The organism is Streptococcus sp. E24BD, assembly GCF_041807825.1.
Taxonomy (GTDB): domain Bacteria; phylum Bacillota; class Bacilli; order Lactobacillales; family Streptococcaceae; genus Streptococcus; species Streptococcus entericus.
Genome location: NZ_JBGTZB010000010.1, coordinates 1 through 54,847, shown reverse-complemented (window position 1 = coordinate 54,847; position 54,847 = coordinate 1). Strand labels below are relative to the sequence as shown.

The window sequence follows — 54,847 nt, the reverse complement described above, 5'->3', positions numbered from 1 at the left end:
GCCGCCTCAAACAGCTAATTTTAGCTTGTTTAAGCGATGTGTAGAGTGATGGACAGCGTTGCGTGTTGCCAGATGACCGCTTGTGCGTCATTATTTTTTTGCAGTCTCCTATCTTGACTTTATTATCGGTCATATAGTAGGATAAATAGCGGATATCGTATGGAGGAAAAATCATGAATGAGAAAAGACTAGCCCAGAAAGCTAATATTGTCTTTCGAAAGGCACAGTTGACGATCGATAATTATGTTGTGCCGAATCTACGCGAGTATGGCATCACCCATACCCAGTTTGGCGTGTTGGATTACCTCTACAGCAAAGGGGAGCAAAAAGTTGGGCAGATTTTATCAGGCTTATTAGCGACTTCTGGTAACATGACCGTGGTCATTAAAAATATGGAAAAAAATGGCTGGGTGTGGACAAAAACTTGTCCTGAGGATAAACGTGCTAAGCTCGTTGGTTTGACTGAAGCGGGTCGTGCGTTAATCGAGCGTGTCCTGCCAGAGCATTTAACCAAGGTCGAAGAGGCCATGTTTGTTCTGACCGATGATGAACAAGAGCAGTTGATTACCCTGCTTAAAAAATTCAAAAATTTGTAAGCAAAAGACTTTACAAATTTTTTTAGCCTGTTGTATAATAACTATATAGTAATATCTGCTGTAAATCTATTTTAAGGAGATAGCATGTCTATCATTACTTCAATCAAATCGTTGTTTTCAAAAAAGGAGGAAACAGTTATGTCAAAAAATATTTTGTTTATCGTAGGGTCACTGCGTCAAGGGTCATTTAACCACCAGTTGGCTCAAGCTGCTGAGAAGGTTTTAGCTGAGAAAGGTGCAACAGTGACTTACTTGGACTACAGTCAAGTGCCACTCTTTAACCAAGAATTGGAAGTCCCAACGCTTCCTGCGGTACAAGCTGTGCGTGATGCGGTGCTTGCTGCTGATGCGGTATGGTTCTTCTCACCAATCTACAACTTCTCTATCCCAGGTGTCTTGAAAAACTTGACTGATTGGCTCAGCCGTGCTCTTGATTTGTCAGAAACTCGCGGTCCATCAGCGATTGATTCAAAAGTAACGACTGTGTCATCAGTGGCTAACGCAGGTCACGACCACCTCTTCCCAGAGTTCCAACAACTCTTGACTTTCATCCGTACTCAACCTGTTGGTGAGTTCACTGGCGCTTTGGTTAACCCAGAAGCTTGGGCAACAGGTGAGTTGACCGTTTCTGAAGAAACGATTGCTAAACTCTCTGCTCAAGCAGATGCGGTTTTAGCTGCCATTAACTAAGCTTACTAAAAATCTTGTTCGTTTTGAACGAGATTTTTACTTTGTGAAAAAAACAACTTTTTAAAAACCGAAACTGACCTATAACAGTTGAGAAAGCGGTTGAAATTCTTGCACTTTGTGAATTTTTCCGATAAAATAATAAGGTAATCTAAAAAATTTGGAGGCCGAAATGGTAACACTCTCAAAAGAGATACATTTGGAAATGTATTTGAAAATGCAGCGCATTCGTGAATTCGATATGCGGATTAACAAACTGGTTCGTCGTGGCTTTGTTCAAGGGATGACTCACTTCTCAGTTGGTGAAGAAGCTGCCAACGTTGGTGCAGTACAACACTTGACTTATGATGATTGCTTCTTCTCAAACCACCGTGGTCACGGTCAGTCTATCGCGCAAGATATGGACTTGAATGCCATGATGGCTGAGCTTGCTGGTAAAGTGACTGGTGTATCTAAAGGTCGTGGTGGCTCTATGCACTTGGCAGACTTCAAACGTGGCAACTACGGCACTAACGGTATTGTTGGTGGTGGTTACGCCATGGCTGTCGGTGCAGCTCTTACCCAACAGTACAAAGGTACCAACAACATCGCTGTTGCTTTCTCAGGTGACGGTGCGACCAACGAGGGGTCATTCCACGAGTCTGTGAACATGGCAGCAACATGGAAACTCCCTGTGATTTTCTTCATCATCAACAACGGCTATGGTATCTCTATGGATATCAAAAAAGCGACAAACACGCCTCACCTTTACACACGTGCGGAAGCTTACGGGATCCCAGGCTTCTACGTAGAAGACGGAAACGATGTGTTGGCGGTTTACGAAACAATGGGCAAAGCAGTTGAGCATGTGCGTGGTGGAAACGGACCAGCTATCGTTGAAGTGATTTCTTACCGTTGGTTCGGGCACTCAACAGCGGATGCCGGTGTTTACCGTACCAAAGAAGAAGTTGAAGAGTGGAAGAAAAAAGACCCAATGATCAAGTACCGCGACTACTTGACCAAAGAAGGAATTGCAACGCACGAGGATCTTGATACCATCGATGCTCAAGTGGTCAAAGAAGTCGACGATGCCTATGAATTTGCCGTAAACAGTCCAGACCCTGAACTCTCAGTAGCCTTTGAGGACGTTTGGGTAGATTAGGCGGCCGAGCAGGAGTGACTTTATCACTCCGTTGCGAGACCCCCGCAAGGACAGTTAGGGGATTGCCGAGCGTTTAGCAACGGCAGAGCCAGCTGTCTACTGCGTGGTTGTAGGATATTCAGACTGAAATCTGAATGTTTCGTCAGCCGCTATGGCGGTCTGCCTACTGACCTTACTAACTACGTTATCGCTGTGTTATCGATAGTGATAACTCCGTGTCGTAGGCTAAAAAGAGCCGATGCTTGCTGGACAAATCAGCGAGCGAAGCGAGCAATTAAACGATAGATTCGCTGTGGCAAAGGTGGCATCAGATTTTAAGCTGATGCCACAAGGGAAGTTTTGAGACCTTAGGCTCAAAACTTAGGAATGGAATGCCGTAGGCAGTCGCTTCCGTCCCTGCCACCTAAGAATCTATCAAAAAGAAAACAATCATTGGAAAAAATCTTTTCATAAACAACACAGGAGAAACACACAAAATGGCTGAAACAAAATTGATGGCTATGCGTGAGGCGATTAACCTTGCCATGAGCGAAGAAATGCGTAAAGACGAAAATGTCTTCCTGATGGGTGAAGACGTTGGTGTCTACGGTGGTGACTTCGGTACCTCTGTCGGCATGTTAGCTGAATTTGGCGAAAAACGCGTTCGCGACACGCCTATCTCAGAAGCGGCAATCGCTGGTGCAGCGGTTGGTGCGGCAATCACTGGTTTACGTCCAATCATTGACTTGACCTTCATGGACTTCATCACCATTGCCCTTGATGCGATTGTGAACAACGGTGCAAAAAACAACTACATGTTCGGTGGTGGTCTCATTACCCCTGTCACTTACCGTGTCGCATCAGGATCAGGTATCGGTTCTGCAGCGCAGCACTCCCAGTCACTTGAAGCGTGGTTGACACATATTCCAGGAATCAAAGTGGTTGCTCCTGGTAACGCTAACGAAGCTAAAGGTCTTTTGAAGTCATCTATCCGCGATAACAACATCGTTATCTTCATGGAGCCAAAAGCCCTTTACGGTAAAAAAGAAGAAGTTAACCAAGATCCAGATTTCTACATTCCACTTGGTAAAGGTGACATCAAACGTGAAGGTACTGACGTGACCATCGTGTCTTACGGTCGTATGCTTGAGCGCGTTATCCAAGCTGCTGACGAAGTGGCTGCTGAAGGCATCAGCGTTGAAGTTGTTGACCCACGTACCCTGATTCCGCTTGACAAAGAGATGATTTTCAACTCTGTTAAGAAAACAGGTCGCCTGATTTTGGTCAACGACGCTTACAAAACAGGTGGCTTCATCGGTGAGATTGCTTCACAAGTTGCTGGGAGTGACGCTTTTGATTACCTTGATGCGCCAATCATTCGCTTGGCATCAGAAGATGTGCCAGTTCCTTATGCCCGTGTTCTTGAGCAAGCCATGCTTCCAACTGTTGAGAAGATTAAGGCTGCTATCTACAAGTCTGTTAACAAGGGCTAATCGCTCAGACTCTTTTAGTTTTGCTTGTTCTTCGTTAGGTGGTCTTGTACGACTATCAGTGGTGTCTATGACTGCTTGACGAGACTGAGCTTATCTGAAGGTGTCTGGCTGCTAGTCAGTAGTAATTGACTAGCTCTGCCATTAACCAAAAAAATAACACAAAGAAAGGAACCCCCATGGCAATCGAAATTATTATGCCTAAACTCGGTGTGGACATGCAAGAGGGCGAAATCATCGAGTGGAAAAAGAAAGAGGGCGACGTTGTCAAAGAGGGCGACGTTCTCCTCGAAATCATGTCAGACAAGACAAATATGGAGCTGGAAGCGGAAGATTCTGGTATCCTGATTAAAATCGTTCGTGGCGACGGTGAGGTTGTGCCAGTCACTGAAATCATCGGTTACCTCGGTGAAGCAGGCGAAATAGTTGAGACGTCTGGCGAGGCTGTTGCAGAAGCGTCTCCGTCTATCAGTGATGCACCAGTTGTGGCAACAGAAGAGCCAGAAGCTGCTGTACCTGCGAAGTCTGAGCAGCCAGTACCTGCATTTAAACGCCCAGCGGGTGAAAAAGTCCGTGCGACCCCAGCGGCTCGTAAGGTGGCTCGTGATTTGGGTATTGACCTTGACCTTGTTCCAGGAACAGGTGCCAACGGTCGTGTCCATAAGGACGACGTTGAGGCCTTCAAGGGTGCAGTTCCTAAAGCGACACCATTAGCACGCCGTATCGCTGCAGGCGAAGGTGTTGATTTGGCTAGCTTGACAGGAACAGGTGTCGGTGGCAAAATCACCAAAGAGGACGTTCTGGCAGCTATTGCTCCAGCACAAGCGCAAGCACCAGCTGCGCCTGCCAAGGAAGAAAAACCAGCCAAGGAATTGCCAGAAGGCGTTGAAGTCATCAAGATGTCTGCCATGCGTAAGGCGATTTCAAAAGGTATGGTCAACTCTTACCTGACAGCACCAACATTTACGCTTAACTACGATATCGACATGGCCAACCTCATGGCGCTTCGTAAGCAAGTCCTTGAGCCAATCATGAATAAGACAGGTCTCAAAGTGACCTTTACCGACTTGATTGGTCTGGCGGTCGTGCGTACCCTCATGAAACCAGAACACGAGTACCTCAATGCCTCTCTCATCAACAATGCTGAAGAGATTGAACTCCACCGCTTCGTCAACCTCGGTATCGCCGTTGGTCTGGACGCTGGTCTGGTCGTACCAGTTGTTCACGGTGCAGACAAGATGAGTTTGTCTGACTTTGTGGTAGCGTCTAAGGATGTCATCAAGAAAGCCCAATCTGGCAAGCTCAAGTCTAACGAAATGTCAGGCTCGACCTTCTCCATCACCAACTTGGGGATGTTTGGAACGAAATCCTTCAACCCAATCATCAACCAGCCAAACTCAGCGATTCTGGGTGTGGCAGCAACAGTACAAACCCCAGTTGTCGTGGATGGCGAAGTGAAAATCCGTCCAATCATGGGACTGTGCTTGACCATCGACCACCGTATCGTAGATGGTATGAACGGTGCCAAGTTCATGGTGGACCTCAAGAACTTGCTTGAGAACCCATTGGAATTGTTGATTTAAAAATAAGCGAGCGTTAGCGAGCACAGTAGATACTGACGCCGTGATCATAGTATCATTGCTAGAGGCAATGATACAGGCAAACGGAAAGACTACAGGCTTTCCGTTTAGCCATGACATTCAAAATGGAAAGTTGCGACGTTTGGAAAACAATTCGATAATAATTATTTTCCAAACTAGTGCAAATCATAGTCAATTCTGACGGGAATTGACGTTATGATTTGCCTTGCGTCCCGACCACCTCAGTCAGTATCAAAAAGAAACCATAAAAAGGAGAAAATCATGGCAGTAGAAGTCATTATGCCAAAACTCGGTGTGGACATGCAAGAAGGTGAAATCATCGAGTGGAAAAAACAAGTCGGTGATGTCGTCAACGAAGGTGATGTCCTTCTTGAAATCATGTCTGACAAGACCAATATGGAACTGGAAGCAGAAGATTCAGGTGTTCTCTTGAAAATCGTTCGTGGCAACGGTGAAGTAGTGCCTGTTACAGAAGTGATTGCCTATATCGGCGCTGAAGGTGAAGTAGTTGAAGAAGGAGCAGCTCCAGCCGCAGCTGATGTGGCTAAGGCAGAAGCAGACCTCAAGGCAGCAGGTTTGGAAGTGCCAGCAGCTCCAGCTCAAGCGGCACAAGCGCCAAAAGCAGAATTGGCAGCTGATGAGTACGACATCATCGTAGTCGGTGGTGGTCCTGCTGGTTACTATGCGGCTATCCGTGGTGCCCAACTCGGTGGAAAAATCGCCATCGTAGAGAAGTCTGAATTTGGTGGTACCTGCTTAAACGTCGGCTGTATCCCAACTAAGACCTACCTCAAAAATGCTGAAATCCTTGACGGTTTGAAAATCGCAGCTGGTCGTGGCATCAACTTGGCGTCAACCAACTACACCATCGACATGGATAAGACCGTTGACTTCAAGAACACAGTTGTAAAAACCCTCACTGGTGGTGTTCAAGGTCTCTTGAAAGCCAACAAGGTAACCATCTTCAAAGGTCTTGGTCAAGTCAACCCTGATAAGACAGTAACCATCGGTTCAGAAACCATCAAAGGTCGCTCTATCATCTTGGCGACAGGTTCAAAAGTGTCTCGCATCAACATTCCAGGGATTGATTCTAAGTTGGTGTTGACCTCTGATGATATCCTTGACCTGCGTGAAATGCCGAAATCCCTCGCTGTTATGGGTGGTGGCGTTGTCGGTGTTGAGCTTGGTTTGGTATGGGCATCTTACGGTGTCGAGGTGACCGTTATCGAGATGGCTGACCGTATCATTCCAGGTATGGACCGTGAAATCTCTCTTGAGCTTCAAAAAGTCCTTTCTAAGAAAGGCATGAAGTTCTTGACATCTGTAGGTGTCTCTGAGATTGTTGAAGCCAACAACCAGTTGACCATCAAACTCAACAATGGTGAAGAAGTCGTCGCTGAAAAAGCCCTTCTTTCTATCGGACGTGTGCCACAGATGGCTGGACTTGAAAACCTCAACCTTGAAATGGACCGCGGTCGTATCAAAGTTAATGCCTACCAAGAAACCTCTATCCTAGGTATCTACGCTCCTGGTGACGTCAATGGTACGAAGATGCTCGCTCACGCGGCTTACCGTATGGGTGAAGTGGCTGCTGAAAACGCGATGCAAGGCAACCACCACAAAGCAAAATTGGACTTCACACCAGCTGCTGTTTACACACATCCAGAAATTGCCATGGTTGGTTTGACCGAAGAGCAAGCCATCGAGAAATATGGCAAAGACAACATTATCATCGGTCGCAACAGCTTTACTGGTAACGGTCGTGCCATCGCCTCTAGCGAAGCTCACGGTTTTGTGAAGGTCATTGCGGAGAAGAAATACCATGAAATCCTTGGTGTTCACATCATCGGTCCGATCGCTGCAGATATGATCAACGAAGCAGCCACCATCATGGAAGCTGAATTGACCATCGACGATGTTGCGGCATCCATCCATGGACACCCAACCTTCTCTGAAGTGATGTACGAAGCCTTCCTTGATGTACTTGGTGTGGCCATCCACAACCCACCAAAACGTAAGTAAGCTTAACTCTGTCATCTTGCGAAAGCAAGGGACAAGCTGAGCAAGCTCTACTTATGGGCAGCTTGCTCAATCTCAAACTAGAATGAAGCCCTCGTTGTTGTCAAACGAGGGTTTTGTTCGTTGTAAAAAGTAAGAATCCAGCGATGTGCTCAGAGGCATTGTAATGGTATATGAAGAGGAATCTCCAAACTACGCTTTAGTGACGGTCATCCATCTGCACCAGCTCCCTTTTAACTTCTTCCTAGCCCATTTTCTCAGGCATTTCTAGAAAGTCGCAAGCCCTTGGTAGGAGTCCAGTCTGATCTGCGCTTCTTCTGTCAGTTTAGCCAGTTTTTTCAATCGTTGGTCTTTTCTTTCTCTGAATTTTAGGCGATAGCCAGCTTGGTAGGGTGCCTTTCGGACAAGAGTTCAGAGAAATAGACAATATCAGGTTTAAGGTCACTGTGGGTATCATATGTTTTGAGCTGGATGCTCGCATTTGTCTGTGCTCGGTTTCTGGTAGGTGCTTGTAAGTAGATGTTTTGTAGAAGATGGCGAATGATAAAAAACAGTGAAAGTGCTTGTCAAGGCTATATTTTTGTGATATAATATCATTTGTGTGAAATAACAGCAGGACAAAATAAAGCTCGTCAACAGCTTGTCTGAAATACCAGTAACCTTTGCTGTTTGGGCGAAGGCAAGCTGCACGAATTAGGTTTGTCTACATCGTTATTTCCATAAAAATTTATTTTATGGAGGACATTGCTATGTCACGTTATACAGGACCATCTTGGAAACAAGCTCGTCGTTTGGGTCTTTCACTTACAGGTACAGGTAAAGAGCTTGCTCGCCGTAACTACGTCCCAGGACAACACGGACCAAACAACCGTTCTAAATTGTCAGAATACGGTTTACAGTTAGCTGAAAAGCAAAAATTACGTTTCACTTTTGGTATGGGTGAAAAACAATTCCGTAACCTTTTCGTACAAGCGACTAAAATTAAACAGGGTACGCTTGGTTTCAACTTTATGCTTTTGCTTGAGCGTCGTTTAGACAACGTCGTTTATCGTCTTGGTTTGGCAACAACTCGCCGTCAAGCGCGTCAGTTTGTTAACCACGGTCATATTCTTGTTGACGGTAAACGCGTAGATATCCCATCTTACCGTGTTGAAGTAGGTCAAGTGATTTCAGTTCGTGAAAAATCATTGAAAGTACCAGCAATCCTTGAAGCTGTTGAAGCAACTCTTGGACGCCCAGCTTTCGTGTCATTCGATGCTGAAAAATTGGAAGGTTCACTCACTCGTTTGCCAGAGCGTGATGAAATCCACCCAGAAATTAACGAAGCCCTTATCGTTGAATTCTACAACAAAATGTTGTAATACTTTTTTGGAAGTATGGGGCAGAAATGCCTTTATATCAAGCACTTTGGGGCTCTATCCCAAGGTGCTTTTTTGATTTTACTACCCTTTTTACTACCCCTGGGAGAAATTGGGTTAAGTAAGAGGGTCGTCGCAAAATGCGACACCCTTGTTTTTATAGATTGATGATAGCTGCCTCAAAGATTGAGACGGCTTTTTAGCCCCCTCTTGGGTGGCGTGGACATAGGTGTTTAGGGTCATGGCTATATTAGAATGCCCCAGCCTATACTGGAGGTCTTTAGGCTCAATCCCAGCGTAGAGCATGATAGTGGCGTGCGTATGGCGAAAACCATGGAAACTAATATCAGGAACGCCAGCAGCCTTAAAATGGCCTTGCAGCCTCTTTCTCAACATGCAGGCATGGGCGTACTTGGTGGTAAGAGGTGTAAAGACAACTGTTTCAGACCGTCCCAGTTGCCAGCTTTGGACTTGCTGGCGTTTTTTGTATTGTTTCAGGAGCAAAACGGTAGCTTTGTCTATCTCAATATCACGCACCCCAGCCTTAGACTTTGGCGTGTTGGTTTCCTGATACCTGTTTAGGGTTTTGGATATGCTGATAGTCCCCTGCTCTAGGTCAATATCAGACCAGTCAAGGGCTAGGGCTTCGCCGATACGGCAACCGCTGGCCAGTAAGACCTTGTAAAGCACGTAGTCAAAAAACGTTCCATAATCGGACAAGTCTAGGCTATCGAGGTAAGCCAAGAACTGTTTAAGCTCCTGATTGCTGAAAAATTTGACTTTCTGCTCTTTATTTTGTTGCTTACGTGGTACGATGACATCACGAGCAGGGTTATGCTGAAGCAGTTGCATAGTGACCCCGTACTGGAGAATGCGGCGGTTGATATTGTTGAGAAAGCTATAATTAGCGTATGCTCCCTTTACTCCTCTATTGGCTCTATCAGCCCATTTGTTGACCTGTTGCTGGATAACTGGAGTAGTCAGCTTATCTAGCTTGTAATCGCCAAATACAGGCAAAATATGAAGCCTTACAATGCCTTCCATGGATTGCTGGGAGTTTGGTTTGATGGTATGGTGGTAGCTGTCCCACCAGAGAGCCACAAGCTCCCTATACGTTGTAATGGTTGGTTTAGCCTTTGAGCAATTCCCATTAGCCACAAAAGAGTTGACCGCCTCCCTAACCTTGATTTTTACCCCTTTTTTGGTGGAAGCTGTGACCGTGGTGCGTGCTTTCTTACCTGTTAGCTTATCAATGCCCAGGTAAACACTAGCCCGGTAAACTGTTACCCCATTTTTCTTTTTATGTTCTGTAATGTTCATTGTCTAACCTCTTTTCTAACTATCAGCAGGCAAGCCGTTATCAAAGGTTTTAGATTGGGGTTAGGTTTATATCATGTCAGGGCTTACGAGAAGGCCTTTATTTTCGTTTCATTTCTTCTAGTAGAGAATACATAGCATCAATGTGGTTATATTTTTGAAATTCAGGATCTTGGTTTTGTGCAATAAAGTATACGTATTGTCTACCAGATTTGAATTTATTGATAGCTTGTTTTTCCACTAATTTTTTTAAATATTTTAAAATTGTATTTTTATGGATTTTTAGTTTTTCTTCCAAAGTCTCTCTTGTTATGAAACGGTTTTCGATTATTAACTCTAATATTTTTTTCTCATGTTCGTTATCAATATCTAGGTTATCTATAAGGGAAGTATCCCATAATGTAAGTTCAACTGAGTCTAATTCAGTTCGTAATTTGGGATACTTTAAATGACTCTCTTTAACTGCTTCCATTATTTTAGGGATACCAGTTCCCGCTTTTTCACATAAATTTAAAAACCTAAAAATTTCTTGTATTAAGTAGTTTCTTGGATCAGAATGTGCCCCACTAAAAAAGTCCTTTAGGTCAATTCTAAGTGTTCCGCCATTTGTGAATATATATCTATCAGAGTATCTAATTACCATTATCCCTTTTTCGCTTTTATAATCACTATGAATAAGGCTGTTAACGAATGCCTCACGAATTGCAATTCGTAACTTTGAAATCCCAATTCTATTCATAGAATTTTCTTGAATGTTAGAGTTGTCATTTAAAGTTAGATACAATTTTTCGATAACTAGGTGAAAGAAATTAAAAAGATTATCTTCTCCCCACGTACCATCATAGATTACTCGGTCTTTAAATCGATTATTTTCGGTAAATTCTTTTAAAACATATTCTACGTTATAGTGAGGAATAAACTCTTTTATGGCATTATGTGTTCCAAAAATTAATAATCCAGCCACAGTTGGTTTTATTTTATTGTCTGTACGATCTCTTCGTAGAGCGTTTATTTTTAAGAGAAATTGCTCGGTGTCTAATTTGGAAAAAGGGTGCTCAGCATTAATATTATCGAACTTTTCTCTATAACGGTTTATTGTTTCTCTATCTAAATCTAAAATAGAGAAATCCTGAACAAGTGTACTATCAAAACTTTCTTTTGCAGAATCTCTTAGCATCGCATTGATTTGTTCTTGTGAACACCTAAAATCACCAGTCCCCTGACGAAAATAGGTAGATGCTATATTGTCATTAAGATATATAGGTTTATCCTTGTAGTCAACCTTGTTAACAGGGATAATGATAATCTCTTTTCCTTTTATATTTGTGACTTCAACACTTTCTTCATTAATCACATTTCTATTAATTTTATTAGGGTTATTAAGTAAACTATATAATTCGTCCAGTACTTTATCGGAATCATTAACGCCGGAAATATAAAAATCTTTACTCTTTGTGTTTTCTGAGACCCCTAGAATTAACAGACCATTATTTGTATTAGCGAAGGAACAAATTGTTTTCATACCGTCTTTAGGGAAAGAATTTTTAGCTTCTTTAAATTCGACACTTTGGTTCTCCCCTGATAATAACAATTTTTGTATATCGTATTTTCTCATTTTTTCTCCAATCAATTCGCACACGCATTCGCACACGCGCAGACTAATAAGTTTGTTTCCTGTTAGCAAAAGGCGTTATTAAAGGATTTATCGATAACAATCAATTCGCACACGCATTCGCACACGCGCGGGAAAGTTTAAAAATCATCTTAGTTAATTTGTTTATAACTTGTGCCAGTTATTGTTATACCATTCCCTTACTGCATCTCTCGGAAAAGCTAATCTTCTTCCATATCCTCTATCAATCTTAGGAAAATCTTTCCGATAAATAAATTCAGGTAAGCGACTTGTAGAACAACCGAGCAAAGTTGCCAATTGTTTTTGGTTAAGTTCCAGGGGCAATGTCTGATCAATATCAATGACTTTTGTTTTTTCAATGATTACAGCCTGGATCATATCACCAAACTTATCAGCCATTTGTTGCATTAATTTATCCATGTTTCGATTTCCTTTCTAGGAACAGTAAAGTCACAATTAAACAGGCGCACAATATACGGCATTATATGACCTTGTCCAGAAGCCTAATTTGTGTATGCGGTTTTCAAAAAAATGATTATGCGCCTGCTTAATTCTGATAGCTAAGTTAGGTGTTTGATCAATCACGCACCCCACAAGCGGACTTCTATAAGTCCGTTTTTTCTTTTGGATTTGTGGTAGGTATGTGAAAGTATGAGGATAGACTACACCCTTAAGTATAGACATATCCCGTATATAGGAAAATGTTGGAAAAAGTAGGAAAAAAGTTGGTAGAACCAAGATGGCTAATAACGCCTAGAAATAGCCTTTTATCCATGTTAGTAGAGTGTGATTACTAAGAAATCCTAAGGTAAAAACCTGTATAGGGCAACTGTCAAGCGATGGTTGATAGTTGGGAATGTTAACCCACCGAGCCTATATAGGCAGGTTGTGGGTGCGTGATGGTGTTGCCCTCAATCCCGCTGGAATGGTAGGACATGCGAACCAGGACATCATCAAGATAGCTATTTGAGTAGGGCATAGGTACCGCCTTTCTATTTGGATTGTGAGAAGGCTCTAGCAGGCGTTTTGAGAGCCTAAACTTTTTGGAGGGGAAAGATACCCCTAAGAGTTTTGAAGTCGTTAGAAGCCCAGTAGGAAGCTTCTGGTGGGGCGTAGAATGGATTATGGCGCGTGGGTTAATCGATAGTGTTAGCAAACTCTTGGGCTATTTCCATAACTATATCTTTTTGCTTTTGTGTTCCCATTGACCAAAAGACTAGTAATTTTCTATATTCTTCAGGTAAGTTAAAAATATTATTAACAAGATGGGTAATATCACGCATAGCTTCCTCTTTTGAGCTGTACCCGCCTAAGCCAAACTTTTTATTCTCAGTGTTGGCAATGTTAACGAGAGCGTCATAAAATTCATCTACTCTTTTCTCACCGATAGTATCAAAAAGAAGAAGCTCTATAGGTTCAGCTTTTAATTCAATTATATCTCCTACACTTTCGTGATGTACTATTTCTTTGCTTTTCAAAAAATCATTAGGGGAAATAAAATCACTATACCCCAACAGATACCCCACTGATACACCGAAGTAGTCCGCCAGTTGCTGGGCTTTGTCGGGTTTGATTTGGCTTTCGCCGTTTTCCCAGCGTTGATAAGTTCTAGGTGGCACTTGTAATTCAAGGGCTATTTCTTTTTGAGATAGCTTTTTTTCTTGCCTTAATTCTTTCAATCTGTTCATAAATTTCACGACCTTTCAAAAGTGATTATAACTAAGAATTAGAAAAAAGTCAAAAAATGGCGTAAAAAAATTCAAAAAGCTATTGACAACGACAAAAGATGGCGCTATAATCTTAATCAAAATTTGATTGCGCCGAAAAACGACGTCAAATCCTACACCCCTCCACGACCTTTCATGATTTCAATCTATGGAGGGGGATTTTTTCAAAGAAAGGAGAGCGGCATGAGCAAACTGAAAGGCTATCGGGTCATGCTTGGACTGACACAGCAAGCAATGGCTGACAAGCTAGAAATCTCTTTACAGTCTTACAACAACAAAGAGACAGGTAAGACACCATTCAATGACAAAGAGCGCCTAAAAATCAAGTCTATGGTTACTGAAATTAAGCCAGATATAACCATTGATGAACTATTTTACAGTTAGGAAGGAGTGAGAAGATGAACCTAGTCTATCTTGACGGCAAAAAGGAGCCGTACACCACAAGCGAGATAATCGCTGAATGTGCTGGAGTGAAACATCACGCAGTACAAGAACATATCAGAAAGAATAGAGAGCGCCTTGAGCGTTTTGGGAAGGTCTCATTTCAAATGCGACCTTTACCGAGTGGACAACAGGCAAAAGATTATATTCTAAACGAGCAGCAAGCAACCTTGCTGATTACGTTCTTAAAGAATACAGAGCAGGTCGCAACATTCAAAGAAAACCTGGTCAAAGCATTTTTTGCAATGCGTGATGAGGTGGCAGAATTTCGCTATCAGAGGGCTTTAGAGAAGCCCAAGCGTAAAACCCTACACGAGGTCATAGAACGCTGGGAAGAAGCCCCTAAACACGCGCATAGCACCGTTACAAACCTATTGCTTAAAGGTGCAAGCGGATTGAATAAGCGTCAGCTAGTGGCAAGCCGTGGCGGTCTGACAGGTATTGACAGCTTAACTAGTAAGGAACTAGTGAGATACCAAGCCTTGGAAGATATGGCTATCGCTATGATCAACCTGGGCATGAGTTACCAGGACATCAAGACCATGGTTTTCAGACCACAAGGCGCGTGAGAGCAACAAAAAAAGGCTTAACAGGGACCAACCAGCAAAGCCTTTGGGACAAAAAACTAGAACACCATGAAACAGTAGGCAAGCCGTTATCAAGGGTTTTAGTAAGTTTTTCTAGCTAGATTATACCATAATCGGCTAGGATTGACCAGACGGAGAGCGGGAACTCTTAAAACTATCCCCTTCCCCGACCATCAAAAGCAGGGGCAACCCGTATAGTAAAAAATCAAAAAACAGAGGTAAAACATGGAACAATTTTTTAAGGATTTTTAAGCAAAGTTACAAGTGACTGAGGAAAAGCTGGATATTCTGAGCGAGTGGCATATAGCCAAGGGGCATAATGGAGCTACTGAAATCGCAGAAGAATGCAGAATAGCTATAACGTCTTTATGGATTGAATTTTACAGGCTATCAGAGACTTATAAACAGCGTGAAGCCAGCCATGAAGCGTTTTATCAAGCTAATGTAGAAACAGTGATCAATGAATTACGCCAACAGGACGAGCGAGAGGCAACGGTTAACAGATTGCTGGATAGAAAACGTCCGAACTATTTACTTTTTGATTTGCTAGCAAAAGAGATGGAAACTTTTAGAACGGAAGACCAAGGGGATGTGTCCTCATTTTCTATCTGGTACTATCTACGCCGTCTAGTCAAAGAAGATTTAAAAGCAAGGGGTGTTATTTAATCATGAACGAGCTTAACCTAACCATGCCCCAGCTTTTAGCTTTGCTGGCTATTCTGCTCCCTCTAGTCACCGTTTTATTGGCTGACCTGCTGACAGTAAGGCAAGTTAAGCGGCCGGCCAACTAGGGGCAATCACCCAGCGTTTAACTTGAGCTATTTGAAAATATCCTATGCAGAGAAACAGCACAAGATAAGTCTTTTAATCACGGAGAAATCACGCACCGATAGCGTGAGCATTACACAGACAACACCATCAAACCAAGCGAGGTAAACCATGACACAAGAAACATCAAGCAAAAAAATCCAGCTATCAACTCAAAAATTAAAAGAGCTAGGAAGCCAACTAACCGATATCATGGGCAGGCTAGAAATGACTAACCATGCCATCGAGGGGCTAGAATTGGCACGGCGGAAAGACCGAGACACATTTATCCTGCTTAGTGGCAAGTTCCTAAATACAGCTTTTGAGCAAAACCAAAAGCTCTATGCCCTACTGGATAACATAGCCTTTTACTTACTGGAGTGCGACAACGCCAAAGAGCTAGAGGCTTATGCCAAGTCTAAAATGGAGGGGTAGCTCATGACTAAACAAATTGATTTTTCGGCAGACTATGAGGGCTTGAGTGGGCAGTTGTGCGACTTGGTAGAGGTCATAGACTTAGCTTTGGTATACGATGACAAAAAGACCGCTATAGATACGCTGAACGTGATCAAACACAGTCTGAACCACCTTATCACGCACCATACAGCCAATGCTAACAGGCAATATCAGCCCCAGGAGGTTGCCCATGAGTGACAAGATTATTAGCTTGGAGCAACACCGCCAAGACCTAAAGCAAGTCAGCCTAGACTTATCCGAGTACAAGAACGACGGCACGCTTAATAGCATGATGACAGAAAGTGTTATCCAACTAACTGACCTAGTAAGGGGCTTGAGCGATATTGTTACAGGCCAGCAGACAGTCTTGGAAAGTCTGACCCATCGAGTGGAGCAACTGGAAAAAGCAAAGACAAGGAGAACATAAGAACATGGAGAGACTAGAAATGCAGGTCTTGGGATTGATACCCACAGGGCGACAACGCCCCAAACCAGCCAAAGAGATAGCCCAGGCGGTGAGTATCTCAGAACGGTCAGTTATGGACATCATCTCCCGGCTGATAAGCAAGTACCGAGTTCCCATTATTGGGGAGCGTGGCGATAATCACGGCTATTATATCCCAGCCGATGAGACAGAACGCTTGGAAGGGTTGCAGGCTCTACGCAACCAAACCACAGAGCAGACCAACCGCTTGAACGTGGTCATCTATTGCAGTTTGACCGAGTGGCGGACATTGCTAGAAAGCGAGGGCTAGGCTATGGCGTTATTATCACAGGAGGCGGAGCGTGAGCTTTTGGGCATTGTTGACCGCCGTTTCAGCGAGTTGGTGGCTTTCCAGCAGGCTAACGCTGACCCATTGGATTTAATCCCCCGTGAGGTTTTGCTGGAGAAGTTGGAAATATCCAGCCAGACCTTGAGGAATTGGGAAAAGCTGGGAGGATTGCAGCGTTACCAGCCACCGCTGGAGGATAGCAAGAAAATCTATTACCGCAAGACTGACATTTACAAGTTTTTGGCGGTGAGTTAGGAGGTAGGAAATGACAGGTAGACGATTAACACATCCAGGAGAGAAAAAACCTCAAAGGGCTATATTGAAAGAGAAAAGCCGTCAGCTACCTCAGGGGGAGAAGGAACGGCGGCAGGAGCAAAAACGACTGAAAAAACTGAGACAGAAGGGAGGCAGACGTTGACTATCTACGAGAGTCGAGGGTTTGGCAATAGTCTATACCTCTACGATAAAAAAGCCCCGTTTGAGTATGTGACCCAGTTTACCCCCCACGTCGTTCCCAAAGGAATTGACGTCGAGCGGTACAAACGCACATACGCCCCATATTGTTTGAGTGGCAAAGTTGAACCAAATGATCAGGGGGAATTGAAACGCAATAACGACAGTCTGCTCTATCGGGATTTGATTTTCCTTGATTATGACGAGATTGAATCAGGCGTAGACTTCCCTGAGGTTGTTTCTAAGGCACTCCAAGGGTATTCATGGATAATTTACCCAACAATCAAGCACACGCCCCAGAAGCCCCGCTATAGGCTTGTCGTAAAGCCTAGTCATAGCATGAGGGAACCAACTTATCGGGCCGTTGTTGCAGATATAGCCGAACGGATAGGGTTACCTTTTGACGTGGCAAGTCTAACATGGTCACAGCTCCAAGGCCTACCCGTGACCACTGGAGACCCAGCCGATTATCAGAAAATCATCAACCGAGGAGCGGATTACCCGGTCAAGTCTGTCCTGGATAAAGCACCCCAAGCAGTGAGGGGAGAGGTTACCCCCAAAAAAGCAGCTAGTGGCAGGAGGGGGCAGACGGTGACCATGAGGGTTTTGGAGGTTCTTATCAATGGTTTTGGCGGTGAAGGTGGACGTAACGTCGCCTTGGCCCGTTTTGTGGGGTTACTAATCGGCCGTGCAGTGAGGTGTGACGTCGCCACGGCTTGGGAGTTAGTGCAAGTTGCAAATAGTGTTACGGCGGATCCGCTGCCGTTTGCCGAACTGGAGCGGACTTTTGAAAGTATTGTAAAAACAGAAATCAGAAAGCGAGGACTAGGATTATCGAACTAGAAAAATTGCAGGAAGAGCTGGAACAGGCTCAAGCGTTAGGGGATTTTTCAGCGCCGGAGAGTATGAAAGAGCTCTATGCCGCTCTGCAGGCATTGGGTGAAATCTGGAGAGCGGAACACCAGTATATTGTCAACGCAGGGAAGGCTAACGAGAAAATCGTTACCCCTGTCCCAGAACCTAAAGACGTCGCCAAAAACTTAAGGGAGGTTTGCCACTTTGCTTTCATCGGGTACGGAAGTGCGACTGATAAAAGCCCGTTGTATTTATTCAACTTTGACACGGGGCTATATACGGATAGCGTTGACCTTTTTAACCGCCTATGCACTAAATTTGACAATAGATTAAAGCCTAGAGTGTGGGCTGACACAAGGGCCTTTATTCGGACCAGTACGAGGATAATGAAACCTTTTGAGGACAACAACCTTATCCCAGTTGCGAACGGCGTTTTTAATCTCAGAACAAAGTGGTTACAGCCGTTCTCGCCTAACTATGCCATAACAAGTAAGATTAAAACGGCATACCGAGAGGGGGCCCAGAAGCCTACGCTAGGGGGGTGGTTTGACTTTGACAAGTGGCTGGATAGCATAGCTTGCGGTGATTCTGAAATCGTCACGCTCCTATGGCAGGTTATGAATGAAGCCATCAACCCAAACCGAACCAGGAAGAAGATGGTTATCCTGACAGGTAGCGGCAACAACGGAAAAGGGACTTTCCAGGCCCTGCTTGAAAATTTAATCGGCCGTGAGAATGTCAGTAGCCTAAAACCTGATCAGTTTGGCGAAAAGCATTTACTAGCCGCCTTGAGCGGGAAGGTTTGTAATATCGGCGACGATATCACAGATAAGTACCTGGATAGCGTTTCGGACCTGATGAGTGTTGTAACGGGGGACACTATTCAGGTTAACCCGAAGCATCAACAGCCCTATGAGGCGACTTATAGACTGCTTTGCATTTTTTCAGGCAATGGACTGCCCCGAAGTCGGAACCGCTCAAACGGCTGGTATCGTCGCCTGTGTGTTGTTCCATTTAACGCCGACTTTAATGGAGAGGCTGAACGCCCAGAGGTTAAAGAGGTCTTTGTCAAGGACAAAGAGCTGCTGGAGTGGATTTTACACCAAATCCTAAACATGGCCGATTTTGAAAAATTTGTAGAACCTATGGCATCAAAGTTGTTGCTAGCTGAGTACAAGGAGAATAACGATTTTTACTACTCTTTTGTGGTTACGGAGTACATCCTGAAAGGTTATCATGAGTTAGTTCATGTTCCCTTGCCGATTGTGAAAATGTGGCTAGAGGAACACGTAGAGAATGAAGGGGTCAAAAGTGCTAACTTGTGGGGATTTGGTAAGAAAGTCGTGGAGGTGCTTAACAGGGAAACGGAAGGCACCTACGAAATAAAAAGTGGTCACGTCAGAGAGGAAGATTATGCCGTTTTGGACCCGCTGGGGTTTTACCGAGATAGGTTACAAAACAAACCCAAGGGGGTACGCCTAAAAGGTGACCAAGAAGTGACCGAGATTTTTTAGTTGGTCACCCAGTAGAACCCTTGCCACGACTGACTTTTACGGCACTAGGTGACCAAGTGACCAAGATTTTTATTTATATATAGGGAAAGTATATATAGCTATATATAAAAAATAGAACTAATTTTTTTCAATCTTGGTCACCTCGCTTTTTTGGGGCTAAAAACCCTTGATACTGCTGGTTTTTGAGGTGACCAATTGTTTTTTAGAAGTTGGTCACCTCAAGGAAAGTTTACATAATTTTAGACAAAAAAGGAGAATCGAGACGATGACAGAGACAGATTTTTTGGGGCAAGAGCTGGAAAACATGGATCGGCAAAGAGCTATTTATATGGCTGACGACACCCCGGTTACGGATGAGGATATTCCAAAACTGCTAGAGATTGGGGCAAAGTTGCGAGCGACTGATACCAGCTTAAATGTATATGAACTCTATAAGCACCCAGAAGCCAGAGCCAAGCTCTTTGCACAAATTACCGAGGCTTGCTATATGGCTCTAGGTAAAACACCGACACAAGCCCAGCGGTTAATCTTTGGTGAGTATCTGGAGGGGCAATTTAAGACCACTATGCAGAAACTCGTCAACCAAACCGATACCCAAGCCCTGGGTGAGCTTATCGAAGTTCTGGAACTTGACGGGGCACAGCGGGAACAGTTTGCAAAAGATATGGCGGTAAGTGGGCTATTAGCTAGAAATGAGGTGGACGAATGACCGAGCGGACTTTTAGCTATACCTTTGCCTATCGCCCTGATATGCTAGCCTTTAAGAATGGCCTGGTCGGCTATTTTGTGGGCAGTCACGAGGGGCTGACCTATGCCATTGACTACGGCAAGGGGAAAGTATCGGTGACCTATGAGCATGACAAAGACCTATCAAGCGACTTGGAGCGAATAGCTAGGGCTTTTGATAGCAAACAGAAATAGACAAATATAGACAGATTGGAGGGGGAATATTGAAAATCGAAAAGGACTTTATTTATTTTGAAAGAAATGGTAAAATAGATTTAGTAATAAAGCCAGAGTTTGGAAGTATCACTTTAAAAATCCAGGATGGTGTAGTTACTGAAGTCGAGACAATCGATAGGAAAAAATATAAAAAGCTGACTTAACAAGGATTTAAGAGGCGACAAGGTATAGGAATATCTTGCCGTCTCTTTTTGTTTTTAATAAAAGTTTGGAGGAATAAAAATGGTAGATTATAAACGTATGCTTGAAGAAGCGAACGCAAAAGGCATCAAGGCTTATGGAGAAGAAGCTTGGGAAAAAGCTAAAAAGAGCGGCCAAACTTTTGAGGGAACGACCCCAGACCCTAGAGAGGTGGGGCTAGGAGAGAATGACCCGTGGACGTTACTTACTAACGAGATAGCGAAAAAATTTGAAAATCCGTTAGATGGGTACTCAAATGCCAAACGTGCTGAAGAGATATTAGAGTTAGAAAATCATGCTCAGATATTAGTAAATGAATTTAATAACTGGGTCAAAAATTTAGAACAAAATAACGATTACAGCGAAGAAGGGAAATATAATCTTTATCAAGCCAAGCGGCGTGAGACTGAAATCCAACTAAAGGAGCTTGGAGACCGTCAGCATGAGCTCCAAGTTGAAATTGGAAAAACTCGCTATAACTCAATGGAGAAGGCATTCGCAACCTTAAAAAGCGAGTTGAAGCCGTCTGACTTGTCTGCCGGTGACATTGCTTATATCACATCATTATTAGAGAAAGACAATAGTCAACAAGCAAGGGTTGAACTAGCTAGTGAATACAACTATCATTTATCAGCATTGAAAATTATAAATGCTTATCGGAGTAAAAATAACCCTACCGAGTTTAGAATGGGTGGTTTAGGACGCTATACCCATCAAGTCTTAAGAAATTTGAATAATAAGATTATCCACGGATTCGAGACCGAAGGCACGGGTAAAATTGTATGATAAACCGTCATACGGTAAAAAAGAGAATAGGGAAATTAATTGCCAACCAACCCGATTATCGGAAGTACCCGGATTTTGATGAAATGATTCAAACGTTACAAAAAGGTGAAGCGATAGATTGGGAAAAGTATCGGGTTACCCCCATTCTTAGAAGTATCATAGAACAATTAGCTGATCAAGGAGGTGAACTAGAATGGATGAGAAACTGACCCCTAAACAAGAAAAGTTTATGCTTGCTTTATCTACCAGCCCTAGTGTTGTGAAGGCGTGTGAGGTGGCGGGTATAGCACGGAGTACAGGGCAAAAGTATTTGAAATCTGTTGTGTTTCGTAAAGCTTGGCGTAATTATAAAAGTGAACTGATGGCCCAGACCACAGCCCAGCTGCAAAACGCTAGCCTTGAAGCGGTGCAGGTTTTGCGGGAAATTATGCTAGATGCTAATACTAGTCCTTATGCTAGGCAGCAGGCCGCCCAGACTGTCCTTTCCATGGCCTACAAATCCCACGAGGTGGAGAGCGTGCAAGAGGTGCTGGAAGAGTATGAAATCAAATTTTCGGAAATGCTAGACCGATAAGAAGTTATGAGATAAAGATTTATTATTTAGAAAGTGGTGATTTTCAGAACGAACAAATACTCTGGATAAACCATAGCAAAAACCCCCGCGGTTTGGCCGCAGGGTAGAAAGTTTCAACAATCTTTCTACCACAGGAGGGGCAACAATGACCACGGAAGAACTAAAACAGAGGTTAGAGGGTATTAAGTGGATTGATAAGGAAATCAGCTCACTCTATCTGGAACTTCAGTATTTGGAAACAGGTCTCTTTAAGCAGACAAGACTAACGCAGACTAGGGTGCAGACTAGCAGGGTAAACATTACGGAAAATCAGTTAGTTGCCCAGTTAACGCTTAAGGAAGATATAACGAACAGAATTAACAGGTTGACTAAAGAACGTATGGAGCTGGTCAGCCTAATTGATAGTCTAAAAACCCCCAAGCATCGATTAGCATTAAACCTTTACTATGTTCAGCAAAAATTAGACATAGAGGCAGGGGAGGCAATGGGCGTAAGTGGACAAACATTTTTTAGATACTTGAGAAAAGCACTTTCTGAACTTGCTGAGGTGTTAGATCATGTAGAATCTGACCATGAAAAGAGCTGAGATTAGTCTGAGGTTGTCACAGGCTACACAGACCAACGAGAACAGGGCAAATCAAGCGACTAGCTAAATATAGGCTACCCCCCTCTAAAATCGCTCTACGGCTTTTATATGGCGTTTGAGAGGGCGACGGATTTTCAAGGGCCCCCTTTTTTCTTGTATATAAAACATTTGTAAAAAACAAGTGTTTCATATTGACAAGTGTTTCAAACAAGTGTATAATAGTGTTAAAGATAAGGAAAGGAGATAGCCGATGACCACACGGCGAGAACTTGAGAAACTAGCTAAGGCTAAAGGGTTCTACCCAACGGATAAAGGCAAAGGGTCTCATACCCTTTGGGAACATGAGGACGGCAGAACAGTCCTAATCAGCAATCCAAAACAAAAAGACTATAAACCTAAGACCTTAAACAATGTTTTGAAAGTCTTGAACGAGAAATAGGGGTAAGCTCTACCCCTTGCCCTTTTGGGCGGTCATCGGCTAACCAAAGATTATGAAGTACACTTATTTAGCTATTTTTGAGGCAGACCACGAAAACGGCGGTTATACTATCACGTTCCCAGACTTTCCAGGGGCGATTAGTGAGGCAGACACATTGAGCGAGGCGGTTTATAATGCCCGTGAGGTGCTGGAGATTTACGCCCTTATGTTTGAAGATGAGGGCAAGGAGTTCCCAGCGGTATCATCTTTCAAGGCTCTTGCGGATAAACTGACCAGCGATGATGACATTATCCAAGCGGTAACGGTGGATAGTGAGCTGGTGCGTGAACGTGAGCGGTCAAAAATCGTCAATAAGACAGTAACCTTGCCTAGCTGGTTGGTCGAGATTGGCAAAGAAAGAAAGGTCAATTTTTCCCAGCTCTTGCAAAAGGCAATCCGTGAGGAATTGCAAGTATAAGCCTAGCCCCTAGCTGGGCTTTTCTGCTGCTATCACGCACCCCATGAGGCGATACTATCAGAATACACTAGGAAACAGTAAAACGCAGTAGCAAGCGGTGCGTGATTGTGGTATAATTTAGTTAAAGATAGAGGTTCGAGCACCCATTGGAGCGCGGACACTCTATTTTTTCAGCACAAAAGAAAAGCACCTTGTGGGGTGCTAGTTCCTTGCCCGCTGAACTCGTGGAAAGATGACCTTTTTAGGTCGTTTTTTACTGACTTTTTGCTGACTTTTAGCCCTCCGATAATGTTTAATAACGCAATGGTGTTTTAGCTGAAACCCTTGAAAATACTGGTTTTTGGGTAGGGTAACGGAGGATAAGGTAAGCCCATTTTGACTATACAACAAAATGCTTTAATCTGATTATAAAGTATCTGAAAATGTTGCTCTTTGAAAAAATTCCCTTTTTAAAAATTTCCTAGAGCTGACTTGTAGAACGTAATGGCTTTTCATTATGGCTTAAAGTCATAATAAGATAACGTCCATTCAACGAGCGTTAGTCAAGTAATCAAGTAGCCTGGACGTTGACGCGGTTGGAGAGAATCACCTTATAGGCGGTGTAAAAACCACCCTTGAAAACGAGTGATTTGGATTTAATCCGTCAACCAACTAATAACTTCTTCACGCGGTTTGCGTGTTTTAGGGTGTTTGGGGTCACGTAAGCGGTAGCCTAGAGATAACATGGTCACTAGACCTTCTTTGTTTTGGTCGATAATGCCTGCTTCTGTCAATAGACGATTGACTTCTTCCTGATGGAAGCCTTCGATAGGACAACTGTCAATCCCTAAAAGAGCAGCACAAGTCATCACATTACCTAGAACGATATAGGTCTGCTTGGCTGTCCAGTCAAACAGAGCCCGTTCATCGTCCGCCATCGCCATATCGCGTGTTTGAAATGCCTTATAAAGCGCCAAACGACTGCTTAAATCAGCTTCGCTAGTTAAGCCTCGTCGCACTAAACTTTGCCGCATGCTCTCGCTATCGTAGCGGGCATTTTTTTCTGCGACCAGAAAAAAGAAGTGACTGGCTGTCTCAAATTGCGGAATGGCTCCCCAAGAAACGGTCTTTAGAGCATCTTTCAACTGACTGTCCAGTTTATGATTATCAATAGCGATAAATCGCCAGCCCTCTAAGCCGACAGAGCTAGGACTTTGGTGAGCGATATCAAGGAGTAGCTCAACGTCTTCCCTCGCTAACTGCTGTTCGCTATAGACACGAACGGCTGTTCGAAAATCACTAGCCGTTCTAATGGCATGTCTCATTTCCTGGTGGTCCATACTATTCTCCTTGTTCTTCTTTAATGGTATCCTCTGTTTCATCCAAGTAACGAATCAGCGTTTTTTCTGTCAAAATATCAGAGTAGGTATAAGACTCGATGGAGGTTTGACCTGTCAATTCATCGGTAAACTCGATGACAAATAAGGAGGGATAAACCTCTGATAGGAGACCTTGCTTAATATTTTCTCGTTTTCTCCCGTTTTCTAAGGTTAATTCGACAATTTGCCCCTCGTGAGCCTTGATGTCTTCCTTGATTTTTTTCATTTTTGCAACGTCTGTAAATGCATCACTCATGTGTTTCTCCTTTTTAATGGTATGTAATATGTGGGAAATCCTTAAGAATGTCGTGGTGTACTGCTTCTAGCCAAAGCTTAGGACTGTTCAAGGTCAGAGCCTTAATGGGCAGGTAGACTGGCTTTGCCCCATCCAAGAAGTCAGCAATCAAGTATACCTTTGGCAAGCGTTTTAAGCTCCCACTAACTTTATAGTAACTCAGCCGAGAGACCCTAGCTAAGGGCACAACTGTAAATTGACCGACGCGATAAGAAATCAGGTGTCCCTTGTAGATGAGCAAACCAAACTGATGGTCAATAAAGCTAGCCCTCGTCTCAAGAGCAGATATTTGACCGTTTAATTCAGGAAACTGATTGAAAAATTGGGCATAATTCTTTTGGTTAGCAAGAATAATTTTCCCAGCCCAGACTAATAAGCCCAGTCCAAGCACGGTAAAAACTGTCATAGACATGTAGCCTATGTTATCAGCCTCTTGCCGTTCAGTAACAAATACCCATAAACAGGTACCTAGTAGCACCACTCCCTTGATCAAGTATTCGTAGATACCGCCCAACAATCGCTTTTTCACTGGTTTCTCCCCTACCTATTCTCTTCATAAGGTGCGATACTAGAAAACTTGTTGTATTCTTTTTGGAAAATCAATTTAACGGTTCCCCTGGCTCCTGCTCGGTTTTTTTCCAGAATAACTTCAATGATATTATCGGGTAGCCTGTCATTACCGTCCGCGTCTTTGTTATCGCGGTCATAGTAATCATCGCGATAAAGAAAAGCAACGATGTCCGCGTCTTGCTCGATGGACCCCGATTCGCGGATGTCAGATAGAACTGGGCGTTTGTCCTGCCGCTGCTCAACCCCACGAGAGAGCTGACTGAGGGCGATAACAGGAACTTTTAATTCCTTGGCTAAGATTTTCAACTGGCGAGAAATATCTGACACTTCCTGTTGGCGGTTTTCAGGTCGTGTACCCGTAATCAACTGCAGGTAGTCAATAACAATCAGTCCCAAGGGCTGTCCTAACTCTTGAGCCAGTTTGCGGGAACGTGCTCTGATTTCTGTAATCTTAATCCCTGGGGTATCGTCAATGTAAATCGGTGCCTTGGCAAGGTTGCCCATGGCTATGGTGACATTTTGCCAATCTTGGTCAGTCAGTTGCCCTGTCCGCAAACGATGGGCATCAACCACACCTTCGGAAGCCACCATCCGGTCGACCAAGCTCTCTACGCCCATTTCCAGCGAGAAGATAGCGACGGGCTGATGTTGCTTGGTACCAACGTTTTGTGCGATATTGAGGACGAAGGCGGTTTTTCCGACTGCAGGACGTGCCGCAAGGATGATGAGCTGATCGGGATGCAAACCTGTGGTAATCTTGTCCAAGTCCCGAAAACCAGTTGGCAAACCAGTGACATCACTTGTCTGATTAGCACGCACCTCAAGATTTTCGTAATTTAGTGCCAGAACATCAGCGATTCGTTTGAAGCCACTGCGATGATGGTGTTCACCGACATCAACTAGAGCTTTTTCAGCCTCTGCTAATATTTCCTCAGGTGACAGACTGCCATCGTAGGCCTGATTAACCGACGCGGTAAGCCGATAGATGATTTGCCGAAGCATAGCCTTTTCAGCAACGATTTGGGCATAGTAGTCAACATTGGCTGATGTGGGAACGCTATTGACTAGCTCTGCGATGTAGGTCAGGCCACCGACAGCCTGTAAATCACCCTGATTATCCAAAATTGACCGGACTGTGGTTGCATCGATGGCTTCGCGACGGTCACTCAAGGAAAGCATGGCTTGAAAAATGATACGGTGAGCAGGCTTATAGAAATCCTCTGGATTGATGAATTCATGCACCCCGACCAGTTTATCAGGTGCAATAAAAAGAGCGCCCAAGACAGATTGCTCAGCTAACAAGTCTTGGGGTTGTACCCGCATTTCTTGAAATTCTGTCACGAGGACACCTCCTGTTTAGATGATTTAAGCTTCTTTGATGTGCAGCTTGATTTGCCCATCAACGTCTTTGTGAAGTTTCACAGGGACTTCGATCAAGCCGATAGCACGAATCGGATGGTCTAGTTGAATGCCTCGTTTATCAACAGTCAAACCAAACTGTTTTTTCAGCTCTTCGGCAATTTTCTTGGCAGTGATTGAGCCAAAGGTACGACCGTCTGGCCCAACCTTTTCAGAGAATTGGACACGATGCTCTTCCTTATCCAACTCAGTTTTCAAGCGTTTGGCTTCGGCTAAGAGCTCAGCAGCGTGTTTCTCTTCAGATTTTTGTTTACCTGCTAACTCACCAATCGCTTGATTAGTGGCTTCTTTGGCGAGATTTTTTTTGATAAGAAAGTTTTGAGCGTAGCCCGTAGGAACTTCCTTAATCTCACCTTTTTTACCTTTTCCCTTAACATCTTGTAGAAAAATAACTTTCATACTCGTTACTCCTTGTCTATCGTAATTTCTTCTATTTCGGTTAGTAAAATATCCCTAACTTGTCGTGTAGATTGGCTATCCAACTGGGCGGCTGCCACATTGAAGTGACCGCCACCGCCGAGGCGCTCCATCAGGCGCTGCACGTTGATATCTTTTTTACTGCGCGCAGAAATAGCGACAGTGCCATTCGCTGTTCTGGTGATGACAAAGCTGGCTTCGATACCAGCCATCTCAAGAAGGGCATCTGCTGCTTTGCCTGTCTGAGTATTGGTATAGACGACATTTTCATCACCTGTAGCGATAATGACCCGCTGACCGACGAGCTGCCCTGCCATAATCAGCTGGTTTATTTGACGGTATTCGTCAAAGTTTTGAGCGGAGATTGTCTGAATAGCGACGCTATCGCTACCATATCGGCGCAAGTAACTCGCCACATCAAAGGTACGGCTGGTTACTCTGGCAGAAAAATTCTTGGTATCCAGCATGATGCCTGCCATTAAAACGCTAGCCTGCAAGCGACTAATCGGTTTAGGGGCGTTTTGAAACTGAATCAGCTCGGTGACGAGTTCACTGGCTGAACTAGCTCCTGTTTCGATAAAACTAAGGCTGGCATTGTCAGGGAAGTCCTCATCTCGGCGATGATGATCCACGATAATCACCTCACGAAACTGCCGATAAAACTCTTGGGATAAGGTCAGCGCGAGTTTTGAATGGTCAACCATAATTAAAAGCGAACGCCGTTTAAGGTGACCAAAAGCTTCTGCCAGTGTTAGTAGTCGTGTGCTCTCGTCATGTTTTAAATAGCTGATAGCCCGCGCTACATCATCGGTCATGCTCTCTGGGTCATACACTGCATAAGCCTCATCAATCACCTGTGACGCAAAAACCTGCATACCGACACTGGCAGCTAAAGCATCCATATCCGTCTGCTTATGCCCAACGACAAACACATTATCAGCATGCTTGATTTTCTCTGAGATAGCAGACATCATCGCCCTGGTGCGTGTCCGAGAGCGTTTGACGGTAGAGGTGCTACCGCCACCAAAATACTGCACATCTTTATCTGGCAGGTTCTCTTTGACGACAACTTGGTCACCGCCTCGAACCATGGCAAGGTTAAGGTTATTTTGAGCCACTCGACCGATATCCTGATAATCGTGACTACCATAAGCAATTCCGATACTCAGCGTTAAGCCTAGTTCAAGCTCCTTTGCTGCCTGACGGAATTGCTCCAGCAAGGCAAACTTTTCCTCAATTAACTCCGTCAAGACCAAATAATCTGTGAACAAGTAGAACCGATCCATTTCGGTTCGACGATAGAAAATCTTCTTTTGATTGGCAAAATCAGAGATAAAATTCGCCACAAAACTGTTGATTTGTGACACCTCTGCATCAGCCAAATTGTCCGTCATGTCATCATAGTTATCAACAGAAACAACCGCGATAACCGGACTAAACTCGCTCAAGATTGGTGCTTGAACCTCTGGTTGGTAGGTGTGCCAAAAGTAAAGCATCCCTTTAGCACTATCCGTCGTCACCATCAGGAGGGTGTCCCCAAGTTTAACAGTTCCTTGATGGTTATGCCTAAACAACTCAAGGACACTGTTGGCATCAAAGTCACCGTCTTCTGTGGTCAATAGCAGAGCAGCATAGGGATTGAACCAGGTCACATGTTGATGGTCTTCAGAAAACTGAACCACACCAACGGGCATCTGATCCAGCAAAGTGGCTAAGTTATCCTCCATTTGATCTGCTATCCGTTCAACTTGTTCATTTTCAGACAAATCATAGCTGAACTTTTGGTACAAAGATAAACCGACCAGAGCAATCATAACTCCCAGCAACAAGAAGAAAAACCAAATAGATTGCCCAACCAAGACATGACCCAAAGCCAATACGCCATAGCAAATCAAACCAATCATGATGAGATGGTTCTTATCAAATCGAAATTTTTTCATGTTAAACCTCTTAATGCCTTATTATATCACAAAAAAGCTCTAAAGGATAGCAATTTTAGATTGGGAATGAAGGACCGTAGAGACGGTATGGCAACCATGCCAGGATACCTTAAAGATAGGCAAAGCAAGTCCGATGAATGTCGGTGCTATTATACGGATTTACTAAGTTATCATGAGGTAGTAAAGTGGGTTGCTTGACGATTAAGGTTCTTTTAAGGAAGAAGGCTTATCATTAACTCATCTTTTTCATAAATCTCCTAGTTAAAGCCCAGCAATTTGCTGGGCTTTAACGTTTTTTCTACTCAAAACGTCAAAATTTTGCTACAATAATATCCAGCAACTGAAAAGGAGTATGAACGAATGACACGTTTACAAGATGATTTTTACAAGAGTGTTAACGGTGAGTGGGAAAAGACAGCTGTGATTCCAGATGACAAGCCAACGACAGGTGGCTTTATGGATTTGCACCTGGGCATAGAAAAGCTCATGCTTGAGACTACGGACAAGTGGTTGGCAGGTGAGGATGTGCCGACAGATCCTATTCTGCAAAACTTCGTCAAGTTCCATCGCTTGGCGGCTGATTTTGACAAACGTGAGGCTGATGGTGTGGCGCCAGCCATGCCCCTGATCGAGGAAATTCGTGCCCTCAACTCTTTCAAAGCCTTCACTGATAAACTAGTAGACTTTGAGTTTGCAGGTAAGCCCAACCTCCTGCCGTTTGGGGTGTCGCCTGACTTTATGAACGCCCAGCACAATGTCCTTTGGGCTTATGGTATGGATACCATTCTCCCAGACACAACCTACTATGAGGACGGTCATGAGAAGGGAGCGGAGTTGTTGGCGAAATGGCGGAGCTGCCAGGAAGAGCTCCTACCTCACTTTGGTTTTACAGCTGAGGAGATTGCCGATATGCTGGACAAGATCATCGTCTTGGATGCCAAGATTGCCCAGTATGTCCTATCAAACGAAGAGTCAGCCAAGTATGTGGAGCACTACCACCCTTACGACTGGGCAGACTTTACCGCTCTGACACCAGAGTTGCCACTGGATAGGGTGTTCACAGAGATTTTGGGGCGTTTGCCAGAGCAGGTTATCGTGCGCGAGGAGCGTTTCTGGACAGGCTTTGCTAAGGAATTTTATTCAGAAGCCAACTGGCCAGCCCTCAAGGCAAGTCTCTTGAGTTTGGCGGCGCAACAGTACACCAGCTACCTAACAGACGAGATCAGGGTTTTAGCGGGAGCTTATGGGCGTCACCTCTCGGGGACGCCACAAGCCATGGACAAGAAAAAAGCAGCTAGTTACCTGGCCCAAAGTCCTTATAGCCAAGCCATCGGTCTCTGGTATGCGCAGAATTACTTCTCGCCAGAAGCTAAGAAGGACGTTGAGGACAAGGTGAGAACCATGATTGCAGTTTACAAGGAGCGCCTAGAGACCAACGACTGGCTCAAGCCCGAGACTCGTGACAAGGCCATCGCCAAACTCAATACCATCGTGCCACACATCGGCTACCCAGAAAAACTCCCTGAGACCTATGCGCAAAAAATCATCGATGAAAACAAGTCTCTAGTCGACAATGTTCAGAAATTAGCAGAGATTTCTATCCGTCACGGTTGGAGCAAGTGGGATAAACCTGTTGACAAGTCCGAGTGGCACATGCCGGCTCACATGGTCAATGCCTACTATGACCCTCAACAGAACCAGATTGTTTTCCCAGCGGCAATCTTGCAGGCGCCGTTTTACAGTTTGGAGCAGTCTTCATCTGCTAACTATGGGGGGATCGGTGCGGTCATTGCGCATGAGATTTCCCATGCCTTTGATACCAACGGTGCCAGCTTTGATGAGCATGGGAGTTTGAAAAACTGGTGGACAGACGAGGACTACGCGGCCTTCAAAGAGCGGACAGACAAGGTTGTCGCTCTCTTTGATGGACAGGATTCTCACGGTGCCAAGGTCAATGGCCAGCTGACGGTATCTGAAAACGTGGCAGACTTAGGAGGTCTTGCCTGTGCCTTAGAAGCTGCCAAGAAAGAAGCTGACTTCTCAGCGGCAGACTATTTCACCAACTTTGCCACCATCTGGCGTTTGAAAGCTCGTGAGGAGTACATGCAAATGCTGGCTAGTGTTGATGTCCATGCCCCAGGTCACTTGCGTTGTAACTTGCAAGTACCAAACTTTGCTGAATTCCATGAGACCTTTGGGGTCACACCAGCAGATGGTATGTGGCGTGATGAAGCGGATCGTGTGATTATCTGGTAGTCATTGACGAGTGTCTTGTCAGTGATTGACGGTAATGATGTAAAAGTGACGAGTCAAACGATTCGCCACTTTTTCGTTGTTAGATTCGTTGTTATAATAGTTCTCTTAATTGGTCGACATCTTCCTGCGTGGTTGACCAGCTGGTTGTTAGGCGGATGACGGTACGGTTATCATCATAAGGTTCCCAGATGGTATAGACCATTGACTCAGCGAGCTTGCTCAGCTGGCTATTGTCGATGATCACAAACTGCTGGTTTGTCGGAGAATCGATGTAAAGGTGGTAGCCTTTTTCAAGGAGAATCGTTCTGACTTGTTCAGCGAGTTTGATAGCGTGACGCCCAATAGTTAGGTGTAAGTCATCAGTAAACAGGCGATCAAATTGAACACCAAGAACCCGCCCTTTTGCGAGAAGAGCGCCGTGTTGCTTGACGATACTGGTGAAGTTTTTCGGCATGGGCTGTCTGGTAAAGACTAAGGCTTCACCTGCTAAAGCACCGATTTTTGTGCCGCCGATGTAAAAGACATCACAAAGCTCTGCTATTGTCGGCAAATCGACATCTGTCTCGGTCACGGCTAAGCCATAGGACAAGCGTGCGCCGTCAAGAAAGAGCGGTAAGGTGTAGTGACGACAGATTGAAGCGAGGGCTTCTAACTCCGCTTTGGAGTAGAGTGTGCCATACTCTGTCGGATGTGAGATGTAGACCATACCTGGTGCTACCATGTGTTCTTTGGCATCATCTTGGTAAAACTGTTCGAGATAGGCCTTTAGTTTATGGGCAGAGAGCTTGCCTTGTTCGTGAGGGATTGTTAAGACCTTGTGACCAGTATACTCAATCGCGCCTGCTTCATGGGTGTTAATATGCCCAGTGTCAACAGTTACAACCCCCTCATAGGAGCGAAGGAGGCTTGCGATGGCAACTTGGTTGGTTTGTGTTCCTCCTGTTAAAAAGAACACGTCTGCATCTGGTGATTGGCAGGCCAGCTTGATTTTTTCAGCTGCTCGTTTGGTGTAGTAATCTGTCCCGTAGCCAGCTAAATTTTCAGTGTTTGTTTCTAACAAGGCTTTGAGTAGCTCGGGGTGAGCCCCTTCGTTATAATCATTTTCAAAATGTAACATGGTATCTCCTTTCGTGTTAGGACTAGCTTATCATTTTTTAGTTAAAAAGCAAGATTTTTTTGTCACTGATGGAAGAGAATGTCAGTGTCGGAACCACTTCATGGGCTATTTTTCTTTTTATCTTGCTGTGGTATAATGGTATAAAGGAGACTCTATGTACGACTATATCAAAGGCACACTGACCAAAATCACCGCCAAGCACCTCGTGGTCGAGGCTTATGGCATCGGCTACCTACTTCATATCGCCAATCCCTACCGTTTTTCAGACCGTGTTGGTCAGGACGTCCAGCTTTACCTCTATCAGGTGGTGCGTGAGGACGCCCAGCTCCTCTACGCTTTTGCCAGCGAAAGTGAGAAAGAAGTCTTCCTCAACCTCATCTCGGTCACAGGGATTGGACCAACCACCGCCCTCGCCATCATCGCAGTGGACGACAATGACGGGCTGGTCGCCGCCATTGACAGCAGCAACATCACCTACCTGACCAAGTTCCCCAAGGTCGGCAAAAAAACAGCCCAGCAGATGGTGCTGGACTTGGCTGGCAAGTTTGAGCCTACGGCTACTTCGGCTGACGCCAATAGCAGAGCTGCTCTGCCATTGACCCCAGAAAACACCGCTCTTGAAGAAGCCATAGAGGCCCTTCTGGCCCTCGGCTACAAAGCGGCTGAGCTCAAAAAGATCAAGACCTTCTTTGATGGCACGACAGACACAACGGAGAACTACATCAAGGGTGCGCTCAAGATGCTGATGAAATAAGAAAAATGAGTAGGACAACCTGCTCATTTTTTCAGTTTATCGAGTTCTTCTCGAAAATTGCTTAACATTTGTTCTTCTCCGGTTAGGTCGAGGAGTGCTAGCCCCTTGTCAATCAAATCGCGGTCATCACGGCAAATGCCCAAGCGAACCTGCGCAAACCCTAGCTGGTCATAACGCTTGGTCTCACGAGCTAAGTCTTCAATCATCATCGTCAGTCGTTCACAGTCCTTGATGAGGTTGTTATAGAGAAAAATACTGGAAAGGTTGGCAAGGAGAGCGTATTTTAGGTCGTTGATGTTACGGTAATCCTTGTATTTTTCGAGACTGACAAGCAGTTTATCAGTTGTGACAATAATCGTTTCTAAAGGAAAGGTAAACAAAATCACACCAATCATTTTCAAGTCTCGTTCATACCAAGTATCTTGCTTAGCAAGTTCGTCCCAGATTCTTTTAGTAAGCTGTTGTAGTTCTTCAGAAGGATTTAAAAAACCTTGCTTGCGAACTAAGAGGGTCACATTGATTTTATCTAGGAGTTTTTTTATGGGAATATCATGGTGAGTTTTTAGATGTTCTTCACACAGGCATTTTATCTGGTAGAGTTCTGTGTTATCTGCTATTGATTTATAGTTATAAACTCTCTCAAAGATATGCTCTCTTTGTCGTGGTCTATAGTGGTTACAGATATAGCGGAATTCCTCTAAACTCATGTTGATTTGATCAAGGAGAAAAATCATGTTTTCAAACTTAGGGACAACTATGCCACTTTCTATCTTGGTCAGTGTGGTTCTCGAAATCATATCGCCACAAACTTGAACTTGGGTTAAACCTTTTGATTTTCGAATTTTTTTATAGATATAGCCAAAATCATGTCTCATAAAATCCTCCTAAAATAAAAAGTGAAAAAAGTTTACATTTTAATCGCTTATCTACTTTTTATTGTATCATAAAATAAAGAAAAGGAGGAAAAATGAAAAACTTGATATTAGCTAAACTAATTATTACTACCTGTCTAATTGCTCCAGTTTTATCCCTAGATTGGACGTGGTTAATATTGCTTTAATGCTTTACGGCAAGCAGTATTATAAATAGATAGAATCAAGGTGAGTCCGATGGATTAACTAACAGTTAATGTGTGCTAAAAAACGAACAAAATGTTATAATACGTAAAGGAGAATTGATGATGAAAAATTGGAAAAAGAAACTAATGACCTTGACTGCCCTATCTTTGCTTGGCTTAGGAACTGCTCAAGTTATTCAGGCAATAACCTTCAGCAATGGTCCTAAGTGGGTAAGAAGTACAGAGCAATTACAATTGCGCTATTTTGGGGAAGCCTATACGAAAGCAGCACGAGGTGCTGCAAGAGGAATTTATAAAAGAGATGGTAGGGTCGTTGGTTCCGTAACTGCTCTGGTACCATCTTGGTCTGATGCCGCAGAAGATTATCAGACAACCTATGTTTGGGATTCGTTAATTTCAGGTCGGCGTTACGTCACTCAATTTTATGCTCAATGGTGATGAACATCTATATCAAGAGCGATTATAGAGTGGGCTCTAATTCGCTGATTTTATCAGCTTTCACAGCCCTACTCAACTGTGCGGAGGTGGGACGACTCATTGAATTCTGACGAATGACCGATTTTTGTCCCACTCTCATCTGTATTATCTAATGGGATGGATTGAAAATGGAGGAATTCTGGATGAGATATATTTATCGGCTACTCATTGCCAGGCGTTGGTATATTTTTGTGTCAATTATCTTATTAGGTTTTGTCATGAATTTTTTGACATTTTATGAGTCTAGTCGCTTATTTCGTTACGCACCGCAGTTGATAGGGTTATATCATAAGCGTAGTGATAATGACTATGAAATCATTCATCTACCTTACACCATCAACCAGAGGATTATCCCAAATTCTTCAGAGGAAACAGAAGAATTTTATAACATTATCAAAGAAACTTTTTTTGACAAAGATATTAGTGAAACTCTCTACTACAATAAATGGGGATATATAGAAGGGGGAAGTCTACAACAGTTGACCTTTGAAGAATTCAGGGAGAAATCTTCTTTTGCAAATTCAGGTACACTTGATGAGTTATTTTTAGATGATTTACTTGTTAGAAATACGTCAAAATCCACTTTAAGTGCCGTTACTGAAAAATTCAAAACGCTTAATATAAACATGTCGTTTGAGTCACTTAACCAACGTTTATCGGCAGAAGTGAACTATTATGTTGTCAACTTTTTATTCGGGCTAGGGGCAGCTCTATTTATTCTGATATTTGTATTAGCGCTGCTCTATTGGCTGATACAAACAAGCTTAAACCTCTATCAAGATGACATCAGATTATTAAGTATTGTTGGAGCAAATAAGCAAGACATTTGTATTGGCTTTTCGTTATTACTATTTAGCCCAATTTTTTTAGCCTCTATCCTAGTTATCATTTTTGCACATGCCATTGGCTTTGGTGCGATTGCCTACGATTATATTTATTTACTTTGCTTCAATGCTTTTGTGCTAAGCTTGATTTACTTTATTGTAAAAAGTCAACTAAGAAAGTCTCTAAATGCTTGAATTGATATCATAGAGGAGCTAACAATGGCGTATGTGTTTTGGACAATCATTAAAAAACGCTGGTATGTTTTTGGTATCATGGGTCTGTTTACCTTTATCACGACCGTTCTATCGTGGAACAATACCAATCTATTGTTTACCCAATTACCCTATATCATGCAGCTTCATGACAAATCATCAACCGATGTTTATGAAATTGTGGCAGTTCCTCATGCTGAATCAGACGGTCTTATCATAACCAACACCTCTAGCGAAAGGCAACAATTTATTGGCTTACTAGAGACCACATTTTTTAACAATAAGAGTGTAGATAAACTTTATACAGACAAACAGGGCTATTTGGAAGGCGATAAGGGATTGACTGAAATGCCTAAATTAGAGCAGTCCGAACTTTCACAGATGCTAGCAGGACATATTTTTCAACCAAAATTTTTTGACGATTTATTAGTGGCAAATACATCTCCCGAACACTTAAAACAAGCTGAGTTGTTAGCTGAAAAACTAAGAATTAACTTGATGTTTACCTCTCTTAAAAAGCGATTTCAGAGTGAATTAAGGTATTACGGTGGCGGAGCTCTCTTTGCTCTGTTGGTCAACGTGCTAGCATCTGGCTTTGGCTTATTACTGATTTACTGGCTTATCCACTCTCTGTTCATCATCTGTCAAGAGGATATTCGATTATTGAGGATTATTGGCTTATCCAAGTCTCAACTGCATCGGTACTTGCTGATACTGGTGCTAAGCGCTCCAATGTTTGGAATTTTCCTATCGTTATTATTTATTCACAGCATTTCTGTTGGTCGTACGATACTCATTTGGGATTATATCTATCTATTTAGTTACCAGTTTTTGATCGGACTTATAATATCAAAACTATTGTCAAGTCAACTAAGGAGGTTTCTCGATGCTTGAGTTGTCATTACAAAGGAGCTAACAATGGCGTATGTGTTTTGGACAATCGTTAAAAAGCGCTGGTATGTTTTTGGTATTATGAGCCTGTTCACCTTTATCACGACCGTTCTATCGTGGAACAATACCAATCTATTCGTTGAAAATTTGCCAAGGCTTATAGCCCTTCATCAGAAATCGTCCGATGATATTTATGATGTCTTTGTGATGCCGCAAACAGACACTGATGGTCGTATACTGCCGAACACGGCTAGCGAGCGTCAGCAGTTGATGGTTTTGCTGAAGGAAACGTTTTTCAAAGATACTTCCGATAATCGTTTGTACAAAGGGAAACGAACCTATTTGAAAGGTGACCAAAGCATTTCGGAAATGCCGATTCTATCAGAAGCCGAGTTGTCAACGCAACTAGCAAACGACCTTTATCACCCGACGTTTTTTGCTGATTTATTAGTGACCAATGTTGACCAGTCACAACTAAAGAGATTAGAAAAGGCGGCAGGTCGCTTAAATGTGACGATGATGTTTACATCCTTGAGAGAACGAGCGGCATCAGAAATCGGCTATTACGGTGGCGGAGCTCTCTTTGCTCTGTTGGTCAACGTGCTGGCGTCTGGCTTTGGCTTATTACTGATTTACTGGGCAGTTGTTTCTGTCATGACAATTTGTCAAGAGGATATCCGCCTACTTCGTGTAGTGGGACTGTCGGCTACTCAACTGCATCGACAATTGGTGTTGTCAGTCACGGTCTTGCCGACCTTGGGGTTTCTGCTAGCGCTGATTAGCATCATAGTGATTTTCCCATGGCGAGAGTTTTTGATATGGGATTCCCTTTATCTATTTGGTTATCAATTGCTAGTACTTACCATCGTTTCAAAATTAATCAAAAACCAACTAAGGAGGTTTCTCGATGCTTGAGTTGAAACAAGTTAAAAAATCCTATAAGGACAAGCAGATTTTTTCAGGCATAGACCTGACAGTTGAAGCGGGTCAAATCGTTTTGCTGATGGGCAAGTCCGGCATTGGGAAGTCAACCCTGCTGGATATGATAGCTGGGGTAAAATCAATGGATGATGGCAGCTATCATTACCGTGGCAATGAGATTTTTTGTCAAGATGATAAGCAGATGAGCCGTTTTCGTAACCGTCATATCGGCTATATCTTACAAGATTTTGCCTTGATTGACGACTACACCGTGCTTGAGAACTTGTTGTTGCCTGCCTTGTATCGTCGTTCAGCAGACAAGTCAAGCCTTGAAGACAAGGCTCGTCAATTAGCCGACCAATTTGAGGTATCAGATGTTCTGGAGACTAAGGTCAAGCGCATCTCGGGCGGTCAAAAACAGCGGGCAGCCATTATCCGCAGTATTCTTTTGGACCCAGATATTATTCTTGCCGATGAGCCGACTAGCAATCTTGATGCAGACAACTTTCAGCTGGTCATAGAGTTATTTAACACCTTAAAAGCCGACGGGAAAATTATCATCATCGCCACCCACGATGACCGCTTGACAGCCATAGCCGATAAGGTTTACCAGATTAGCGATTACCGTTTGAAGCTGATGACACAAGGGGGCTCAGATGATGCATGAGTGGCGGATTCGCTTACTTAACCTCTATACCAGTTTGTTGATGAGTATCTTTTTTCACTGGAAAGAACCAGTAGAAGGTCTGCTTTGGCTGAGCGCCCTTTATCTGCTAAACCTAATCTTTTTTTACATGATGATGTTGTCAAAGCGAAAAGAGTTTCGCATTCATCACCTGTTAGGCAGACCGCACCACCAGCTACTAACGGCATCATTTCTCAGCCAACTCAGATGGCAGTTACTGCCCGTCCTTATCTGGGAGGTTGGCTTGTTCTTTATCCTTCCCAGCGACTTTTTTCGCGTTATCGGTTTATTATTGTTTATTATCGGCGCTATATTGGCCAAACACCTCATGTTAGAGTATATTCTAAAGCACTGACAGTTCATCAGGTGCTTTTTATGTTATACTTATCCCATGGAAAAAACACGTTGTTCTTGGGTGAAAATCAGTAACCCTCTTTATGTTGCTTATCATGACGAGGAGTGGGGACTCCCTCTCCACAACGACCACAAGCTTTTTGAGCTGCTCTGCCTAGAAACCTATCAAGCAGGGCTGTCTTGGGAAACTGTTCTTAACAAGCGTTCGGCTTTTCGCTCAGCTTTTCATGGCTACGCCGTGGACAAGGTGGCCCAGATGACCGACGAGGAGCTGGACCGTCTGCTGGTCAACCCAGACATCATCCGTCACCGAGCCAAACTCTATGCCACACGGAAAAATGCTCGGGCTTTTCAGCGAGTGCAGACTGAGTTTGGCAGCTTTGACCGCTACCTCTGGAGTTGGGTAAATGGTCAACCTCAGGTTAATCCTGTCAGTGACTACAGCCAAGCCCCCACTCAGACGACCCTGTCACAAGCCCTGTCCAAGGACTTGAAAAAACGGGGCTTTACCTTTGTCGAACCAGTCTGTGTTTACTCGTATTTACAGGCTGCGGGATTGGTTAACGACCACGAAGACACCTGTTTTTGCAAAAATACCCAGTGATTACGAATAACTGATTAGGAGGACTTATGAGAGCAGAGCTGATTACCGTTGGAACAGAGCTGTTGACAGGGCAAATCGTCAACACCAACGCCCAGTATTTGGCGGAAAAAATGGCAGAAATTGGCGTAGATGTTTACTTTCAGACAGCGGTCGGCGATAACCGAGACAGGCTGCTGTCGGTGCTTGAACTGGCTAAAAACCGAAGTCAACTAGTCATCCTCTGTGGTGGTTTGGGTCCGACCGAGGATGACTTGACTAAGCAGACCTTGGCTGAGTTTCTGGGGCGAGACTTGATTGCTGATCCAGATGCGATGGCTAAGCTGGACCATTTTTTTGCCAGCCGCCCCACTTATCATCGTACCCCAAACAATGACCGGCAGGCAGAGCTGGTGGATGGTAGTCGTCCCCTGCCTAACCGAACAGGCTTGGCCGTTGGTGGGCTGGTCGAGCAGGATGGGGTGACCTATGTTGTCCTGCCTGGTCCGCCGAGCGAGCTCAAGCCCATGGTGCAAGAACAGCTCTTACCCTTCTTATCCGATGGACAGCGGCTTTACTCCCGTGTTTTACGGTTTATCGGGATTGGGGAGAGTCAACTAGTGACCGTGCTCGCAGACCTCATCGCCAATCAGACAGATCCGACCATCGCTCCTTATGCCAAGACAGGCGAGGTCACCCTACGCTTGTCGACCAAAAGTAGTCGTCAAGAGTTGGCAGATGCTGCATTTGACCAGCTGGAGGCGACAATTCTAGCCCATGAGGGGTTAGCGGACTGTCTCTATGGCTATGGCGAGGACAACTCGCTCGCAGCTGTGGTGGTCAATTTGCTCAAGGAGCGCCAGCTGACCCTGACCGCAGCAGAGAGCCTGACAGGCGGGCTCTTGCAAGCAACCCTAACAGAACAGGCCGGTAGCTCAGCTATTTTCAAAGGTGGTTTCGTCACCTATAGTCTGGAACAAAAGGCGCAGATGCTGGGGATCTCACCTGAGCTGTTACGCCAGCACGGGACAGTATCGGCGGTTTCTGCGGAGGCAATGGCAGAGCAGAGTAGGCGATTGACAGGTAGTGATTTAGGAGTTGCCCTGACGGGTGTGGCTGGTCCAGAAGAGCTGGAGGGACAGAGCGTTGGGACGGTTTATCTGGGGCTTGCAACAGAGTATGGCGTCATAAGTCACAAGTTGACCATCGGTGACCGTGGTAGGCAGCATATCCGTCAGATTGCCGTCTTGCACGTCCTAAATCTCGTTCGTCAGGCTATCTGTTCTGACAAAACTATGGTATAATGAAAAAGTGATTAAAAGGAGACAACATGGCTAAAAAACAGACAAAGAAATTAGAAGATATCACTAAAAAATTTGGTGAAGAGCGTGAAAAAGCGCTAAATAAAGCCCTTGAGCAAATCGAAAAAGACTTTGGTAAAGGTGCCATTATGAAGCTCGGCGAGCGAGCGGAGCAAAAGGTTCAAGTGATTAGTTCAGGTTCTCTGGCCTTGGACATTGCTTTGGGTGCAGGTGGGTATCCCAAAGGGCGGATTATCGAGATTTATGGACCGGAAAGCTCTGGTAAGACAACTGTTGCTTTGCATGCGGTAGCTCAAGTTCAAAAAGAAGGTGGCATCGCAGCCTTTATTGATGCGGAGCATGCGCTCGACCCTATTTATGCTCAAGCGCTGGGCGTTAATATTGATGAGTTGCTCCTTTCGCAGCCAGATTCCGGAGAGCAGGGGCTAGAAATTGCGGGCAAGCTCATCGAATCAGGTGCGGTGGACTTGGTGGTTATTGACTCAGTAGCCGCTCTAGTACCGCGTGCAGAAATTGATGGTGACATCGGTGATAATCATGTCGGCTTGCAGGCTCGGATGATGAGTCAGGCCATGCGTAAACTAGGTGCCTCTATCAACAAAACCAAAACGATTGCTATCTTTATCAACCAGCTCCGTGAAAAAGTTGGTGTTATGTTCGGTAGTCCTGAGACCACACCTGGTGGACGTGCCCTTAAATTCTATGCTTCTGTTCGTCTAGATGTTCGTGGGTCAAGTCAAATTAAGGGGACTGGTGATCAGAAAGACCAGAGCATCGGTAAGGAAACGAAGATCAAAGTTGTCAAAAATAAGGTTGCGCCACCATTTAAGGAGGCTCTTGTTGAGATCATGTTCGGCGAGGGCATTTCACAGACTGGTGAACTTTTGACCATTGCTACGAACTTGGATATTATTAAAAAATCAGGTGCGTGGTATTCTTATAATGATCAAAAAATTGGTCAGGGGTCTGAAAAAGCCAAGGATTTCCTCAAAGAGAACCCTGACATCTTTACAGAAATTGACCGTAAGGTACGACTTCACTACGGTCTGATTGAACCTGAAGAAGGTGAAGACCTGCCTGCCATCGAGACCGAAGGCAAGAAAACGGCTAAAGGCAAGAAAAAAGAAGCTGACGAGGTTATCGAAGAGGAAGATACCCTCTTGGAACTTGACCTTGACGATGACGATATCGATCTGGAGGACTAAAACAAGCCAGTGGCTTGTTTTAGGTCGAGGCAAAAAAATTGAAAAGCCGAGACAAGCCAGTGGCTTGTTTTAGGTTGTGCCATCAGAAGTTGAAGTGACTGTTGTACTTATCTCGGGTTACTGTTAACCCTAAAAAACTGGTTTTTTAGCTTGTCGTAAAAATAGGTCTAAAGACCTACGACCAGTGTCTCAGCTTTGTGTTATAATGGTAGTATGACTTGATAGAAAGGTGGATCAGTAATGATTACGATTTATACCATCTCCAGTTGCACCTCATGTAAAAAAGCAAAAACTTGGTTAAACAGCCACAAACTACCATATAAAGAACAAAATATTGGTAAGGAACCCTTGACAAAGGCAGAAATTCTCGATATCTTATCAAAAACCGAAAACGGTGTTGATAGCATCATTTCGTCGAAAAATCGTTATGTCAAGGCTCTTGATTTGGATGTTAACGACTTGAGCCTCAATCAAGTGATTGAATTGATTCAAGAAAATCCTCGTATTTTGAAAAGTCCGATTTTAGTAGATAACAAACGCCTACAGGTTGGCTACAAAGAAGATGACATTCGCATTTTCTTGCCACGTTCGGTGCGTGATGTTGAAAATTCGGAAGCTCGTTTGCGGGCTGCTTTATAGGTTATTAAAGGTTGGTTGATACAGTGATTCACCCAGCCTTTTTATCTATCAATCTGATTTGCTTAGCTTGGAGAAAAATCGCTAGCAATGTTCGGTGACGAAAGGATAGCATGTCCTTGAAAATATTATAAAAATAAGGTATAATAGTTAATAAGATAAGGAAAGAAGGGGACGTTATGGGATTTACAGAAGATACTGTCCGTTTTCAACTGGATGACGGCAATAAAAAAGAAATTAGCGAGACCTTGGCGTCTGTCTATCGCTCGTTGAGCGAAAAAGGCTATCAGCCGATTAACCAAATCGTAGGCTATGTCCTGAGTGGGGACCCAGCTTATGTCCCACGCTATAACGATGCTAGAAATCAAATTCGTAAATACGAGCGTGATGAATTGGTTGAAGAGTTGGTTCGCTTTTACCTGAAAGGCAATGGGATAGACCTCTGATGCGAGTAATGGGATTGGATGTTGGGTCAAAGACTGTCGGAGTGGCGATTAGTGACCCGCTAGGGTTCACAGCTCAGGGTGTGGAAATTATTCCAATTAACGAGGATAACGGTGAGTTTGGTTTGGATCGCCTAGCAGGGTTGGTTAAGAACTATCAAGTGACCAAGTTCGTCGTCGGTCTGCCAAAGAACATGAATAACAGCCTCGGTCCTCGTGCCGAAGCAAGTCAGGCTTACGGGGAACTCCTTATTGAACGGTTTGGGTTGCCTGTTGATTATCAAGATGAGCGACTAACCACCGTTCAAGCAGAGCGGCTCTTAATTGAGCAAGCAGATGTCAGCCGTAACAAGCGTAAAAAAGTTATTGATAAATTAGCTGCTCAGCTAATTTTGCAGAACTACCTTGACCGGTCTTTCTAGGAAATAAAGGAGAAACTATGTCACATAACCATGAACATGATCACGATGTGATTACCCTCGTTGATGAAGAGGGCAACGAAACCCTCTTTGAAATTTTGTTGACCATTGATGGTCGAGAAGAATTCGGTAAGAACTATGTCCTCCTAGTGCCAGCAGGTGCAGAGGCAGATGAAACAGGTGAGATTGAGATTCAAGCTTACTCTTATACAGAAAATGAGGACGGTACAGAAGGCGACTTATTACCAATCCCTGAAGATTCTGATGCTGAGTGGGATATGATCGAAGAAGTCTTCAACAGCTTTGTTGATGAAGAATAGTAAAAAACGGTCTAGCGCCGTTTTTTATCTGGCTATAACCGATGTCAAGGCTAGCTTATGCTGGTCTTTTTTAGTTAGTAAAAAGCTGAAAAAGGTGATATAATGAAAGATACAAACGGAGCATACAAAATAGGATAAAAGTATTTGGTGAAACCAAATTCCAGAAAACACGTGTAAAAAATGCCTATTGGGTGCTGAGGATAGGCGGGTTGTCCAGACGAGAAATTGGAAATCCGATTATTGGGCTTGAGGCTTGGATAATGCAGGGTGTTGAATGCCCAGTTTTTTAAGTTTGACAGCAAGCTATACAAGAACTACAAATGAATAAGGAGATATGTCGTGAGTGAACATTTTCTAAACCCCGAGGATTGGGACAAATTGCTTGAGGCGCCACTTGCGGAGCGACCAAAGAAAAGATTAAGAGATTACAGAGTGCCCCTATCGCATCAATTTCTCTTGATGCTGTGGAGTACGGTTGTATCTCTCATGTCTTTCGTTCCCCTTTACATCAGTACCTCTGCAGATGGTCTGCAAAGCCAGATTTTTTACATGGCTTGGGGGATTACTCAAGGGCAACTGCCTTATGTTTCGATTTTTAGTCGATCTGGACTTCTTTACAGTGCTTTGGTTGCTGCAACCACATTCCTAGGTGGGCTTCAGTGGATGATGCTAATCCAGCTTGGGTGTTTATACCTATCAGGGATTTACCTGTTTAAACTGGTGTCTTATTGGACAGGGGATAACCGACAGGCGCTGGGGTTATCAGGGATGTTTTACGCAGTCAACGCCGTTGTTGGATTCGGCGGTTTTCTCTCGGTTCAATTGGCCATTCCGTTTGTCTTGATTGGTCTATGGCTATTGGTGACCTATTTAAATGACTGGCGGCGCGATGAAATTTTTATCACTTATGGTCTGGTGTCTGCCTTGGCTTTAGCTTTGGAGCCTCGGACATTAGTGTTTTGGTTGCTCAGTTTTGTCGTTTTCACCGGTTCCAATATCGCTAAAAAACGTTGGGCTAGAGGCTTCTATCAACAATTAGCCATGGTGTTCGGTATCATTTTAATCATCTACCCATTGGCCTATATTGCGGTTAACTTGGATTTGTTGACACCCTATTTTGAGCAAGCCTTTATTGGGAACTTCAGCAGCTTGTCCGACACTGGCACGATGAGTTTTCTGCCTATGGGGGTCAATGCCATCCTTGCCCTTGGGTTGGGGCTATTGACAGGTTTGCTCTTTTTGCCGAAAGTTTTTCGACACATGTCAGAGCAGACTGCCAGTGTTGTTTTGCTGGCGTTGCTGACCTTGAGTTACTTAATTGTGGCCGTACTTGGGCAATCTTGGTCATTTACAGATTTATTGCTGCTACTGCCGTTTGGCCTGTTACTAACAGGTCTGGGCTTGGCTGATGAGAAAACGACTTTGGTAAACAGCCGTTCAGCCCGTCGTCAGAAGTTAGCCTCCTCATCGGTTGGTCTGTTGAAAAGCCATGCTTATCTGCCTGCGGTATTGCTTTTAGTTGGGCTAGTCTGGCGCTTGTCTCCTATCTTGACAGAACAAGCTGTTCAAGCTGAAAGAGAACAGATAGCTCAGTATCTGTCTAGCGAGGTAACTGGTGAGACATCGATCTACGCTTGGGATAAATCCGCGACAATTTATCTGGACAGTCACCTGACCTCGGCAAGCCAGATTCCCATTATCACCGCTTATCCTATGACTCAAACCACTCAGCAACAGGTTGTCGATGAACTGTTGCGAGGACAGGCAAGCTTTGTCATTGTTAACAAGTCCCTTCCTCTCCCTGAACAATTACAGGAGAAGTTGGATAAGGATTATCAACACCTGTCATCACCCCAGTTTACTCATTTTAACTTCTACCAGAAACAGTAAAAATCAATATCTTGTGTCTTTTTAAAAAATAGACCACAAGATATTGATTTTTTTTGCTCTTCTTGCTATAATGGAGAAAAAGTGAATTTGCTAACAAGGTGGGTATCAATATCATGAGACAACTGATGGTTATTAAACGAGACGGCAGGCAGCAATTATTTGATGCAGATAAACTGTATCGGAGTTTAGTAAAGACCGCGAGGTATTATGAATCTTTTAATCAGGAGCAGTTAAGGGAGTTATGCCAGCAGATTTGTGATGCGGTAGGTCAGAAAATCAGTCAGTCTGAACAAGACAACATCAGTTCAGGCGAAATTCAAACATTATTGTCAGAAACCTTGCAGACGGCTGGTTATGGCGAGCTAGCAGAGAGCATGCTAACATATGCTAGTGAAGAGGCAAGGGCATTTGTAGCAGCGACAGATATGGGGCAGGCGCTCAACCGTTTGGCGACGGCTGATAGTAGCCTTGTCCATGAAAACGCCAATAAGGATGCTCGGGTGTTTAACACTCAGCGGGATTTGACTGCTGGTCTAGTCGCAAAAAGTTTCGGGTTGTCACTCTTACCCCCTCATGTGGCCAAAGCTCATCAACGTGGACACTTGCACTACCATGATTTGGATTATAGCCCCTATACGACTATGACCAACTGCTGTCTGATTGATTTTGCCAATATGCTTGAAAACGGCTTTCGGATTGGTAACGCTGACGTGGAGAGTCCCAAGTCTATCCAGACAGCGACAGCGCAGATGTCTCAAATTATCGCCAATGTCGCTTCCAGTCAATACGGGGGCTGTTCAGCTGACCGTGTCGATGAATTGTTAGCCCCTTATGCTCAACTCAATTATAACAAGCACCGCCTTGAAGGGGAAAAATGGCTAAGCCCTGACCAGGTCGATGCCTACGCCAAGGAAAAGACGGTCAAGGACATTTACGATGCCATGCAGAGCTTGGAATATGAGATTAACACCCTCTTTAGTTCCAACGGTCAAACGCCGTTTGTCTCTCTGGGATTTGGTCTAGGGCTCAGCTGGTTAGAACGAGAAATCCAGCGTGCTATCCTCCAAATCCGCTTAAAGGGTCTGGGGCGCGAAGGTCGCACAGCTATTTTCCCAAAACTCATCTATACCCTCAAACGAGGGCTTAATCTGGAACCTGACAGCCCCAACTACGACATCAAGCAACTGGCGCTGGCCTGTGCCACCAAGCGGATGTATCCTGATATCCTATCCTATGATCAGGTGATTGAGCTGACAGGCTCCTTCAAGGTGCCGATGGGCTGTCGCTCCTTTTTGCAGGGCTGGACAGATGAGAACGGTCAAGAAGTCAACTCTGGTCGGATGAATCTCGGGGTGGTCACCCTCAATCTTCCGCGGATTGCTTTAGAGTCTTTGGGTGACTTGTCACGTTTTTGGCGGCTCTTGGAGGAGCGCCTGACCACCGCACATGATGCTTTGGTCTATCGTGTCCAGCGCGTCAAGGAAGCTAGCCCGACAAACGCGCCTATTCTCTACCAGCACGGCGCCTTCGGCCGCCGCTTAGCCGAGAACGATGCAGTTGATGAGGTGTTCAAGAACCGTCGGGCGACCATTTCACTGGGCTACATCGGTCTTTATGAGGTGGCGACAGTCTTTTATGGGGCAGATTGGGAGACCAATAGCAGAGCAAAGACCTTTACCTTGGACATTATCCGCCAGTTCAAGCAGGCATGCGAGACCTGGTCAGATCAGTATGGCTACCATTTTTCGGTCTATTCCACACCATCAGAGAGTTTGACCGATCGGTTTTGTCGCTTAGACACCGAGCAATTTGGGTGTGTCAAAGACATCACTGACAAGGGGTATTACACCAACTCCTTCCATTATGATGTGCGCAAGAACCCAACGCCATTTGACAAACTGGACTTTGAAAAAGATTACCCAGCAGCAGGATCCAGCGGCGGCTTTATCCACTACTGCGAGTACCCTGTTCTCCAGCAAAATCCCAAGGCTCTGGAAGCCGTCTGGGATTACGCCTATGACCGTGTTGGCTACCTAGGCACCAATACCCCAATTGACAAATGCTACAAATGTCAGTTTGAGGGGGACTTTGAGCCGACTGAGCGAGGTTTCCAGTGCCCAGACTGTGGCAATACGGATCCCAAAACCGTTGATGTGGTCAAGCGCACCTGCGGTTATCTGGGCAATCCCCAAGCCCGTCCCATGGTCGCCGGTCGCCACAAGGAAATTGTTGCCCGAGTCAAACACATGAATGCCTCTAGCTTATAAAACCTGAAAGGAGCGACCATGAATAATCCCAAGCCCCAAGAATGGAAAAGTGACGAGCTAAGCCATGGGCACATCATGGATTACAAGGCTTTTAACATGGTAGATGGTGAGGGGGTAAGGTGCAGCCTCTATGTGTCGGGCTGCCTCTTTCATTGTGAGGGCTGTTATAACGTTGCCACGTGGAACTTTAGGGCAGGTATTCCCTATACCCAGGAGCTTGAGGAGCAGATAATGGCTGATTTAGCCAAGCCCTATGTGCAAGGGCTGACCTTGCTAGGGGGCGAACCCTTTCTCAACACAGGGATTCTCCTTCCCTTGGTTAAGCGGATACGAAGAGAACTGCCTGATAAGGACATCTGGTCTTGGACAGGCTACACTTGGGAGGAACTGCAGCTAGAAACCGAGGACAAGCTAGAACTGCTCCGTTTCCTCGATATTTTGGTTGATGGACGATATGACCGCAGCAAGCGCAATCTCCGCCTACAGTTTCGCGGGTCATCTAACCAACGCATCATTGATGTCCCAACGTCGTTAGCAACTGGTGAAGTTGTCCTGTGGTCGAGGTTGCAGGAGATGGAGTAACCTTTGACGAACCATTGACAATATGGTAAGCTAGAGGTCACATCAAATCAACCACAGAGGAGACAATCATGGGAAAATACCAACTCGACTACAAGGGGCAGGCACAGGTAACTAGGTTTCACGAGAAACATTCGACAGGCAAATCTGATAAAACCGACAAACTCAAAGACCTGAAGGCTCAGTTTGTCGCTAGGACCAAGAAAGGGAACAAGGGATGAGAATTGGCATTGTTGGCATTGGCGGCATTTGCCAGAAAGCCTACCTGCCCTATCTGCGGCAGCTGACAGGTGTGGAGTGGCATCTCTTTACCCGCAATCAAGCAGTATTGGCAGAGACTGCCAGCCTCTTTGGAGTAGCCAACACCTACCAAGCCATAGAAGACTTGCTGGCGGTGGAACTGGATGGGGTCATGATTCATGCAGCGACGGTGGCGCACGTGGAGCTGGCTAGTCAGTTTCTGCGGCGGGGGATTCCTATCTACATGGACAAGCCTTTGGCAGAGGACTACGAGGCGGCGCGCCAGCTCTATGCCTTGGCTGAAAAGCACAACACCTTTCTTATGGCGGGCTTCAATCGCCGCTTCGCCCCTCGAGTGACAGAGCTGACCCAGCTCACGAACAAGACCCACATTCGTGTCGAGAAAAACGACACCAACCGTCCCGCCGACTTGACCTTCAAGCTCTATGACCTCTTTATCCACCCGTTAGATACGGCGCTTTTTTTGGCAAATGGCCGAGCTGTCTCTGGGGATTTTCGCTACTACCTGACGCCATCAGGACAGTTGCGACAGGTTGCTGTCACACTGGAAACTGACCAAGCTGAGCTAATTCACATTGGCATGAACCTGCAAGCAGGCTCTCGCCATGAGGTCATGGACATCCAAACCCCACAAGCGACCTATCAGCTGGAAAATCTGGACAAGCTGACCATCATCGAGGGAGACGACCAACAGACCAAGAGCTTTGGTTCCTGGGATACGACCCTCTACAAACGAGGGTTTGAGAGCATTGTTGACGCCTTTCTGACGGCTATCAAGACCAAGCAAAATCCTGTAGACCCTACTAGCAGCTTGCTCAGCCATTGGCTCTGCCACCAAATCAACCACAGTAAAACCAGCAGCGGTCAGCTCCAGCTAACCCTGCCAGAATAGGAGGACTGTCATGCAACTAAGACGACCAACCCTAGCGGATCAAGCGGCTGTCGAGGAAATGATGGCGGAGTTTATCGCCACAGGTTCTGCGACCGATGGCGGCTTTTGGACTCCTGAGAACTTTGACTATGCTGACTGGCTCCAGTACAACGCCGACGCAGAGATGGGGCTCAATATCCCAGCAGAGTTTGTTCCAGCTGTTCAGTTTGTCTCTTTTGATGAGGCTGGGCGATCTTTGGGCTTTCTTCATCTTCGTCTGCGGCTCAATGACTTCCTGCTACAACAAGGTGGGCATATTGGCTATTCCATCAGACCGAGTGAGCGGGGTAAGGGTCACGCTAAGGAGCAGTTGCGGTTGGGGCTTTTAGAGTGCCCACAGAAAAATATTCACCGCGTACTAATCACCTGTTCCATGGAAAATCCAGCCAGCCGAGCGACGATTTTAGCCAACGGCGGCGTGTTGGAAGACGTGCGTGAAGGCACAGAGCGGTATTGGGTTGATTTAGAGTAGACAAAAAGAGCCAAATGGCTCTTTTTTGCTGGTTATACTCAAAAAATCAGCATCAGACTAGGAAACGAATCGAAGGTAGCACTGGTGGTGCAGTTAGGCGAGGTGACGACATCTGATTTTGATTGTCAAAGCGTACTAGTTTTTGTAGAAATAGATGTAGCTACTGTCTGTTCGACTCTTCCAACCCAAGTCCCTTAATAAATCTAAGCCTAAATAGCCCAAAAGAATACCAGACAGGTTAGTCAGGATATCAGCCACATCGGCGATACCCAGATGAAGAAGATACTGGCTGATTTCTAGGATTATCAGACCAATCGTAGCAGAGGCGACAACCATTTTGAGCGTTTTGACACGACGAAACAGCAGGAAACCAACGGGGATAAAGAGGACGATGTTGGCAAAAACGATAAAGGCTGACTCCTGAAATTGGGTGAGGAGATTTAGTGGGTTTAAGTTAATTCCCTGCACCCCTCGACTTTTGAGCATGATGACAAAGAGAAGAGCGACAAGATAGAGGAGGGTCTGGACTTTCAAAAATGTTTTTTTGAATCGTAGGTGGAGGAGTTGCCAAACGTTGGTAGCAAATAAAAGAGTGATGGCGACTAGTGACGTGATAATGAGCCAAGTCTGACTCAAAATGTCAACTCCAGCCCCTCCTAACAGGAGCACTAGGTAGGGATAGGCAATAAAGGAATAAAAATTAGCTAGTCCGAAAAAGAAAACGAGACTCATAAGAAGGGTTATAACAACATAAATGATATTTTTCTTCATTTTACTTGACTCCTGTTTGAGAAAATTATAATGTATACGTATACATTATAATAAAAAAATAGAAGGAGTAAACTTATGAAATCATTAAATTTCAATAAAAAGATAGTCTTCTTAGTCTTGTCTGCTGTGACTTTTTTATCATTGGCCACAAGCGTGGTACAGGCTGCCGTTGCATTTAGCTATGAAGGTTGGGGGATAAGGAGCAGGCCGTCGCTTGGCTCGACCTACCTCAATAGTTCCCAAAGGGTTACAATCAATCATTATCAGCAAAGAGATTATAACCGCAATGGTATCGGAATGACAGTGACCGTGCAAAAGCATAACGGTTGGACGTGGTATTCGGTAGCTTCTGAAACTTATTATGAAACAAGGTCTGCTACTTTCTCTCCTTATTTATCATCAGGAACTTATCGCTTGTATTTTTCGACAACAGAGAGTTCGGGTCAGACCTACTATATCAGTGGTACATTTAATAAGTAGACTATGATTGTCTGACTAATTATTTGAAGCAATTGACCATTTTAGATTATATTTAAGAACATTCTAGTCCTAACTATCTTAAAAGATTAGGGCTATAGTATTTTAAGATTTTGTTTGACCTGAATCTTGTTTAATCAGCTGGACGGACATAAACCAATTCCTGCTCGCTGGATAGAACAGCCTGATAGGTAAAACCCGCAAAAGTCAGCTCTTTGAGCTGATCCAGAGTCTCCACTGCTTCCAGGCAGGCTTGCTTGAGGAGAAGACCACGTCCTTTTTTGGAAATGGTAGAATGCGTTTTGAGCTGTCCAGCTTTTTCCTCATGGAAGAGCACTCTGACAAAACGCTCTTGAACAGTCGGTGAAAAGACTGTTTCAAACTCGCTTGAGAGGAGAGAAATCAAGAGGTCTTCGCTGCTGACAGCTTGGTCATAGAGTGGGCGCCAATAGGTTTTGAGGGAGTAATCGTCAATGTTTTAGCGATAGAGGTGATTTACTCGGTATTTTCTCCTTTAGTAAGGATACCACCCCAGAAATTGTTGACGAGTATGGGCATATTGGCTATTCGATTCGTCCGTCGGAGCGTGGCAAGGGTTATGGGAATACCCAGCTAAAGCTAGGGCTGCTTGAACTCAAACAGTTAGGCTTGAAACGACTAATACTTATCTGTGACGCTGATAACAAGAGAAGTCGACAATTGATTTTGGGTAATGGTGGACATTATGAAAAAACGGTCAACCATGATGAATTTTATTGGATCGACCTAACTTGAGATGAAAGTTGACGATAAAAAGAGCCTCGTGGGCTCTTTTTGTGCATTATCTCGATAACGTGTGGTTAAGTCTGAGGATAGGGATACCCCAAGTGCTCATAGGCTTTTTGGGTAGCGACCCGACCAGACTTGGTACGGATGATAAACCCCTGCTGAATCAGGTAAGGTTCATACATGTCCTCGACCGTCTCACGTTCCTCGGCGATGTTCACCGCCACCGTTCCCAGCCCGACCGGACCACCACGGTAAACCTCAATCATGGTGCGCAGGATTTTCTGGTCGACATAGTCTAGCCCCTCCTGATCCACGTCTAACATGGTCAAGGCTTTATCAGTTACCTGATCGTCAATTTGCCCGTCGCCCATAATTTGGGCGAAATCCCGCACCCGCTTGAGCAGGCGATTAGCGATACGGGGAGTTCCACGGCTTCGCCGTGACAATTGCTGAGCAGCCTCGTGGGTGATTTCAGCTTCAAAGATGTCAGCCGTCCGTTCAACGATTTCCGTCAGATCCTCCAAGGCATAATATTCCATGTGCCCAGAGATACCAAACCGAGCGCGTAAGGGATTGGACAGCATCCCAGCCCGTGTCGTCGCCCCAATCAAGGTAAAAGGAGGCAAATCCAGATGGACAGCTCTGCTATTTTCCCCCTGCCCAATCATAATATCGACATAAAAGTCCTCCATCGCCGAGTAGAGCACCTCTTCGACAACCATGGGCATGCGGTGAATCTCGTCAATGAAAAGCACATCACCGGGCTCCAGATCGTTAAGGATAGCGACCAAATCACCAGGTTTCTCAATGACAGGACCGCTAGTTTGTTTGAGATTGACCCCCAGCTCGTTAGCAATTACCGCGGCCATAGTCGTTTTCCCAAGACCCGGAGGACCAAAGAGCAGGACATGATCCAGGGCTTCGTCACGCAGTTTGGCAGCCTTGATAAAAATTTCCAGCTGCTCCTTAACCTTGTTCTGACCGATGTACTCTCGAAAATACTGGGGACGGAGTGTACGTTCAACCGCCTCCTCCCCAGACAGTTGTTGCTTGTCTAGTAGATTGTTCATGAAAATAGTATAACATAAAAGCAAGCGATAAGCTTGCTTTTATGTTACAGTTCAGTTATTTAACGCACCACCAACTGAGTTCTTCCAATGGCTTAACGATGAAAGCACTAATTGCAGCGAAGTTGAAAAAGAACATGGTGTTATCTCCTTTAAAATTAATAATTTATATTACATACTTATTGTATCGGAACATCATTAATCTTAACAGGACAAAAATGTCTTATCGACGAGCGATATCTTGCTTCCATTCAGCAGATAATTTAGTTAGCAAGGTTTTATCGCTAACTAGCCTAGCAAACATACAAGCATTTTCGTAACACAATCTAGCCTCTTCTTCATTTTTTTCCTGGAATAAATAGTATTTCCATTTCATGAGATTGAAAATTGGCATTTTTTGAAAATCTTGTGTCTTTTGCATAATTCGCTCCATTGCGGCAATCGTTTTTCCCATAGATTCTTCACAATTTAAGCTGATAGAATTAGAAAATACACTAATAAACACAGAGTTAAGAGTAGATAAATCTTCAAGAGGGACAATATCAACATGTTTAAAAAGATTGCTGATTAATTCATTATATTGTTTTTTATCAAACCATTCAGGAGGAAAGTCTTTCTTTTTTATAGCAAGCAAATAAAGATCAATAAGGACAAGGTCGTTGGCAGTATAAATATTTTTTGTGAAGAGTTGGTCTAAATAATCTTCGAGAATTTTGTTAGCAGAAAAGAAATTATCATCAAAGCCTAATCTTAAATTTGTATCAATGATGTCAATTACTAATTGCTCTTCTTCAGAGAGTTCGTCATAAAAATCATCATATATCTCATTTAGATAAGTTTCTTTTTCTTCTAATCTGCTGTTTTCTTGATACGTCTGCGTCCTCAATAATAAGTATTTCAACTCTTTATAGCGCGCTGGCAATTCAAAACTCTCATCGGTTAAATCACCGATTTTAACCCCTAATCGACTAGCGATAAATTGAACCTTAGCCAATGTAGGTGTTGATTTACCTGTTTCGATGCGTGTTAGCTGGCGCACAGATAGTTCGCTTTCATCGCCGCAAAAGGCCTCTTTAGTTATCTTTTGAGCCTGTCGTAACGCTTTAACTTTCTTTCCGAATTTCATAGCAACCCCTTTTGAATTGTTTTACCAGAATAAGATAATTATATCAATTTTTGTTAGTGCTTTCAATATATTGGTTATACATTTTAACTATAAAGTACCATAGCCTTTAGCTATAACGAGTAGACTTTTACTTTCTTTGGTTAATCTGCATAGAAACTGAGACCGGAAAAGTTTTCCAGGCTCTTATGTTAAAGCTTATAATCACTCACCTTCAAGTTGTTTGATTAATTTTTTCACTTTTGTAATGATATTCTTTTTCCCTTTAAAAGCATTTCCGGAAGCGAGTTTTTGGACAAGATTCCACTCTTCGTTAGTAAGTAATTTT

65 protein-coding genes and 2 pseudogenes are annotated in these 54,847 nt (G+C 44.3%); 51 read left to right on the top strand and 16 right to left on the bottom strand.

Features of this window, described 5'->3' with window-relative positions; all coding sequences use genetic code 11:
* The first annotated feature begins 173 nt into the window (after positions 1-173).
* The 7 genes from ACERC5_RS03900 to rpsD all read left to right on the top strand — a co-directional run bounded on the left by ACERC5_RS03900 (position 174) and on the right by rpsD (position 8,874).
* Positions 174-596, top strand: coding sequence for a MarR family winged helix-turn-helix transcriptional regulator (locus ACERC5_RS03900; protein WP_373658605.1), 423 nt, complete (start codon positions 174-176; stop codon positions 594-596).
* Between the two features lie 138 nt (positions 597-734).
* Positions 735-1,286 carry an NADPH-dependent FMN reductase gene (locus ACERC5_RS03895; protein ID WP_373660182.1) on the top strand — a complete coding sequence of 184 codons (552 nt, stop codon included), beginning with the start codon at positions 735-737 and terminating at the stop codon, positions 1,284-1,286.
* A gap of 169 nt (positions 1,287-1,455) precedes the next feature.
* Entirely contained in the window at positions 1,456-2,424 is a 969-nt protein-coding gene (locus ACERC5_RS03890) for a thiamine pyrophosphate-dependent dehydrogenase E1 component subunit alpha (protein ID WP_373660181.1), read from the top strand.
* 476 nt (positions 2,425-2,900) lie between these two features.
* A complete protein-coding gene (locus ACERC5_RS03885) occupies positions 2,901-3,896 on the top strand; it encodes an alpha-ketoacid dehydrogenase subunit beta (RefSeq protein ID WP_373660180.1) in 996 nt (331 codons plus the stop codon).
* 176 nt (positions 3,897-4,072) lie between these two features.
* Complete coding sequence (locus ACERC5_RS03880; protein ID WP_373660179.1) at positions 4,073-5,476, top strand: dihydrolipoamide acetyltransferase; 1,404 nt, start codon at positions 4,073-4,075, stop codon at positions 5,474-5,476.
* 279 nt (positions 5,477-5,755) lie between these two features.
* On the top strand, positions 5,756-7,516 hold the full coding sequence (gene lpdA, locus ACERC5_RS03875) for a dihydrolipoyl dehydrogenase (RefSeq protein ID WP_373660178.1): 1,761 nt from the start codon (positions 5,756-5,758) through the stop codon (positions 7,514-7,516).
* A gap of 746 nt (positions 7,517-8,262) precedes the next feature.
* Positions 8,263-8,874, top strand: coding sequence for a 30S ribosomal protein S4 (rpsD, locus tag ACERC5_RS03870; protein ID WP_018368064.1), 612 nt, complete (start codon positions 8,263-8,265; stop codon positions 8,872-8,874).
* 154 nt (positions 8,875-9,028) lie between these two features.
* Here rpsD and ACERC5_RS03865 read toward each other — a convergent pair.
* The 4 genes and pseudogenes from ACERC5_RS03865 to ACERC5_RS03850 form a co-directional block, all read right to left on the bottom strand.
* Positions 9,029-10,191: pseudogene (locus ACERC5_RS03865) on the bottom strand (tyrosine-type recombinase/integrase).
* 97 nt (positions 10,192-10,288) lie between these two features.
* Positions 10,289-11,803 (bottom strand): RNA-binding domain-containing protein, encoded by a 1,515-nt coding sequence (locus ACERC5_RS03860; RefSeq protein WP_373658599.1) that lies wholly within the window; start codon positions 11,801-11,803, stop codon positions 10,289-10,291.
* 162 nt (positions 11,804-11,965) lie between these two features.
* Positions 11,966-12,241, bottom strand: a complete 276-nt coding sequence (locus ACERC5_RS03855; RefSeq protein ID WP_373658598.1) for a helix-turn-helix transcriptional regulator — start codon at positions 12,239-12,241, stop codon at positions 11,966-11,968.
* 716 nt (positions 12,242-12,957) lie between these two features.
* Positions 12,958-13,509 (bottom strand): helix-turn-helix domain-containing protein, encoded by a 552-nt coding sequence (locus tag ACERC5_RS03850; protein ID WP_373658597.1) that lies wholly within the window; start codon positions 13,507-13,509, stop codon positions 12,958-12,960.
* 222 nt (positions 13,510-13,731) lie between these two features.
* Between ACERC5_RS03850 and ACERC5_RS03845 the strand changes: the two genes are divergently transcribed.
* The 21 genes from ACERC5_RS03845 to ACERC5_RS03745 all read left to right on the top strand — a co-directional run bounded on the left by ACERC5_RS03845 (position 13,732) and on the right by ACERC5_RS03745 (position 23,419).
* On the top strand, positions 13,732-13,932 hold the full coding sequence (locus ACERC5_RS03845; protein ID WP_373658596.1) for a helix-turn-helix transcriptional regulator: 201 nt from the start codon (positions 13,732-13,734) through the stop codon (positions 13,930-13,932).
* A gap of 14 nt (positions 13,933-13,946) precedes the next feature.
* Positions 13,947-14,558, top strand: coding sequence for a Rha family transcriptional regulator (locus ACERC5_RS03840; RefSeq protein WP_373658595.1), 612 nt, complete (start codon positions 13,947-13,949; stop codon positions 14,556-14,558).
* 282 nt (positions 14,559-14,840) lie between these two features.
* Positions 14,841-15,242 (top strand): hypothetical protein, encoded by a 402-nt coding sequence (locus ACERC5_RS03835; protein WP_373660177.1) that lies wholly within the window; start codon positions 14,841-14,843, stop codon positions 15,240-15,242.
* 2 nt (positions 15,243-15,244) lie between these two features.
* Positions 15,245-15,367, top strand: coding sequence for a hypothetical protein (locus ACERC5_RS03830; RefSeq protein WP_373658593.1), 123 nt, complete (start codon positions 15,245-15,247; stop codon positions 15,365-15,367).
* Positions 15,368-15,515: 148 nt separating this feature from the next.
* Complete coding sequence (locus ACERC5_RS03825) at positions 15,516-15,818, top strand: hypothetical protein (protein ID WP_373658592.1); 303 nt, start codon at positions 15,516-15,518, stop codon at positions 15,816-15,818.
* A gap of 3 nt (positions 15,819-15,821) precedes the next feature.
* Complete coding sequence (locus ACERC5_RS03820) at positions 15,822-16,037, top strand: hypothetical protein (RefSeq protein WP_373658590.1); 216 nt, start codon at positions 15,822-15,824, stop codon at positions 16,035-16,037.
* Positions 16,030-16,266: a hypothetical protein gene (locus ACERC5_RS03815; RefSeq protein WP_373658589.1), complete on the top strand. Its 237-nt coding sequence runs from the start codon at positions 16,030-16,032 to the stop codon at positions 16,264-16,266. Before ACERC5_RS03820 ends, ACERC5_RS03815 begins: the two co-directional genes overlap by 8 nt.
* A gap of 4 nt (positions 16,267-16,270) precedes the next feature.
* Entirely contained in the window at positions 16,271-16,594 is a 324-nt protein-coding gene (locus tag ACERC5_RS03810) for a DNA-binding protein (RefSeq protein WP_373660176.1), read from the top strand.
* Between the two features lie 3 nt (positions 16,595-16,597).
* The gene (locus ACERC5_RS03805; RefSeq protein WP_373660175.1) at positions 16,598-16,867 is read left to right on the top strand and encodes a hypothetical protein; all 270 of its coding nucleotides are present in this window, start codon (positions 16,598-16,600) and stop codon (positions 16,865-16,867) included.
* Between the two features lie 10 nt (positions 16,868-16,877).
* Positions 16,878-17,030, top strand: coding sequence for a hypothetical protein (locus ACERC5_RS03800; RefSeq protein WP_373658586.1), 153 nt, complete (start codon positions 16,878-16,880; stop codon positions 17,028-17,030).
* On the top strand, positions 17,027-17,908 hold the full coding sequence (locus ACERC5_RS03795; RefSeq protein WP_373660174.1) for a primase alpha helix C-terminal domain-containing protein: 882 nt from the start codon (positions 17,027-17,029) through the stop codon (positions 17,906-17,908). The genes ACERC5_RS03800 and ACERC5_RS03795 overlap by 4 nt, the downstream gene beginning before the upstream one ends.
* A 62-nt stretch (positions 17,909-17,970) precedes the next feature.
* The gene (locus ACERC5_RS03790) at positions 17,971-19,434 is read left to right on the top strand and encodes a phage/plasmid primase, P4 family (RefSeq protein WP_373660185.1); all 1,464 of its coding nucleotides are present in this window, start codon (positions 17,971-17,973) and stop codon (positions 19,432-19,434) included.
* 265 nt (positions 19,435-19,699) lie between these two features.
* Positions 19,700-20,143 (top strand): hypothetical protein, encoded by a 444-nt coding sequence (locus ACERC5_RS03785; protein ID WP_373658584.1) that lies wholly within the window; start codon positions 19,700-19,702, stop codon positions 20,141-20,143.
* Positions 20,140-20,355 carry a hypothetical protein gene (locus ACERC5_RS03780; RefSeq protein WP_373658583.1) on the top strand — a complete coding sequence of 72 codons (216 nt, stop codon included), beginning with the start codon at positions 20,140-20,142 and terminating at the stop codon, positions 20,353-20,355. Before ACERC5_RS03785 ends, ACERC5_RS03780 begins: the two co-directional genes overlap by 4 nt.
* A 29-nt stretch (positions 20,356-20,384) precedes the next feature.
* Positions 20,385-20,540, top strand: a complete 156-nt coding sequence (locus tag ACERC5_RS03775; protein WP_373658581.1) for a DUF2292 domain-containing protein — start codon at positions 20,385-20,387, stop codon at positions 20,538-20,540.
* Positions 20,541-20,619: 79 nt separating this feature from the next.
* Positions 20,620-21,363 (top strand): hypothetical protein, encoded by a 744-nt coding sequence (locus ACERC5_RS03770; RefSeq protein WP_373660173.1) that lies wholly within the window; start codon positions 20,620-20,622, stop codon positions 21,361-21,363.
* A complete protein-coding gene (locus tag ACERC5_RS03765; RefSeq protein WP_373658579.1) occupies positions 21,360-21,572 on the top strand; it encodes a hypothetical protein in 213 nt (70 codons plus the stop codon). The genes ACERC5_RS03770 and ACERC5_RS03765 overlap by 4 nt, the downstream gene beginning before the upstream one ends.
* Positions 21,557-21,937, top strand: coding sequence for a replication protein (locus ACERC5_RS03760; protein WP_373658578.1), 381 nt, complete (start codon positions 21,557-21,559; stop codon positions 21,935-21,937). The genes ACERC5_RS03765 and ACERC5_RS03760 overlap by 16 nt, the downstream gene beginning before the upstream one ends.
* A 145-nt stretch (positions 21,938-22,082) precedes the next feature.
* Positions 22,083-22,523 carry a DUF1492 domain-containing protein gene (locus ACERC5_RS03755; protein ID WP_373658577.1) on the top strand — a complete coding sequence of 147 codons (441 nt, stop codon included), beginning with the start codon at positions 22,083-22,085 and terminating at the stop codon, positions 22,521-22,523.
* 250 nt (positions 22,524-22,773) lie between these two features.
* A complete protein-coding gene (locus ACERC5_RS03750) occupies positions 22,774-22,962 on the top strand; it encodes a type II toxin-antitoxin system HicA family toxin (protein WP_373658576.1) in 189 nt (62 codons plus the stop codon).
* Between the two features lie 52 nt (positions 22,963-23,014).
* The gene (locus ACERC5_RS03745; RefSeq protein WP_373658575.1) at positions 23,015-23,419 is read left to right on the top strand and encodes a type II toxin-antitoxin system HicB family antitoxin; all 405 of its coding nucleotides are present in this window, start codon (positions 23,015-23,017) and stop codon (positions 23,417-23,419) included.
* A gap of 635 nt (positions 23,420-24,054) precedes the next feature.
* Here ACERC5_RS03745 and ACERC5_RS03740 read toward each other — a convergent pair.
* The 6 genes from ACERC5_RS03740 to ACERC5_RS03715 are packed head-to-tail and all read right to left on the bottom strand — an operon-like array spanning position 24,055 to position 29,418.
* A complete protein-coding gene (locus ACERC5_RS03740) occupies positions 24,055-24,738 on the bottom strand; it encodes an NAD(P)H-dependent oxidoreductase (RefSeq protein ID WP_373658574.1) in 684 nt (227 codons plus the stop codon).
* 1 nt (position 24,739) lies between these two features.
* Positions 24,740-25,033 carry a Veg family protein gene (locus ACERC5_RS03735; RefSeq protein WP_373658573.1) on the bottom strand — a complete coding sequence of 98 codons (294 nt, stop codon included), beginning with the start codon at positions 25,031-25,033 and terminating at the stop codon, positions 24,740-24,742.
* Between the two features lie 13 nt (positions 25,034-25,046).
* A complete protein-coding gene (locus ACERC5_RS03730) occupies positions 25,047-25,601 on the bottom strand; it encodes a hypothetical protein (RefSeq protein ID WP_373660172.1) in 555 nt (184 codons plus the stop codon).
* Between the two features lie 11 nt (positions 25,602-25,612).
* Positions 25,613-26,965: a replicative DNA helicase gene (gene dnaB / locus ACERC5_RS03725; protein ID WP_373658609.1), complete on the bottom strand. Its 1,353-nt coding sequence runs from the start codon at positions 26,963-26,965 to the stop codon at positions 25,613-25,615.
* Positions 26,966-27,007: 42 nt separating this feature from the next.
* Positions 27,008-27,460, bottom strand: a complete 453-nt coding sequence (gene rplI, locus ACERC5_RS03720; RefSeq protein ID WP_373658571.1) for a 50S ribosomal protein L9 — start codon at positions 27,458-27,460, stop codon at positions 27,008-27,010.
* A 5-nt stretch (positions 27,461-27,465) separates the two neighbouring features.
* Positions 27,466-29,418 (bottom strand): DHH family phosphoesterase, encoded by a 1,953-nt coding sequence (locus tag ACERC5_RS03715; protein ID WP_373658570.1) that lies wholly within the window; start codon positions 29,416-29,418, stop codon positions 27,466-27,468.
* Positions 29,419-29,778: 360 nt separating this feature from the next.
* On the opposite strand from ACERC5_RS03715, the gene ACERC5_RS03710 reads away from it, so the two are divergent.
* Complete coding sequence (locus tag ACERC5_RS03710; protein ID WP_373658569.1) at positions 29,779-31,674, top strand: M13 family metallopeptidase; 1,896 nt, start codon at positions 29,779-29,781, stop codon at positions 31,672-31,674.
* A gap of 91 nt (positions 31,675-31,765) precedes the next feature.
* On the opposite strand, the gene ACERC5_RS03705 is transcribed toward ACERC5_RS03710, so the two are convergent.
* Positions 31,766-32,791 (bottom strand): low specificity L-threonine aldolase, encoded by a 1,026-nt coding sequence (locus tag ACERC5_RS03705; RefSeq protein ID WP_373658568.1) that lies wholly within the window; start codon positions 32,789-32,791, stop codon positions 31,766-31,768.
* A gap of 154 nt (positions 32,792-32,945) precedes the next feature.
* Here ACERC5_RS03705 and ruvA point away from each other — a divergent pair, with 154 nt between their 5' ends.
* Complete coding sequence (gene ruvA, locus ACERC5_RS03700; protein ID WP_373658567.1) at positions 32,946-33,545, top strand: Holliday junction branch migration protein RuvA; 600 nt, start codon at positions 32,946-32,948, stop codon at positions 33,543-33,545.
* Positions 33,546-33,568: 23 nt separating this feature from the next.
* Here the strand turns inward: ruvA and ACERC5_RS03695 are convergent, their stop codons facing one another.
* Positions 33,569-34,420 (bottom strand): helix-turn-helix domain-containing protein, encoded by an 852-nt coding sequence (locus ACERC5_RS03695; RefSeq protein WP_373658566.1) that lies wholly within the window; start codon positions 34,418-34,420, stop codon positions 33,569-33,571.
* Positions 34,421-34,725: 305 nt separating this feature from the next.
* On the opposite strand from ACERC5_RS03695, the gene ACERC5_RS03690 reads away from it, so the two are divergent.
* The 19 genes from ACERC5_RS03690 (at position 34,726) to ACERC5_RS03600 (ending at position 50,313) form a co-directional block, all read left to right on the top strand.
* Positions 34,726-35,061, top strand: coding sequence for a hypothetical protein (locus ACERC5_RS03690; RefSeq protein WP_149036268.1), 336 nt, complete (start codon positions 34,726-34,728; stop codon positions 35,059-35,061).
* Between the two features lie 182 nt (positions 35,062-35,243).
* Positions 35,244-36,119, top strand: coding sequence for a hypothetical protein (locus ACERC5_RS03685; RefSeq protein WP_373658565.1), 876 nt, complete (start codon positions 35,244-35,246; stop codon positions 36,117-36,119).
* Positions 36,120-36,143: 24 nt separating this feature from the next.
* Positions 36,144-37,031 (top strand): hypothetical protein, encoded by an 888-nt coding sequence (locus ACERC5_RS03680; RefSeq protein ID WP_373658564.1) that lies wholly within the window; start codon positions 36,144-36,146, stop codon positions 37,029-37,031.
* A gap of 24 nt (positions 37,032-37,055) precedes the next feature.
* A complete protein-coding gene (locus ACERC5_RS03675; protein ID WP_373658563.1) occupies positions 37,056-37,943 on the top strand; it encodes a hypothetical protein in 888 nt (295 codons plus the stop codon).
* Positions 37,936-38,616, top strand: coding sequence for an ABC transporter ATP-binding protein (locus ACERC5_RS03670; protein ID WP_373658562.1), 681 nt, complete (start codon positions 37,936-37,938; stop codon positions 38,614-38,616). Before ACERC5_RS03675 ends, ACERC5_RS03670 begins: the two co-directional genes overlap by 8 nt.
* Positions 38,606-38,989 carry a hypothetical protein gene (locus ACERC5_RS03665; protein WP_373660171.1) on the top strand — a complete coding sequence of 128 codons (384 nt, stop codon included), beginning with the start codon at positions 38,606-38,608 and terminating at the stop codon, positions 38,987-38,989. Before ACERC5_RS03670 ends, ACERC5_RS03665 begins: the two co-directional genes overlap by 11 nt.
* A 36-nt stretch (positions 38,990-39,025) precedes the next feature.
* Positions 39,026-39,592 carry a DNA-3-methyladenine glycosylase I gene (locus ACERC5_RS03660; RefSeq protein ID WP_373658560.1) on the top strand — a complete coding sequence of 189 codons (567 nt, stop codon included), beginning with the start codon at positions 39,026-39,028 and terminating at the stop codon, positions 39,590-39,592.
* A gap of 26 nt (positions 39,593-39,618) precedes the next feature.
* A complete protein-coding gene (locus tag ACERC5_RS03655) occupies positions 39,619-40,872 on the top strand; it encodes a competence/damage-inducible protein A (protein WP_373658559.1) in 1,254 nt (417 codons plus the stop codon).
* 26 nt (positions 40,873-40,898) lie between these two features.
* Positions 40,899-42,095 carry a recombinase RecA gene (gene recA / locus ACERC5_RS03650; RefSeq protein WP_373658558.1) on the top strand — a complete coding sequence of 399 codons (1,197 nt, stop codon included), beginning with the start codon at positions 40,899-40,901 and terminating at the stop codon, positions 42,093-42,095.
* 240 nt (positions 42,096-42,335) lie between these two features.
* Positions 42,336-42,734: a transcriptional regulator Spx gene (spx, locus tag ACERC5_RS03645; RefSeq protein WP_018368116.1), complete on the top strand. Its 399-nt coding sequence runs from the start codon at positions 42,336-42,338 to the stop codon at positions 42,732-42,734.
* Positions 42,735-42,910: 176 nt separating this feature from the next.
* The gene (locus ACERC5_RS03640; RefSeq protein ID WP_018368115.1) at positions 42,911-43,177 is read left to right on the top strand and encodes an IreB family regulatory phosphoprotein; all 267 of its coding nucleotides are present in this window, start codon (positions 42,911-42,913) and stop codon (positions 43,175-43,177) included.
* Positions 43,177-43,596 (top strand): Holliday junction resolvase RuvX, encoded by a 420-nt coding sequence (ruvX, locus tag ACERC5_RS03635; protein WP_373658557.1) that lies wholly within the window; start codon positions 43,177-43,179, stop codon positions 43,594-43,596. The genes ACERC5_RS03640 and ruvX overlap by 1 nt, the downstream gene beginning before the upstream one ends.
* 17 nt (positions 43,597-43,613) lie before the next feature.
* Complete coding sequence (locus ACERC5_RS03630; RefSeq protein WP_018368113.1) at positions 43,614-43,913, top strand: DUF1292 domain-containing protein; 300 nt, start codon at positions 43,614-43,616, stop codon at positions 43,911-43,913.
* A 339-nt stretch (positions 43,914-44,252) separates the two neighbouring features.
* The gene (locus tag ACERC5_RS03625) at positions 44,253-45,803 is read left to right on the top strand and encodes a hypothetical protein (RefSeq protein WP_373658556.1); all 1,551 of its coding nucleotides are present in this window, start codon (positions 44,253-44,255) and stop codon (positions 45,801-45,803) included.
* 125 nt (positions 45,804-45,928) lie between these two features.
* Entirely contained in the window at positions 45,929-48,070 is a 2,142-nt protein-coding gene (gene nrdD / locus ACERC5_RS03620) for an anaerobic ribonucleoside-triphosphate reductase (RefSeq protein WP_373658555.1), read from the top strand.
* Positions 48,071-48,088: 18 nt separating this feature from the next.
* The gene (nrdG, locus tag ACERC5_RS03615; RefSeq protein WP_373658553.1) at positions 48,089-48,652 is read left to right on the top strand and encodes an anaerobic ribonucleoside-triphosphate reductase activating protein; all 564 of its coding nucleotides are present in this window, start codon (positions 48,089-48,091) and stop codon (positions 48,650-48,652) included.
* A gap of 68 nt (positions 48,653-48,720) precedes the next feature.
* The gene (locus ACERC5_RS03610) at positions 48,721-48,870 is read left to right on the top strand and encodes a hypothetical protein (RefSeq protein WP_373658552.1); all 150 of its coding nucleotides are present in this window, start codon (positions 48,721-48,723) and stop codon (positions 48,868-48,870) included.
* Positions 48,867-49,802 carry a Gfo/Idh/MocA family protein gene (locus ACERC5_RS03605; protein ID WP_373660170.1) on the top strand — a complete coding sequence of 312 codons (936 nt, stop codon included), beginning with the start codon at positions 48,867-48,869 and terminating at the stop codon, positions 49,800-49,802. Before ACERC5_RS03610 ends, ACERC5_RS03605 begins: the two co-directional genes overlap by 4 nt.
* Positions 49,803-49,812: 10 nt before the next feature.
* A complete protein-coding gene (locus ACERC5_RS03600; protein ID WP_373658549.1) occupies positions 49,813-50,313 on the top strand; it encodes a GNAT family N-acetyltransferase in 501 nt (166 codons plus the stop codon).
* Between the two features lie 135 nt (positions 50,314-50,448).
* Here the strand turns inward: ACERC5_RS03600 and ACERC5_RS03595 are convergent, their stop codons facing one another.
* Positions 50,449-51,084: a VanZ family protein gene (locus ACERC5_RS03595; RefSeq protein ID WP_373660169.1), complete on the bottom strand. Its 636-nt coding sequence runs from the start codon at positions 51,082-51,084 to the stop codon at positions 50,449-50,451.
* Between the two features lie 75 nt (positions 51,085-51,159).
* Between ACERC5_RS03595 and ACERC5_RS03590 the strand changes: the two genes are divergently transcribed.
* On the top strand, positions 51,160-51,564 hold the full coding sequence (locus ACERC5_RS03590; RefSeq protein WP_373660168.1) for a hypothetical protein: 405 nt from the start codon (positions 51,160-51,162) through the stop codon (positions 51,562-51,564).
* A 130-nt stretch (positions 51,565-51,694) separates the two neighbouring features.
* Here ACERC5_RS03590 and yaaA read toward each other — a convergent pair whose 3' ends face one another.
* On the bottom strand, positions 51,695-52,036 hold the full coding sequence (yaaA, locus tag ACERC5_RS03585; RefSeq protein ID WP_373658608.1) for a peroxide stress protein YaaA: 342 nt from the start codon (positions 52,034-52,036) through the stop codon (positions 51,695-51,697).
* 20 nt (positions 52,037-52,056) lie between these two features.
* Here yaaA and ACERC5_RS03580 point away from each other — a divergent pair.
* Positions 52,057-52,335, top strand: a pseudogene (locus tag ACERC5_RS03580) (GNAT family N-acetyltransferase); the annotation flags it as partial.
* A gap of 65 nt (positions 52,336-52,400) precedes the next feature.
* Here ACERC5_RS03580 and ruvB read toward each other — a convergent pair.
* Both ruvB and ACERC5_RS03570 read right to left on the bottom strand, forming a co-directional pair.
* Positions 52,401-53,399, bottom strand: coding sequence for a Holliday junction branch migration DNA helicase RuvB (gene ruvB, locus ACERC5_RS03575; RefSeq protein ID WP_373658546.1), 999 nt, complete (start codon positions 53,397-53,399; stop codon positions 52,401-52,403).
* Positions 53,400-53,619: 220 nt separating this feature from the next.
* The gene (locus ACERC5_RS03570; protein WP_373658544.1) at positions 53,620-54,522 is read right to left on the bottom strand and encodes a helix-turn-helix domain-containing protein; all 903 of its coding nucleotides are present in this window, start codon (positions 54,520-54,522) and stop codon (positions 53,620-53,622) included.
* Between the last annotated feature and the right edge of the window lie 325 nt (positions 54,523-54,847).

Excerpts from the sequence above, each read along its gene's own strand:
- ACERC5_RS03900 (WP_373658605.1), top strand. The coding sequence starts at position 174 with ATGAATGAGAAAAGACTAGCCCAGAAAGCTAATATTGTCTTTCGAAAG.
- ACERC5_RS03895 (WP_373660182.1), top strand. The coding sequence starts at position 735 with ATGTCAAAAAATATTTTGTTTATCGTAGGGTCACTGCGTCAAGGGTCA.
- ACERC5_RS03890 (WP_373660181.1), top strand. The coding sequence starts at position 1,456 with ATGGTAACACTCTCAAAAGAGATACATTTGGAAATGTATTTGAAAATG.
- ACERC5_RS03885 (WP_373660180.1), top strand. The coding sequence starts at position 2,901 with ATGGCTGAAACAAAATTGATGGCTATGCGTGAGGCGATTAACCTTGCC.
- ACERC5_RS03880 (WP_373660179.1), top strand. The coding sequence starts at position 4,073 with ATGGCAATCGAAATTATTATGCCTAAACTCGGTGTGGACATGCAAGAG.
- lpdA (WP_373660178.1), top strand. The coding sequence starts at position 5,756 with ATGGCAGTAGAAGTCATTATGCCAAAACTCGGTGTGGACATGCAAGAA.
- rpsD (WP_018368064.1), top strand. The coding sequence starts at position 8,263 with ATGTCACGTTATACAGGACCATCTTGGAAACAAGCTCGTCGTTTGGGT.
- ACERC5_RS03860 (WP_373658599.1), bottom strand. The coding sequence starts at position 11,803 with ATGAGAAAATACGATATACAAAAATTGTTATTATCAGGGGAGAACCAA.
- ACERC5_RS03855 (WP_373658598.1), bottom strand. The coding sequence starts at position 12,241 with ATGGATAAATTAATGCAACAAATGGCTGATAAGTTTGGTGATATGATC.
- ACERC5_RS03850 (WP_373658597.1), bottom strand. The coding sequence starts at position 13,509 with ATGAACAGATTGAAAGAATTAAGGCAAGAAAAAAAGCTATCTCAAAAA.
- ACERC5_RS03845 (WP_373658596.1), top strand. The coding sequence starts at position 13,732 with ATGAGCAAACTGAAAGGCTATCGGGTCATGCTTGGACTGACACAGCAA.
- ACERC5_RS03840 (WP_373658595.1), top strand. The coding sequence starts at position 13,947 with ATGAACCTAGTCTATCTTGACGGCAAAAAGGAGCCGTACACCACAAGC.
- ACERC5_RS03830 (WP_373658593.1), top strand. The coding sequence starts at position 15,245 with ATGAACGAGCTTAACCTAACCATGCCCCAGCTTTTAGCTTTGCTGGCT.
- ACERC5_RS03825 (WP_373658592.1), top strand. The coding sequence starts at position 15,516 with ATGACACAAGAAACATCAAGCAAAAAAATCCAGCTATCAACTCAAAAA.
- ACERC5_RS03820 (WP_373658590.1), top strand. The coding sequence starts at position 15,822 with ATGACTAAACAAATTGATTTTTCGGCAGACTATGAGGGCTTGAGTGGG.
- ACERC5_RS03815 (WP_373658589.1), top strand. The coding sequence starts at position 16,030 with ATGAGTGACAAGATTATTAGCTTGGAGCAACACCGCCAAGACCTAAAG.
- ACERC5_RS03810 (WP_373660176.1), top strand. The coding sequence starts at position 16,271 with ATGGAGAGACTAGAAATGCAGGTCTTGGGATTGATACCCACAGGGCGA.
- ACERC5_RS03805 (WP_373660175.1), top strand. The coding sequence starts at position 16,598 with ATGGCGTTATTATCACAGGAGGCGGAGCGTGAGCTTTTGGGCATTGTT.
- ACERC5_RS03800 (WP_373658586.1), top strand. The coding sequence starts at position 16,878 with ATGACAGGTAGACGATTAACACATCCAGGAGAGAAAAAACCTCAAAGG.
- ACERC5_RS03790 (WP_373660185.1), top strand. The coding sequence starts at position 17,971 with ATGAAAGAGCTCTATGCCGCTCTGCAGGCATTGGGTGAAATCTGGAGA.
- ACERC5_RS03785 (WP_373658584.1), top strand. The coding sequence starts at position 19,700 with ATGACAGAGACAGATTTTTTGGGGCAAGAGCTGGAAAACATGGATCGG.
- ACERC5_RS03780 (WP_373658583.1), top strand. The coding sequence starts at position 20,140 with ATGACCGAGCGGACTTTTAGCTATACCTTTGCCTATCGCCCTGATATG.
- ACERC5_RS03770 (WP_373660173.1), top strand. The coding sequence starts at position 20,620 with ATGGTAGATTATAAACGTATGCTTGAAGAAGCGAACGCAAAAGGCATC.
- ACERC5_RS03765 (WP_373658579.1), top strand. The coding sequence starts at position 21,360 with ATGATAAACCGTCATACGGTAAAAAAGAGAATAGGGAAATTAATTGCC.
- ACERC5_RS03760 (WP_373658578.1), top strand. The coding sequence starts at position 21,557 with ATGGATGAGAAACTGACCCCTAAACAAGAAAAGTTTATGCTTGCTTTA.
- ACERC5_RS03755 (WP_373658577.1), top strand. The coding sequence starts at position 22,083 with ATGACCACGGAAGAACTAAAACAGAGGTTAGAGGGTATTAAGTGGATT.
- ACERC5_RS03750 (WP_373658576.1), top strand. The coding sequence starts at position 22,774 with ATGACCACACGGCGAGAACTTGAGAAACTAGCTAAGGCTAAAGGGTTC.
- ACERC5_RS03745 (WP_373658575.1), top strand. The coding sequence starts at position 23,015 with ATGAAGTACACTTATTTAGCTATTTTTGAGGCAGACCACGAAAACGGC.
- ACERC5_RS03740 (WP_373658574.1), bottom strand. The coding sequence starts at position 24,738 with ATGGACCACCAGGAAATGAGACATGCCATTAGAACGGCTAGTGATTTT.
- ACERC5_RS03735 (WP_373658573.1), bottom strand. The coding sequence starts at position 25,033 with ATGAGTGATGCATTTACAGACGTTGCAAAAATGAAAAAAATCAAGGAA.
- dnaB (WP_373658609.1), bottom strand. The coding sequence starts at position 26,965 with ATGCGGGTACAACCCCAAGACTTGTTAGCTGAGCAATCTGTCTTGGGC.
- rplI (WP_373658571.1), bottom strand. The coding sequence starts at position 27,460 with ATGAAAGTTATTTTTCTACAAGATGTTAAGGGAAAAGGTAAAAAAGGT.
- ACERC5_RS03715 (WP_373658570.1), bottom strand. The coding sequence starts at position 29,418 with ATGAAAAAATTTCGATTTGATAAGAACCATCTCATCATGATTGGTTTG.
- ACERC5_RS03710 (WP_373658569.1), top strand. The coding sequence starts at position 29,779 with ATGACACGTTTACAAGATGATTTTTACAAGAGTGTTAACGGTGAGTGG.
- ACERC5_RS03705 (WP_373658568.1), bottom strand. The coding sequence starts at position 32,791 with ATGTTACATTTTGAAAATGATTATAACGAAGGGGCTCACCCCGAGCTA.
- ruvA (WP_373658567.1), top strand. The coding sequence starts at position 32,946 with ATGTACGACTATATCAAAGGCACACTGACCAAAATCACCGCCAAGCAC.
- ACERC5_RS03695 (WP_373658566.1), bottom strand. The coding sequence starts at position 34,420 with ATGAGACATGATTTTGGCTATATCTATAAAAAAATTCGAAAATCAAAA.
- ACERC5_RS03690 (WP_149036268.1), top strand. The coding sequence starts at position 34,726 with ATGAAAAATTGGAAAAAGAAACTAATGACCTTGACTGCCCTATCTTTG.
- ACERC5_RS03685 (WP_373658565.1), top strand. The coding sequence starts at position 35,244 with ATGAGATATATTTATCGGCTACTCATTGCCAGGCGTTGGTATATTTTT.
- ACERC5_RS03680 (WP_373658564.1), top strand. The coding sequence starts at position 36,144 with ATGGCGTATGTGTTTTGGACAATCATTAAAAAACGCTGGTATGTTTTT.
- ACERC5_RS03675 (WP_373658563.1), top strand. The coding sequence starts at position 37,056 with ATGGCGTATGTGTTTTGGACAATCGTTAAAAAGCGCTGGTATGTTTTT.
- ACERC5_RS03670 (WP_373658562.1), top strand. The coding sequence starts at position 37,936 with ATGCTTGAGTTGAAACAAGTTAAAAAATCCTATAAGGACAAGCAGATT.
- ACERC5_RS03665 (WP_373660171.1), top strand. The coding sequence starts at position 38,606 with ATGATGCATGAGTGGCGGATTCGCTTACTTAACCTCTATACCAGTTTG.
- ACERC5_RS03660 (WP_373658560.1), top strand. The coding sequence starts at position 39,026 with ATGGAAAAAACACGTTGTTCTTGGGTGAAAATCAGTAACCCTCTTTAT.
- ACERC5_RS03655 (WP_373658559.1), top strand. The coding sequence starts at position 39,619 with ATGAGAGCAGAGCTGATTACCGTTGGAACAGAGCTGTTGACAGGGCAA.
- recA (WP_373658558.1), top strand. The coding sequence starts at position 40,899 with ATGGCTAAAAAACAGACAAAGAAATTAGAAGATATCACTAAAAAATTT.
- spx (WP_018368116.1), top strand. The coding sequence starts at position 42,336 with ATGATTACGATTTATACCATCTCCAGTTGCACCTCATGTAAAAAAGCA.
- ACERC5_RS03640 (WP_018368115.1), top strand. The coding sequence starts at position 42,911 with ATGGGATTTACAGAAGATACTGTCCGTTTTCAACTGGATGACGGCAAT.
- ruvX (WP_373658557.1), top strand. The coding sequence starts at position 43,177 with ATGCGAGTAATGGGATTGGATGTTGGGTCAAAGACTGTCGGAGTGGCG.
- ACERC5_RS03630 (WP_018368113.1), top strand. The coding sequence starts at position 43,614 with ATGTCACATAACCATGAACATGATCACGATGTGATTACCCTCGTTGAT.
- nrdD (WP_373658555.1), top strand. The coding sequence starts at position 45,929 with ATGGTTATTAAACGAGACGGCAGGCAGCAATTATTTGATGCAGATAAA.
- nrdG (WP_373658553.1), top strand. The coding sequence starts at position 48,089 with ATGAATAATCCCAAGCCCCAAGAATGGAAAAGTGACGAGCTAAGCCAT.
- ACERC5_RS03610 (WP_373658552.1), top strand. The coding sequence starts at position 48,721 with ATGGGAAAATACCAACTCGACTACAAGGGGCAGGCACAGGTAACTAGG.
- ACERC5_RS03605 (WP_373660170.1), top strand. The coding sequence starts at position 48,867 with ATGAGAATTGGCATTGTTGGCATTGGCGGCATTTGCCAGAAAGCCTAC.
- ACERC5_RS03600 (WP_373658549.1), top strand. The coding sequence starts at position 49,813 with ATGCAACTAAGACGACCAACCCTAGCGGATCAAGCGGCTGTCGAGGAA.
- ACERC5_RS03595 (WP_373660169.1), bottom strand. The coding sequence starts at position 51,084 with ATGAAGAAAAATATCATTTATGTTGTTATAACCCTTCTTATGAGTCTC.
- ACERC5_RS03590 (WP_373660168.1), top strand. The coding sequence starts at position 51,160 with ATGAAATCATTAAATTTCAATAAAAAGATAGTCTTCTTAGTCTTGTCT.
- ruvB (WP_373658546.1), bottom strand. The coding sequence starts at position 53,399 with ATGAACAATCTACTAGACAAGCAACAACTGTCTGGGGAGGAGGCGGTT.
- ACERC5_RS03570 (WP_373658544.1), bottom strand. The coding sequence starts at position 54,522 with ATGAAATTCGGAAAGAAAGTTAAAGCGTTACGACAGGCTCAAAAGATA.